The organism is Streptomyces dysideae (assembly GCF_001514305.1).
Classification (GTDB): Bacteria; Actinomycetota; Actinomycetes; order Streptomycetales; family Streptomycetaceae; genus Streptomyces; species Streptomyces dysideae.
Genome location: NZ_KQ949077.1, coordinates 231,721 through 287,707 on the forward strand (window position 1 = coordinate 231,721; position 55,987 = coordinate 287,707).

Genomic DNA, 55,987 nt, shown 5'->3' on the forward strand with positions numbered 1-55,987 from the left:
GCCGGGGCGGCACGGGTGGGCGCAGGCGGCACACCGTTTGGCGCCGGGCCGTGCGACCCACGCCCGCCCAGCCGCAGCCGACGTCAGCTACTCGACGCGGCGCAGTGCGTCAGCCGGCCGCAACCGAGACGCCCGCCACCCACCGAACGCCCCCGCGATCAGCCCACCGGCCACAGCAAGCCCCACCGCAAGACCAACGGTCGTCAGACTGACCGGCGCGGTGAGCGCGACATCGAGCGTCGTGGCCGATGCCTGCCGTCCAGGACCACCGAAGCCTCCGCCACCCCCGGGCCCGCCCATACCGCCTCCGCCACTCCCCAACTGCGCCTGCAACGTGGGACTGATCGCGGTGACGGCATACGCCCCCGCCAACCCGACCGCGATCCCCAGCACCCCACCGAGCAGCCCGTTGACCACGGCCTCCCCCACGACCTGCCGGGTCACCCGCCCCGACTTCCACCCGAGCGCCTTCAACGTGCCGAACTCCCGCACCCGACGGGACACAGCCGACGACGTCAGCAACCCCGCAACCAGAAACGCGGCCACCAGCACAGCGACGGACAGCCACTTACCCACATTGGCGGCCAGAGAAGAAGCCGTCGACAGGGACCCCGACACCGTGTCCGCAAGGTCCGCCGACGTCGTCACCGTCGTACCCGAGACGTTCTTCTGGATCGCCGACTTGACGGAGTCGATCCGTTGCGAGTCGGTCGCCTTGACATAGATCGTGGTGACCTTGTCCTTCGCGTCGGCGAGCGTCTGCGCCGGCTTCAGCGGGATGTAGAGGTTGGCGGCCGGGTCACCGCTGCTGGCCGTCGCGATGCCGACGACCTCGAACTTGGTGCCCTTGACGGTGACGGTGGAGCCGATCTCGAGCTTCTTCTCCTTGGCGTACGCGGAGTCGGCGACGGCGACCCTCGCGTCGGTCTCCGTCGTCTTGAAGGTCCGCCCGCTGGTGATCGTCGAGGAGGTCAGCGGACCGAGGGCAGGCTCGGTGACGTCGGTGCCGTAGACGGCGTAGTTGTTGACGTCGAAGTCGGCGCCGCCGCCCTGCACTTCGCCCTGTGGCTGACCGGTGCCGCCACCGGGCCCGCCCGGCTGACCACCGCTGTCGCCCTCGCCCTGCTGGAACTGGCCCCGGGTGAACTGCCCGCTGACCTTGATGACCTGGAGGCTCAGCCCGCCCACGGCGTCCGAGACCCCACTCTGCGAGCCGACCTTGGCGACGGCGGAGCCGGCCAGCGTCTGGAAGCCCTGGACCATCACACGGTCCGTGCTCTGCTCCTCGTCGGAGCCGTCCTCCCGGGCGTCGAACTGGAACCGCGGCCGATCGGAGGCGTCCGCCGCGGGCTCGGCGGCCTTGGTGACGGTCATGTCCGTGCCGAGGCCGTACAGGGACTGCAGGACCTTGTCCTGGGCCTTGCTCATGCCGGAGGACACGGAGTTGACCACGATGACCAGCGCGATGCCCAGCGCGAGGCCGGAGGCGACGACTAGGGCCGCTTTTCTGCGGCGGCGCAGCTCGCGCCTCAGGTAGGTGAAGAACATGCGCCGCAAGCTAGGTACGGCGCGTGATGAAGGGATAAAGCCGAAATAAGAGAAGGATGAGAAGGCTGTGGCCGACCCCGGAAACACCGGTGCCGCCCCTGGGGGCGGCACCGGAAAGCTGTGAACCGAAGGTCGGTCAGACCGCCGAACCGGCCTTCCAGTCGGCCCAGTTCATGTTCCAGCCGTTGAGGCCGTTGTCCGGCGAGACCGTCCTGTCGCCGGTGTTCTGGACGACCACGACGTCACCGATCATCGAGTTGTTGTAGAACCACGCGCCCGGTGTGTTCGGGTCCTTGGCGCCCTTGGTGTCGGACAGGCCCACACAGCCGTGGCTGGTGTTCACGCTGCCGAAGATGGACTTGGCGCCCCAGTAGTTGCCGTGCACGAAGGTGCCGGAGGTGGTCAGACGCATGGCGTGCGGCACGTCCTTGATGTCGTACTCGCCCTTGCCGTCGTCGTCGGTGAAGCCGACCGTCGCGCCGTTCATCCGGGTCTCCGTGAACTTCTCGGAGATCACCATCTGGCCCTCGTACGTCTTGTTCTCGGGCGAACCGGCGGATATCGGGATGGTCCTGACCGTCTTGCCGTCCTGCGTGATCTTCATCTGCTTGGTCTTGGCGTCGACGTACGTGACCTGGTTGCGGCCGATCTTGAAGGTGACCGTCTTCTGCTGGACGCCGTAGACACCGTCGGCACCTTCGACGCCGTCGAGGGCCATCTTCAGGGTGACGGTGGCGCCCTCCGCCCAGTACTCGTCGGGGCGGCAGTCCATGCGCTTGGTGTTGAACCAGTGGCAGACGACTTCCTGGCCGCTGGTGGTGGAGACGGTGATGCCCTTCTGGACGGCCGCCTTGTCGGTGATGTCCTTGTCGAAGTTGATCGACACGGGCATGCCGACGCCGACCGTGGAGCCGTCCTCCGGCGTGAAGTAGCCGAGGAAGCTGTTGGCCGGGGAGACCGTGGTGAACGAGGCGTTCTCGTGGGCGACGCGCTTCTCGGCGTCCTCGGCCGTCACCGTGATCTTGTAGGTGGTCGAGCGCTCCAGCTGGACGGTGGGCTTCCAACTGGTCTTGTCCGCGGATATCTCACCCTCGACGGCGGCACCGTCGGCGGTCGTCATCGTCACCTCGGTGAGCGTGCCCTTGCTCACGGTGACGGCGGCGGAGCTGTTGATGGAGGCGTTGTCGCTGCCGTCCTCCGGCGTGATCTTGATCTGGGCCTCGGACGTCTTCTTGGCGGCCGCCTCGTCGACCTTGGCCTGCGAGCTGTCGTTGCCGCTGTCGCCGCCGGAGGCATCGTTGTCGCCACCGGAACAGGCCGACAGCACCAGGACACCGCCGAGCAGTGCGGACGCGACCGTCAGGCCCCTACGCCGCTTACTGTTCGTCATCACACGCTTCTCCATCGTCGCCGATCCCCACATACCCCGAGAGTCCCCGTCAAGAATCTTCTACGCTACGACCGGTTCGTCCCGTTCCACATCCCTTGCATTTGTGGGGCACACCACGTCCGCCGTGGCGGGTGGTGCGGGTATCGGTCAGTGCGCCCCTTGAGACGACGAAACCCCGGGCGGCGGTTGCCGCCCGGGGTCACGAATTCCCCAAGCGCCGTCAGCCGGCCGCCTCTTCTTCCTCGTCCTCGTCGACATCATCCTCGTCGAGGTCCCACTCGGGCGAATCGGGGTCGTAGTCGATGTGCTCGCTGGACCAGGAGGCCTGCGCGAGTTCCACCTCCGGCACCTCGCTGACCAGGTCGAACGGATCCACGAGATACGCGAGGGCCTCCGCGGTGTCTTCCGTCACAGCGTTCTCGGCATGTACCCGTTCGTCGTCCGGCATATCGCTGTCGTCGGCAATCCGCCGCAGTGCGGCCTTCGTCACAGCGTCCGCGTCGTCCACTTCGAGGACGAGTTCCACGCGAAGCCGTACAAATCGTGATGTCTCTGGAGTGCTCATGCCCGGAGCGTACGACTCATGGCCCCCGTGACTTTCCCGTGACCCGCACCTTTCACTAATATCGGCCCACACGGCCAATTCGCCAGCGCCACAAGGGGATCGATATTCCGTGTCATCCGCTCGTCGTCCGTTGCTGACCGCCACCGCCGCGGGAACCCTGCTGGGCGCCCTGTGGTTCGTCCCCTCGGCGAACGCGTCGGCGGACCAGCCGACCAGAACAGAGCCTTCGGCGACCCCGTCGGCGCAGGTCACCCAGCAGGCGCGGGTCGCCGCCGAGACGGCGGACAGCACCGGGAACGGCACCCGGCTCGCCGACACGGGCAGCTTCGACACCACGCCGTACGTCATCGGCGGGACCGTCTTCCTCACCATGGGCGCCGGGTTCGTCGCGTACTCGGTTCGCCGGGAACGTCTGGGTTTCTGAATTGACTTGACGCGACCTTCACACGGACCTCATAGTCCGCGCATGAAGAGATCATCGGGCGTGCGTGTAGCCGCCACGGTTGCCGTGAGTGCGCTGTCGCTCGCCCTTGTCACAGGCTGCGGCGGGGGGTCGGTCGACTCCAAGGAGTCCAAGGAGTCGGACGGGCAGGCCACGACGGCCGCGAAGGCGCTCAGCGCCGCGGAATTGGAGAAGCTGGTCCTCGCCAAGGGCGACGTCGACGGATACACGGTCGGATCGACGCTCGACAACGAGAGGTTCGCCGCTTCGAAGGACAAGCTCACTGTCACCGACACGGCCTGTGAACCGGTCGCCCACGTGGTGACCGGATTCGTGCCCGGCGACTCGGCGACGGACACGAGCCGCCGGGTCACCGAGGAGAAGAAGCCCACGGACACCGCCTCCAAGGCCCTGGAGGACCTGTCGGAGGAGGAGTTCGAGGAGGCCTTCGGGGACGCGTTGAGCGTCGACCTCACCCTCGTCTCCCTCTCCTCCTACGAGGGTGACGGTGCCACGGCCACCATGAAGTCGCTCTCCGAGGCGGTCGACGGCTGCGCCGGCGGTTTCACGGTGAAGTCCGGCAAGGAGGAGGCCGAGTACTCGAAGGTCGCCTCCGAAGACGCATCCGGAGCCGGTGACGAGTCGGTGGCCTTCGCCGTGACCGGCGAGGAGAACTCCGTGGTGCACGGCGCGGTGGTGCGCCACGGCAACACCATCGCGACGTATTACACGGTCAACATGGGCAAGGCGACGACCGGCGGGAAGTACACCGTCCCGGCCGCGGTGATCGACGCCCAGGCCGCCAAGCTCAAGTAGGCATCCGCCGGGGCCCTGTCGCGCGTGCGCCAGGGCCCCCTCGCATGTCCTACCGCAACGGCCCGGTGACCGTCTCCGCCACCGCGACCAGCCGCCCGTCGCGCACGAACGCGTCCGCCGCGGCCAGGTCGGGCGCCAGGAACCGGTCCGGCCCCGGACCCTCGGCCCCGGTCTTCCGTACGGCATCGATGACGGCCTGCGACGCCGGCGCCGGGGCGAGCCCCTCGCGCAACTCCACGGCGCGCGTGGCGGCGTACAGCTCGACGGCGATGACGCGGGTGAGGTTGTCGACGGCCGTACGCAGCTTCCGCGCCGCCGACCACCCCATGGACACGTGATCCTCCTGCATGGCGGAGGAGGGAATCGAGTCGGCGGAAGCAGGAACCGCGAGCCGCTTCATCTCACTCACCAGCGCGGCCTGCGTGTACTGGGCGATCATGAGCCCGGAGTCGACGCCGGGGTCGTCCGCGAGGAACGGCGGCAGACCGTGGCTGCGGTTCTTGTCGAGCAGCCGGTCGGTGCGACGCTCGGCGATGGAGGCGAGGTCGGCGACGGCGATGGCGAGGAAGTCGAGGACGTACGCGACCGGCGCCCCGTGGAAGTTGCCGTTGGACTCCACGCGCCCGTCCGGGAGTACGACGGGATTGTCGACGGCGGAGGCGAGTTCACGCTCGGCGACCAGCCGGGCGTGCGCCATGGTGTCGCGTCCCGCGCCGGCGACCTGCGGGGCGCAGCGCACGGAGTAGGCGTCCTGGACGCGCGGGGCGTCGTCCTGGTGATGCCCGGTCAGCCCCGAACCCTTCAGCACGGCCAGCATGTTGGCGGCGGAGTCGCCCTGCCCCGGATGCGGCCGGATGGCGTGCAGTTCAGGCGCGAGCACCTTGTCTGTCCCGAGCAGGGCCTCCAGCGACAGCGCCGCCGTGATGTCGGCGGACTTGTACAGCTTCTCCAGGTCGGCGAGGGCCATGATCAGCATGCCGAGCATGCCGTCGGTGCCGTTGAGGAGGGCGAGCCCCTCCTTCTCGCGCAGTTCGACGGGCGCGATCCCGTGCCCGGTGAGCAGTTCACCCGCGGGCCGCACGGTCCCGTCCGGGCCCTCGGCGTCGCCCTCCCCCATGAGCGTGAGGGCGCAGTGGGAGAGCGGGGCGAGGTCGCCGGAGCAGCCGAGGGAGCCGTACTCGTGGACGACGGGGGTGATCCCGGCGTTGAGGACGTCGGCCATGGTCCGGGCGACCTCGGGTCGCACCCCCGTATGCCCCGAACAGAGGGTCTTGAGCCGCAGGAACATCAGCGCGCGCACGACCTCACGCTCGACCCGCGGCCCCATACCGGCGGCATGCGAACGGACGATGTTGCGCTGCAACTGGGCCCGCAGTTCCTGGCCGATGTGCCGGTTCGCGAGGGCGCCGAAACCGGTGGAGACGCCGTAGACGGGGTCGGGCTTGGCCGCCAGCGCGTCCACGATCCCGCGGGCCGCGGCGAGGGCCGCGACCGCCTCCCCGGAGAGCTCGACCCGGGCGCCGCCGCGCGCCACGGCGAGAACGTCGGACGCGGTCACGCCGGACGTCCCCACCACCACAGTGTGCATATCCATATTCAGGAGCGTACGCAGTGAAGACGATGATGTCACCAGTGGGGCCGGGGTCAGCCCCTTACCGATGGGTACCGCTCGGCACTGCCGGGTGCCGCTGTCGTCAGCGCCGCCCACGGAACCGGCGCCGCTCGGCGGTGGTCTCCCGGGAGGGCTCGTCGGCCAGCCGTACGACCGGATCATCGGGCCCCTCACGCCCCGCGACGACGGGCTTGCGGCCACGCAGGGCCTTGGCCTGGTACTGAGCGGCGTCGGCGAGCCGGAAGAGCCGGCGCGCGGACCGTACGGGCCCGATCGGATCCTGGGTGGAGGCAACCCCACAGGCGACGCCCTCGCCGAGCTCCAACTCATCGGCGCGACGGCACAGTTCCTCGGCCGCCTTGACGACCGCGTCGGCGGGCGGCCCGACGGCGAGCAGACAGAACTCGTCACCGCCGAGACGGGCGGCGAGCGCGCCGGGCAGCATGGCGCCGCACAGGGACAGCACGGACCCGAACCGCTCCAGGAGGCGGTCGCCGACGGCATGCCCGCAGGTGTCGTTGACGCGCTTGAGCCCGTTCAGGTCGCAGACGACGAGACTGACGACGACCTGGTCGTTGCGATGCCGCTCGATGGCCTCCTCGAGCCGTACATCGACGGCACGGCGGTTGGCCAGCCCGGTGAGGGCGTCGGTGAAGGCGAGCCGTCTGGCCTCCTCCAGCCGCTCGGCCTGCGCGATCCCGGCGGCGACGACGGCGGCGAGGACGGTGGCGAAGTCGGCGTCGCCCCGGTCGAAGACGGGCGCACCGACGGGCCGGGCGACGTACAGCTCTCCCCAGGCCCGCCCGTTCAGCACGATCGGCGCGACGACACAGCAGCCACGCCCGCGCCGCCGCAGCGCGGCGACCCGCTGATGGCAGTACCCGGGCCGGCGCCCCACCGCGGGCCCCTCGGCGGTCTCGACCCAGGCGTTGGGTTCACCGCCCCGGGCCCAGCGCTCGTGCAGAAACTCGGTGATCTCAGGAAACTGATGCACCGGATAGGCCTCGTCATCCGGAAACTCGGCCTCCCTCCCGTTCCGCTCCCCCACATTCACAAGCACCCGCAACCGCCCGAGCTCCCGCTCCCACACCGACAGCGCGGCAAAACTCCCCCCGAGCGCCCGCCGGGCCCCGTTCGCCGCCGCCCGCCACGCCTCCCGCGCACCGTGCGCCGCCGCCATCCCCTGCGCCAACGCGACCACGGCCGCCAGCCGCCTGTCCTCACCCATCACTCCAGGCTAGGGATGTTCAGGACGAAATGGGACGTTGGCGTGGCGAACGAGGGCCTCCGGCGGTGGGGCGGTGGCGTTGGTGAGCCCTGGCGCCCTGGGGCTCCGCCCCCAGACCCCCGGCCTATGCCCACCCACCACCCGTTTACGGCCCTTCCAGCCCGTCCGGCGTTTGAGGACAAGGCCCCTTCAGGGCTTGGAGCGGGGTCCGGGGCGGCAGCCCCAGCGGGGTCGGAGGGGCGGAGCCCCTGGGGATGGGACGGGTAGGGGCGGCGGGGGCGAGAAAAGCCCGACGCCCGCCACGTCACCGGCAAGCGCAACCCCCACCTACTCCCCCGGCCACTCCGGCTTCCGCTTCTCGTTGAACGCGGCGACCCCCTCCGCCCGGTCCCCCGAGAACGCGACCGACCGCCACGCCGCATCCTCGACCTCCAGCCCGGCCCGCAGATCCAGCCCATGCCCGAGCCGCAGGGCACGCTTCGCCGCCCGCAGCCCGACCGGCGAGTTCCCCGCGATCCGGGCCCCCAACGCCAGTGCCTCCTCCCGGTCCCGCCCGGCCTCCACCACCTGATCCACCAGACCCAGCTCGCGAGCCTCCCCCGCATCCACCCGCCGCGCCGTGAAGATCAGCTCGGCCGCCCGCGCCGCCCCCACCCGACGCGGCAGCAACTGCGTACCCCCACCCCCGGGAATCACGCCCACCGACACCTCCGGCAACCCCACCACGGCCGTCATGTCGGCCACGATCACATCGCAGGCCAGCGCCAGCTCGAAGCCACCGCCCAGCGCGAACCCGTGCACGGCCGCGATCGTCGGCACCGGCAGCTCCAGTACGCCGGTGTACGCCCCCCGCGCCACCGGCCGCTGCCGCACCAACTCCGCGTCATTGAACGAGTTCCGCTCCTTCAGATCCGCCCCGACACAGAACGCCCGCTCATGCGTCGACGTCACCACGACCACCCGTACGCTCCGGTCCTCGCCCAGCGCCGCACACGCGTCCGCGATCGAGCGGGCCATCTCCGTCGAGACGGCGTTCATGGCCTTGGGCCGGTCGAGGGCGAGCTCCGCGACATGCCGCTGCTCGTGCCGCCGCACCAGCACGAACTCCCCGAACCGTTCCTCACTCATGACACCCTCCCGGTTAACGCGGGTTAACAAGACTCACCCCGATCATCGCAGCCGAGCCCCACAGGGGGAAGAACAACCGTCCCGGTTCCGCCCGGTTCCCCTTCCGGCGCCCGACACCTCGTTCGAGTGACATACCACCCGACTCCCACCGCACCGCCCACGCCAGCGCATAACGTGCCCACGGCCACGGCGCGTTGGGGGCGCGACAGCTTCGGGGAGGGGTCTGTGTGAGCGTAACGACGGAGGACACGACGGGATCGACGAGATCCGGAACCCAGGCGGAGCCGACACCCGGCGCAGACGACACAACACCGCCGGGGACACCCGGCCCTCACCTCTTCGGCTCCCGGGGCCGGCACCGCCGCCCACGGCCACGCAGGGTCCTGCTCGCCGCGGGCGGCCTCGTCCTGGCCGCCGGCGCACTGAGCCTGGTACGGCTGATGCCGGACCCGGGCGCCGACGGGCTCAGTACCGCGAAGGGGACCCCGGATCCGGCACCAGGCAAGGACACAAGCACGGACACGGACCGCGCGACGAACACCGCCGCCACCTTCGGCGCCGTACCGGACGGGAGCCCGTCCGCACCCTCAGCCATGGGCGGCCCGACCGCCGCACCGACCACAAGCACCATCGTCATCCCGACGCCGGGCACGACCACCGCACCGACGACCACGCCCGCAACCGCCCCCCGGCCGACGCACACCACCCCGCCCCGGCCCCCGGCGGCAGCACCGCCGACCACGGCCCCACAACCACCGACCACCCAGACTCCGCCGCACCCGGCCGCCAACTCCCCGGCCCCGCGGCCCAGCCGGCCCGGCGGCGTCTGCGTCCCGGTCATAGGCCTGTGCGTGGACCCGCTGTCGGACGGAGGCTGACGGTCCGCCTACGCCCGCCTACGTCCGTCTACGCCGGCCCGTCACCACGCCGCGTGAGCAGCCACGGCTCGACGACCCCGAGCCCGCGGACGGGCCGCTGCCACATCGGCTGGAGCGCGAAGCGGTACGTCGGCGGCTCCTCGCCCTCCTTCTCCGCGGTGGCCACGGCCTCGGCGGCCTCCGCCTCGGAGGCGGGCGCCTCGCCGCTGCGGATGAGCTCCTCGGCGAAGGCGGTGTCGACGAGCACGGCGTCACGCGGAGCTATCGACGTCAACCGGGAGGCGAGGTTCACCGTCGTTCCGAAGACATCGCCCATACGGGTGGTCACCGTGCCGAAGGCGATGCCGACGCGCAGCTCGGGCATGGTCTCGTCGTGTGCCATGGTCTCGATGAGGCGCAGCGCGATCTCGGAGGCGACGGCGGCGTCGTCTGCGGAGTACAGGACCTCGTCTCCGAGGGTCTTGACGAGCCGCCCGCCGCGCGCGGCGACCAGGTCGGCGGCGGTGGTCTCGAAGGCCTCGACGAGCTCGCCGAGCTCCTCCTCCTCCATACGGCGGGTGAGGCGCGTGAACCCGACGAGATCGGCGAAGCCGACGCACAGCCGCCGGTTCACCATCTCCTCGTCGTCGGCGGCCTGGATGACCCGGCCGGTGGCGGCGGCGAGCTGGCGCCGCCAGACGTAGACGAGGAACTCCTCCAGCTCGGGCAGCAGCAGCTCGACCAGCGGATACGTCACCTCGGTGCGTGTCATCCCCGGCTCGGGCGGCTCGGTCAGCCCCTCCAGGAACGAGTCGATCTGCCACTCGGCCAGCCGGGCGGTGGTCTGCCCGGTGGACCGCGCCACCTGCACGGCCATGGCCTCGCTCAGCAGCCCCGCCTCGACGAGACCGGAGAGCCGGCGCAGGGCCAGTACGTCGGCCTCCGTGAGCGCCTTGGCCTGCCCGATGTCGGCGAAGCCCATGGCCCGCCAGAAGCGGGTGGCCAGCTCCACGGAGACGCCGGCGCTACGGGCCGCCTGAAAGGGGGTGTAGCGCCGCTCGGCGCCGAGGATGAGCTGTTCGATGCGCAGGGCGAGCGGATCCTCGCCGGTGTCGGCGGCGTAGGGAGGGTCCACCCGGCCGTGCGCGCCCGTGCCGGAGCCCGTGTCGTCGACGGTCACGCCTGCTGCCCTTCCGATCTGCCACGGTCAGGTATCGACCGGCCTTCACTTTACGGCAGGTGTGCGCCAGCTCACTCCCGAGAGGATGTCCGTAGCGGCGGGCGGTGCTGCCGACAGTGTCTTTCGAGGTCCACTTCTTCACCGGCCGTGAACGGGTGGCGGGTGGGCACAGGCCGGGGTCCGGGGGCGGAGCCCCAGCGCTACACGCCCCGCAGATGCACGATGTCCCCGGCCCCCACAGGCTCCTGCACCCCCTCCCCCGTAGCGATCACCAACCGCCCGTCCCCATCGATCGCCACAGCCTCCCCGGTGATGGACCGATCCCCCGGCAACTCGGCCCGCACCACCCGCCCCAACGTCGCGCACCCCGCCGCATACGTCTCCTGCAGCCCACTGACGACGGGATCACCCCCCGCAGCCCGCCACTGCCCGTACCACTCCTCCAGCGCCCGCAGCACGCCCCGAAGCAGCGGATCCCGATCCGTACTCACCGCCCCGGCAAGCGCCAGCGACCCCGCGCCAGGCACCGGCAGCTCGTCCTCCCGCAGGCTGACATTGACGCCGACCCCGACGACCACTCCGTCGCCCTCGGCCCGCTCGGCCAGGATCCCGCCGGCCTTGCGCTCCTCGCCCCCCACGATCACCAGCAGGTCGTTCGGCCACTTGAGTGCCGTATCGACCCCGGCGGCCCGCGACAGCCCCGTAGCCACCGCCACGCCCGTGAGCAGCGGCAGCCACCCCCACCGCGCCACCGGCACCTCGCTCGGCCGCAGCAGCACGGAGAAGAACAGCCCGGACCGGGCCGGCGCGGTCCACTGCCGGTCGAGCCGCCCCCGCCCTGAGGTCTGCTCCTCGGCGACGAGGACCGTACCCTCGGCGGCCTTGCCCGCGGCCGCCAAGGCCACCAGGTCGGAGTTGGTGGATCCGGTGCTCTGCACGACCTCCACCTCGGACCACAGGGAACCCTCCCGCACCAGCCCCCGGCGCAGGGCCGCGGCGTTGAGGGGCGGACGGTCCAGGTCGGACCAACGGCTGTCGTCTGATGCATCTTGCGGCGTCATGCAAGCCACCCTAGGTGTGGTAAACGCCGCACTGCCGATTGGTAGGCACCCCATTACTCTACGGATGAGTAACCGTCCCCACTTTTGAGCAGGCAGGGAGCAGCATCCCGATGTCCGAGCTGGAAGAGCGTCAAGAGATCGACATCCACACCACCGCGGGCAAGCTCGCGGATCTCCAGCGCCGCATCGAGGAAGCGACGCACGCCGGCTCCGCACGCGCCGTGGAAAAGCAGCACGCCAAGGGTAAGTTGACGGCCCGTGAGCGGATCGACCTGCTGCTCGACGAGGGGTCTTTCGTCGAGTTGGACGAGTTCGCCCGGCACCGCTCCACCAACTTCGGCCTCGACAAGAACCGCCCGTACGGGGACGGCGTCGTCACCGGCTACGGCACGGTCGACGGCCGCCCGGTCGCGGTCTTCTCGCAGGACTTCACCATCTTCGGCGGCGCGCTGGGCGAGGTCTACGGCCAGAAGATCGTCAAGGTGATGGACTTCGCGCTGAAGACCGGGTGCCCGGTCATCGGCATCAACGACTCCGGCGGCGCCCGTATCCAGGAGGGCGTGGCCTCCCTCGGCGCCTACGGCGAGATCTTCCGCCGCAACACCCACGCCTCCGGCGTGATCCCGCAGATCTCCCTCGTCGTCGGCCCGTGCGCGGGCGGCGCGGTCTACTCCCCCGCGATCACCGACTTCACGGTCATGGTCGACCAGACCTCACACATGTTCATCACCGGCCCGGACGTCATCAAGACGGTCACCGGCGAGGACGTCGGCTTCGAGGAGCTGGGCGGCGCCCGTACCCACAACTCCGCGTCCGGCGTGGCGCACCACATGGCCGGGGACGAGAAGGACGCCATCGAGTACGTCAAGCAGCTGCTGTCGTACCTGCCGTCCAACAACCTCTCCGAGCCGCCCTCCTTCCCGGAGGAGGCGGACCTCGCCGTCACGGACGAGGACCGCGAGCTGGACACGATCGTGCCGGACAGCGCGAACCAGCCGTACGACATGCACACGGTGATCGAACACATCCTGGACGACGCGGAGTTCTTCGAGACCCAGCCCCTGTTCGCCCCGAACATCCTCACCGGCTACGGCCGTGTCGAGGGCCGGCCCGTCGGCATCGTCGCCAACCAGCCGATGCAGTTCGCCGGCTGCCTCGACATCGACGCGTCCGAGAAGGCGGCCCGCTTCGTCCGCACCTGCGACGCCTTCAACGTCCCGGTCATCACCTTCGTCGACGTCCCCGGCTTCCTCCCGGGCGTCGACCAGGAGCACACGGGCATCATCCGCCGAGGCGCGAAGCTGATCTACGCGTACGCGGAGGCGACGGTCCCCCTGATCACGGTCATCACCCGCAAGGCCTTCGGCGGCGCCTACGACGTCATGGGCTCCAAGCACCTGGGTGCCGACCTCAACCTGGCCTGGCCGACCGCCCAGATCGCCGTCATGGGCGCCCAGGGCGCGGTCAACATCCTGCACCGCCGCACGATCGCCGAGGCGGAGGCCGCCGGTGACCTGGAGGCGACCCGCGCCCGGCTGATCCAGGAGTACGAGGACGCCCTCCTCAACCCCTACATCGCGGCCGAACGCGGCTACATCGACTCGGTGATCATGCCGTCCGACACCCGCCGCCACGTCGTACGGGGCCTACGGCAACTGCGCACGAAGCGCGAGTCCCTGCCCCCGAAGAAGCACGGCAACATCCCCCTCTAGTCCCCAGGAGCCGACATGACGATCAAAGTCCTGCGAGGCAACCCGACCCCGGAGGAGCTGGCCGCCGCCCTGGCGGTAGTCCGCGCCCGCGCCGCGGCGGCAGCAACAACGCCACCCGGCGCCCCCACAGAACGCGACTCCTGGTCCGACCCCGCCCGTATCGCGGCCCACCGCCTACCCCAGCCGGGCCCATCAACATGGGCGCGCACTTACTGGCCGGGGTAAGGAAAGCGCCCCGTCAGCCCCCACAGACTCGCAGCTACAGACAACCCGCCACAGCCTCGGCCATCACCCCGTACCCCTCGTCATTGGGGTGCAGATGATCACCGAAGTCATAAGCCACCCGCAGCCGATCCGGATCCCCCGGATCGGCCAGCGCGCGCTGAAGGTCAACCACCACGTCGTACTCCCCCGAGCAACGAATCCACTCGTTGACCTCATGACCCACCTTCGCCGCATGCTCCCCCCAGTGGTCCGAGCCCCCGAACGGCAACAAGGTGCAGCCAACGACCTTCAGCCCGCCGGCCTGTCGTATCAACTCCCGGTGACCGTCGATCAATTGGGCGGCCTCGACCACCGGCGCCGGCTTGTACGTCGGCTGCTCACCCGTCTCACTGAAGCCGATGTCATTGAGCCCGAGCAGCACCACAACCGTGTCCACACCCCGCAGGCCGAGAACATCCCGCCCCAACCGACGCACCCCCTTCTCCCCATACCAAGCGGAGTCGTTGAGCAGCAGGTTCCCACCGATCCCGGCATTCAGCACCGCCCGCCCGGTACGCCCGGCAAGCGCGTCCGACCACCTCCGATTCGCGCCCGGCGTCGACCCGAACCCGTCCGTGATGGAGTCGCCGAAGAGGGCGATCCCGTCCGTACGGCCGGAGTCGGCCTCGACGGCGGACAGGAAGTACCAGGACTCGGTCGTAGCGTCGAACCCCGAGCCACCGGCATCCCCCGACAGATCCCCCTCCCCCCGATAGCTGGTCGCGAAGGCCTGCGCGTGAAAGGTCGCCGGCCCGGTCACCGCATCGAAGTACAGCGTGACCGTCACCGACTCCCCGGCCGCGACGGCGAGTTGAACCGCATCGCTGACGACCTCCCCCCGCGCCGGAATCTCGACGCCCCCGGCGCCCCCGAACGTGAGCGGCACGAGCGAGCCCGGCGCCACGGCGGCCTCCGCCCCCGCACGCCCCACACTCGCGCCCGCGACCCGCACCGGCGACGTGCCGTACGCGTGCGACAGCCGCACCCGTACCCGTCCCCCACCACCACCCAGCCGCACGACCTGCCGCAGCGACTGACGCCAGAAGCCCTCGCGGGACCAGTTGGGAGTGAAGCCCTCACTGGGGAGCTGGGGTGACGCGGTCCAGACGGTGGTGAACATGACACGCCCTTCCAAACGGAACCATAGTTCCCTTAGCCTAGCGCAGCCAGCCCTACTAACGGAATCCAAGTGCCTTTTGGTGAAGTTGAGTACGCGTACTCAGGCGCGCCCCGAGGCCCCCGCCGCACGCTGGAGGAATGCTGTGGTCCGACCCCGAGAACGAACCGCCCAAGGAACTGCGCGACATGCAGAACATGTTGCGGAGACTGGGCGTTCTGATCGCGTTGGCCATGCTGCTCGCGATGATCGTGCTCGGCGTGAAGTGAAGGCCGCCGCTACCCTGACCGCATGACTGATCAGCCCCGCCGCCTCGTCCTCGCCTCCGCCTCCCCCGCCCGACTCGGGCTGCTGCGGCAGGCCGGACTCGACCCCGAGGTGATCGTGAGCGGTGTCGACGAGGACGCCGTCACCGCGCCCACCCCCGCCGAGCTGGCGCTCGCCCTGGCCGAGGCGAAGGCCTCCGTCGTGGCCGCGAAGCCCGAGGTCAAGGGCGCCCTGGTGATCGGCTGCGACTCGGTGCTCGACCTGGACGGCGAGGCGCTGGGCAAGCCTGCCGACGCCGAGGAGGCGACGGCCAGGTGGAAGTCGATGCGCGGGCGCGCCGGGACACTGCAGACCGGGCACTGCGTCTACGACACGATCAGCGGCCGGTACGCCTCCGGCACCGCCTCCACCGTCGTCCGCTTCGGCGAGCCGACCGACGAGGAGATCGCGGCGTACGTCGCGTCCGGCGAACCCCTCTACGTCGCCGGGGCGTTCACACTGGACGGCCGTTCGGCGCCGTTCATCGACGGCATCGACGGCGACCACGGCAACGTGATCGGCATCAGCCTGCCCCTCGTACGCCGCCTGCTGGCCCAACTGGGCGTCGGCATCATGGAGTTGTGGACGTCCCGGGAGGCGTGACCGTGGGGGGCGCTCAGGGGGTGCTGGGCACCGGCGAGCCGTCGCCGCCCTCCGGCACGGAGTCAGCCGGCTCCTCCGGCACCGCCTGGCCGTCGTAGGTCATCAGCAGCAGCACGATCAGGCCGAGGACGACCATCATGTACAGGAAGGCCGTCCAGCCCACCAGCCCCCACGCGAACGCCCCCAGCAGGGCGTGCACCACGGCCGCGCTGATCAGCAGGACGCGGCCGAAGCCGGCCGGCCGGCGGTTCCGCAGGGCGACCAGCAGGGCCACCAGGCCGCACAGCGCGAAGTACAGCCCGAAGACGACGCCGCCGATCTTCGAGGACATCGACATCACGCCCGGGTCGAGGCCCGCCAGGGACATGTCCTGGCGGTCGACCACGACCCCGAGGAACCAGTTCACCGCCGCTATGCCGAGCGCCTCGACCAAGAGTACGACCGCCACCATCCATGCCACCGGTCTGCGCACCACCGGTCCCCACCCACTTTCGACCACGGCCCGAGCAGGGCTGCCGTTACCCCAAGTACGTTCGAGACATCGTGAACGCTACTAACGGGTAAACCCGGGGACAAGGGTTCCGCGAGGGGCAAAGAATCGTTGGGCCATTCGTAGGGACTCCACAAAGAAACAGAGTGGTCCGCAGCACGCTCTCACAGAGACCTTGACCACAGCGGAGGGCTAGGGTTTTCGGGAGGAGTCCTGCGTGCCTAGGTGCGACAAGGGATTTCACGGGTCGAGCGAGCCTCGAATCACGCTCCGTGTGGGCAAGCTCACCATTGGGGACGGGTCGAAGTGCCGTGTCGGCAGTCCCTAAACTCGGCTTGTTTCAAGGAGGGAGCCTCAATCGTGCGCAAGGTGCTCATCGCCAATCGTGGCGAAATCGCTGTCCGCGTTGCCCGGGCCTGCCGGGATGCCGGTATCGCGAGCGTGGCCGTCTACGCCGACCCGGACCGGGACGCTCTGCATGTCCGCGCCGCGGATGAGGCGTTCGCCCTGGGCGGTGACACTCCCGCGACCAGCTACCTCGACATCGACAAGGTGCTCAACGCCGCGCGCGAGTCCGGCGCGGACGCCATCCATCCCGGCTACGGCTTCCTCTCGGAGAACGCCGAGTTCGCCCAGGCCGTCCTGGACGCGGGGCTGATCTGGATCGGCCCGCCGCCGCAGGCCATCCGCGACCTCGGCGACAAGGTCGCCGCCCGGCACATCGCCCAGCGCGCCGGCGCGCCCCTGGTTGCCGGTACGCCCGACCCGGTCTCCGGCGCCGAGGAGGTCGTCGCCTTCGCCAAGGAGCACGGCCTGCCCATCGCGATCAAGGCCGCGTTCGGTGGCGGCGGCCGTGGCCTGAAGGTCGCCCGCACGCTGGAAGAGGTACCGGAGCTGTACGACTCCGCCGTGCGTGAGGCGATCGCCGCCTTCGGGCGCGGTGAGTGCTTCGTCGAGCGGTATCTGGACAAGCCCCGGCACGTGGAGACGCAGTGCCTGGCCGACCAGCACGGCAACGTCGTCGTCGTATCCACCCGTGACTGCTCACTGCAGCGCCGGCACCAGAAGCTCGTCGAGGAGGCCCCGGCACCCTTCCTGTCGGACCAGCAGATCGCCGAGCTGTACTCCTCCTCGAAGGCCATCCTCAAGGAGGCCGGGTACGTCGGCGCCGGCACCGTCGAGTTCCTCGTCGGGGCGGACGGCACGATCTCCTTCCTGGAGGTCAACACCCGTCTCCAGGTGGAGCACCCGGTCACCGAGGAGGTCACCGGCATCGACCTGGTCCGCGAGATGTTCCGCATCGCCGACGGCGAGGAACTCGGCGCTGCGTCATACCTCCAAGAGGGCGACCCGGCCATCCGCGGCCACTCCTTCGAGTTCCGCATCAACGGCGAGGACCCGGGCCGCAACTTCCTCCCGGCGCCCGGCACGGTCACCGCGTTCGCCCCGCCCACCGGCCCCGGCGTCCGTCTGGACGCGGGCGTCGAGTCCGGCTCGGTCATCGGCCCGGCCTGGGACTCCCTGCTGGCCAAACTGATCGTCACCGGCCGTACCCGCAAGGAAGCCCTGCAGCGGGCCGCCCGCGCCCTGGCGGAGTTCCACGTCGAGGGCATGGCCACGGCCATCCCGTTCCACCGCGCCGTCGTCACCGACCCGGCGTTCGCCCCCGAACTCACCGGCTCCACCGATCCCTTCACGGTCCACACCCGCTGGATCGAGACCGAGTTCGTCAACGAGATCAAGCCCTTCGCCGCCCAGGCCGACACCGACACGGACGAGGAGACCGGCCGCGAGACGGTCGTCGTCGAGGTCGGCGGCAAGCGCCTGGAGGTCTCCCTGCCGGCCTCACTCGGCATGACCCTGGCCCGCACCGGCCTCGCGGCCGGCGCCAAGCCCAAGCGCCGCGCGGCCAAGAAGTCCGGCCCGATGGCCTCCGGCGACACCCTCGCCTCCCCGATGCAGGGCACCATCGTCAAGGTCGCCGTCGAGGAAGGCCAGGAAGTCAAGGAAGGCGACCTCGTCGTCGTCCTCGAGGCGATGAAGATGGAACAGCCACTGAACGCCCACCGCTCCGGCACCATCAAGGGCCTGGCGGCCGAAGTCGGCGCGTCCGTCACCTCCGGCGCCCCCATCTGCGAGATCAAGGACTGATCGAAGGGTCTTTCCAAGACATCCCGGGGCGCCCGGCGGACTGGAGCAGTCGGTCCACCGGGCGCCCCGTATTCCCCTGGCCTTCGCTGTCCGGCTCCGCACGTATCCGAACTTGGAGAGGAAGCACGGCATTCACTCCCACCGAAAGGCCCGCTGCGCAGCCTCGATGGCATCCTGGAGGCACACCCGGGCGAGAGAGCAGGTGGGAGCCATGATGGGCGCGACCTCACGCGAGGATGCGGGGAACGGGGGTGCGACGACGACGCGGGTTGCGCCGCGCGCCATGCGCGCCGACGCCCGCCGCAATCACGAGCGCCTCGTCACCGAGGCCCGCTCCGCCTTCGCCGAGCACGGCACGGACGCGTCCCTGGAGGACGTGGCCCGCCGGGCGGGCGTCGGCATCGGCACGCTGTACCGCCACTTCCCCACCCGCAACGCCCTGTTGGGCGCGGTCTTCGAGGACGCGGTGAACGACCTGCTGTCCCGCGCCCACGAACACCTGCACGCCCCCGAGCCCTGCACGGCCCTGGTGACCTGGCTACGCGAGATGGTCACCCACGCCGGCGAGTACCGAGGCCTGTCCCGGGCCCTGATGGCAGTCACCCAGGACAACACCTCACCGCTGGCCCGCTGCAGCGGCCCCATCCGTGAGGCGGGCGGCGCGCTGCTGGCGCGAGCTCAGGAGGCGGGCATGGTCCGGCCGGATGTCGCGATCGGCGACCTACTCCAGCTGACCCACGCGATCGCCTTGGCGGCGGAGGAGTCCCCGGGTGACCCAGAACTGGCGAACCGCTTGCTGACACTCACCTTGCGGGGCTTGAAGGACGGTTGACACTCAGCCGACCTCGGGGCAGCACCCCACCAGGGGCGCGGAGCTGTGTCGATTTGCGGCTCCGCCGGGTGGGCCCGACCAGCCACAACCAACCCGCACCCGCGCACCAACACGCCCCCCCTACGGGGAATAGGCGAACCTACCGACGCCGCAGATCAGCGACCCGCGCCCGCTCACGCTCCGCCCCCGCCTCACCGAGAACCCCGGCGTTCCGCAACCCAGGCCCACTCGGCGCCCCCCGCCGAGGCCCCGGCAGGGCCACGTCCCGACGCTGTTGCCGCCGCGCCGGGACCTCGTCACCCCCCGGATTGCCGCTCGCCCCCGCGACAGCGATCTGCACCCCCTGGTCGGCGAGAGCCTGCAGCTCGGTCTGGGCGCGGTCGTCATGAGCCGGAGGATCATCCGTCACCAGCCGCGTGATCACATCCGTCGGCACGGTCTGGAACATCGTGTCCGTGCCGAGCTTGGTGTGGTCGGCGAGGACGACGACCTCCGAGGCCGCCTGGACGAGCGCCCGGTCGACGGACGCCGAGAGCATGTTGGACGTGGAGAGCCCGCGCTCGGCGGTCAGCCCGCTCCCGGAGAGGAAGGCACGCGACACCCGCAGCCCCTGCAGGGACTGCTCGGCACCGGAGCCGACGAGGGCGTAGTTGGAACCGCGCAGAGTGCCGCCGGTCATCACGACCTCCACCCGGTTGGCGTGGGCCAACGCCTGTGCCACCAACAGGGAGTTGGTGACGACGGTCAGCCCGGGCACCCGTGCGAGCCGGCGTGCCAGCTCCTGGGTGGTGGTTCCCGCCCCGACCACGATGGCTTCGCCTTCTTCGACGAAGTTCGCGGCGAGATCGGCGATGGCCGTCTTCTCGGCGGTCGCGAGATGCGATTTCTGCGGAAAGCCGGACTCCCGCGTGAACCCGCCCGGCAATACCGCACCGCCATGTCGGCGGTCGAGGAGTCCTTCTGCCTCCAGTGCGCGCACGTCCCGCCGTACGGTCACTTCGGAGGTCTGGACGACGCGGGCGAGCTCACGGAGCGACACGGCCCCGTTCGCTCGCACCATTTCGAGGATCAATTGGCGACGTTCTGCAGCGAACACGAAACTGACAGTAACCCCAACGACCGTCTGCTTTCAGCAGTTTGCGCCGAATAACAGAAGTTGTTCGCACGGGAAGTCGCGAAGTGGTATAGGACCTACGCCTTCCGACTATGCCGTACGAATGGTCGACAACTCCCCGTGACCAGCGGGGAGTCCGATCCGGCCGTCAGACCTCGCCGCCCGCCTTACGGGTGTGGAGCTGCCGTGCGACCTCGGCGATCGACCCCGAGAGGGACGGGTAGACGGTGAACGCGTTCGCGATCTGTTCGACTGTCAGATTGTTGTCGACCGCGATCGAGATCGGGTGGATCAGTTCCGAGGCGCGGGGCGCGACGACCACACCGCCGACCACGATGCCGGTGCCAGGGCGGCAGAAGATCTTGACGAAGCCGTCCCGGATGCCCTGCATCTTGGCGCGCGGGTTGCGCAGCAGGGGCAGCTTGACGGCGCGGGCGTCGATCTTACCGGCGTCGACGTCGGCCTGGCTGTAGCCGACGGTGGCGATCTCGGGGTCGGTGAAGACGTTCGACGAGACGGTCTTCAGGTTCAGCGGGGCCACCGCGTCGCCCAGGAAGTGGTACATGGCGATACGGCCCTGCATGGCGGCGACGGACGCGAGCGCGAAGACGCCGGTCACGTCACCGGCGGCGTACACGCCCGGTGCCGTGGTCCGCGACACCTTGTCGGTCCAGATGTGCCCGGACTCGCGGACCTTGACGCCGGCCTCCTCGAGACCGAGCCCGGCGCTGTTGGGGATGGCGCCGACGGCCATCAGGCAGTGCGAGCCGGTGATGACGCGCCCGTCGGCGAGGGTGACCTCGACCTTGTCCCCGACACGCTTGGCGGACTGGGCGCGGGAGCGGGACATGACGTTCATGCCGCGCCGCCGGAAGACGTCCTCCAGGACGGCCGCGGCGTCCGGGTCCTCGCCCGGCAGCACGCGGTCGCGGGAGGAGACGAGGGTGACCCGGGACCCGAGTGCCTGGTACGCGCCGGCGAACTCGGCGCCGGTCACACCCGAGCCGACCACGATGAGATCCTCGGGGAGCTCGGTGAGGTCGTAGACCTGGGTCCAGTTGAGGATGCGCTCGCCGTCGGGCTGGGCGTCGGGCACCTCGCGCGGGTGACCGCCGGTGGCGAGGAGGACGGCGTCGGCGACGAGGGTCTCCTCGGTGCCGTCGGCGGCGGTGACGACGACCTTGCGGGACCCGTCGAGAGCCTGCATGCCCTCGAGCCGGCCGCGGCCGCGCAGGACCCGGGCGCCGGCGCGGGTGACGGAGGCGGTGATGTCGTGGGACTGGGCGAGCGCGAGCCGCTTCACCCGGCGGTTGACCTTGCCCAGGTCCACCCCGACGACCCGCGCGGGCGTGTCGATGTGTGGCGTGTCGTCGGCCACGATGATGCCGAGCTCTTCGTACGACGAGTCGAAGGTGGTCATCACCTCGGCCGTAGCGATAAGAGTCTTCGACGGGACGCAGTCGGTGAGCACCGACGCCCCGCCCAGACCGTCGCAGTCGACGACGGTCACCTCCGCGCCGAGCTGAGCGGCAACCAGCGCCGCTTCATATCCGCCGGGTCCGCCACCGATGATCACGATCCGAGTCACGTACTCCATTGTCCCGTACGGTTGACGGTGGTACTGCCTGGGGGCCGTCCCGAGATACCACTGTTACGGGCGAGGGCGCCGATTCCACTGCCGTACCCTCTCCCCCATGTCGCTCTACGCCGCGTACGCCGGCAACCTCGACGCGCGGCTGATGACCCGCCGCGCTCCGCACTCGCCGCTGCGCGCCACCGGCTGGCTGAACGGGTGGCGGCTGACGTTCGGGGGCGAGCAGATGGGCTGGGACGGCGCGCTGGCCACGATCGTCGAGGACCCGCTCGCGCAGGTCTTCGTCGCGCTGTACGAGGTCGCACCGATGGACGAGGAGTCCCTGGACCGCTGGGAGGGGGTCGGGCTCGGGGTCTACCGCCGGATGCGGGTGCGGGTGCACACGCTGGAGGGCGAGGAACCGGCGTGGGTGTACGTCCTGGACGGCTACGAGGGCGGGCTGCCCTCGGCCCGCTATCTGGGCGAGGTCGCGGACGCTGCGGAATCGGCGGGGGCGCCGCACGACTATGTGATGGAGCTGCGGAAGCGCCCCTGCTGAGAGCTTTGGTTGGAAACGACAAGACAACGATCGCCATCCCGTGAGCCCTGTCATCTACGCGCGTAGGCCCGGACCGGCTACCCTCATCGGCGTGAACGCATCTCTTCTTCCGGACGACATCCAGGGCGACCCCCACACCGCCGCCGACGCCGCCGCCGCACGCCTGCGCGAACTGACCGGCGCCGAGACCCACGACGTCGCCCTCGTGATGGGCTCCGGCTGGGCGCCGGCCGTGGACGCCCTGGGCGCACCCGACGCCGAGTTCCAGGTCACCGAGCTGCCCGGCTTCCCGCCGCCGGCGGTGGAGGGACACGGCGGCAAGGTCCGCTCGTACAAGATCGGTGCGAAGCGGGCCCTGGTCTTCCTCGGCCGTACGCACTACTACGAGGGCCGCGGTGTCGCCGCCGTCGCGCACGGCGTCCGTACCGCCGTCGCCGCCGGCTGCAAGACGATCGTCCTCACCAACGGCTGCGGCGGTCTGCGCGAGGGCATGCGTCCCGGGCAGCCGGTCCTGATCAGCGACCACATCAACCTCACGGCGACGTCCCCGATCGTCGGCGCGAACTTCGTGGACCTGACCGACCTGTACTCGCCGCGCCTGCGCGCCCTGTGCAAGGAGATCGACCCCACGCTGGAGGAGGGCGTCTACGCCCAGTTCCCCGGCCCGCACTACGAGACGCCGGCGGAGATCCGGATGGCTCGGGTCATCGGGGCGGACCTGGTGGGCATGTCGACGGTGCTCGAAGCGATCGCGGCGCGGGAGGCCGGGGCCGAGGTTCTGGGTATCTCGCTGGTGACGAATCTGGCCGCCGGGATGACGGGCGAGCCGCTGAACCACGAGGAGGTCCTGCAGGCGGGGCGTGACTCGGCGACGCAGATGGGGTCGCTGCTGGCGCAGGTGCTGGGGCGCTTGTAGGCGTGTTCTGAGGGGCGCCGGCCCTCAACGCCCCGTACCAGGGGGCTCCGCCCCCTGGACCCCCGGCCTATGCCCATCCACCACCCGTTTACTGTCGGCCAAGGGGTGAACCTCTCAACCAACCGAGTCGGGTGGTGGGTGGGCGAAGGCCGGGGGTCTGGGGGCGGAGCCTCCAGGGCCGCGCCCCCACGCACCCGCAGAGTACGAACAAACGAGAGGTTGGACCGAACGTGCACGACGATCTCATCGCACGGGCCAAGGCATGGCTGACCGAGGACCCCGACGCGGAAACCCGTGAGGAACTCGCCAAGCTGATCGACGCCAAGGACGTCACCGAGCTCGCGGAACGCTTCAGCGGCACCCTCCAGTTCGGTACCGCGGGCCTGAGGGGCGAACTCGGCGCCGGCCCCATGCGCATGAACCGAGCCGTCGTCATCCGTGCCGCCGCCGGCCTCGCGGCGTACCTCAAGAAGAACGGCCAGACCGGCGGCCTCGTGGTCGTCGGCTACGACGCCCGCCACAAGTCCGCCGACTTCGCCCGCGACACCGCCGCGGTGATGACGGGCGCGGGGCTCAGGGCCGCCGTACTGCCCCGCCCCCTCCCCACCCCCGTCCTGGCGTACGCCATAAGGCACCTCGGCGCAGTCGCCGGCGTGGAGGTCACCGCCAGCCACAACCCGCCCCGCGACAACGGCTACAAGGTGTACCTGGGCGACGGTTCGCAGATCGTGCCCCCGGCCGACATCGACATCGCCGCCGAGATCGACGCCGTACGCAGCCTGGACGACGTCCCCCGCCCGGAGTCCGGCTGGGAGACCCTGGACGACGCCGTCCTGGACGCCTACCTCGCCCGCACCGACGCCGTACTCGCCGCCGACTCCCCCCGCACCGCCCGCACCGTCTACACCGCGATGCACGGCGTCGGCAAGGACGTCCTCCTCGCCGCCTTCGCGCGGGCCGGCTTCCCTGAGCCCGTCCTCGTCACCGAGCAGGCCGACCCCGACCCGGACTTCCCCACCGTCGCCTTCCCCAACCCGGAAGAGCCCGGCGCCATGGACCTGGCCTTCGCGAAGGCCCGGGAGACCGACCCCGACCTGATCATCGCCAACGACCCGGACGCCGACCGCTGCGCCGTGGCCGTCAAGGGCGCCGGTGCGTGGCGCATGCTGCGGGGCGACGAGGTCGGTGCGCTGCTCGCCGCGCATCTCGTCGAGCGGGGCGCCCGGGGGACCTTCGCCGAGTCCATCGTGTCCTCCTCCCTGCTCGGCCGTATCGCCGACAAGGCGGGCCTCCCGTACGAGGAGACCCTCACCGGCTTCAAGTGGATCGCCCGCGTCGACGGCCTCCGCTACGGCTACGAGGAGGCCCTCGGCTACTGCGTCGACCCCGAGGGCGTACGCGACAAGGACGGCATCACGGCGGCGCTCCTCATCACGGAGCTCGCCTCCCAGCTGAAGTCCGCGGGCCGCACCCTCCTCGACCTGCTCGACGACCTCGCCGTGGAGCACGGCCTGCACGCCACCGACCAGCTCTCGGTCCGCGTCGAGGATCTGTCGGTGATCGCCCGCGCCATGGAGCAGCTCCGCGAACAGCCCCCGACCGAGCTGGCCGGCCTGGCCATCACCAAGGCCGAGGACCTCACCCAGGGCACCGACAAGCTCCCGCCCACCGACGGCCTGCGCTACACCCTCGACGGCGCCCGCGTCATCGTCCGGCCCAGCGGCACGGAGCCCAAGCTGAAGTGCTACCTGGAGGTCGTCGTCCCGGTCGCGGCGCACGCCGGTCTCCCCGCGGCCCGCGCGAAGGCGGCCGACCTGCTGGCGGCGATGAAGCGGGACCTGTCGGCGGCGGCCGGCATCTGACCCGTACGCGGTCATACGCATCACGACGATGGGGTGCCCAACCGGAGGCACCCCATCGAGTGATTTCCGCACGGCGATTGACGCGGGCTCCACGTCCGCCCCCGCCGCCCGGGCAACGGTGGTCCGGAAACGCACCACCGAGCCAGCCTGGAGCCGCCGCCGTGTCCTCGACCGCAGTCCGCCGGCCGCCGACCCCCCGAGCGACCCCCGCCCCCGGCTCCCCGCACCCCCATCCCACCCGCCTTGCCGCCCTGCGCGCCCTCCGCCACGCGGCCCCGGCGCTCCTCGCCTATCTCGCCGTACGCATGACGGGCCTGCTGTTCCTCACCGTCTGGGCGCACCGCAGGCACCACGGCGTCTGGCCGATCCTGGCGACGCAGTGGGACGCCGACTGGTACCTGGGCATCGCCGACCACGGGTACGCGCGCGAGCTGGGCACCGCGTACAGCGCGAACAACCTGGCCTTCTTCCCGCTCTACCCGGTCCTGGTCAAGGCGGTCGCGGCCGTCACACCCGGCACCCGGGCCAGCACCGGCCTCGCCATCGCCGTCATCGCCTCGCTCTGCGCGGCCTGGGGCGTCTTCGCCGTCGGGGACCGGCTGTACGGCCGCCGGGTCGGTGTCCTGCTCGCCGCGCTGTGGGCGGCGCTGCCGGTGGGGCTGGTGCAGTGGATGGGGTACACCGAGTCGCTGTTCACGGCGTCCGCGGCCTGGGCGCTCTACGCCGTGCTCACCGGCCGCCTCCTGACCGCGGCCGGGTGCGCGGTCCTGGCGGGCCTGACCCGGCCGACCGGCATCGCGGTGGCGGCCGCGGTCACCGTCGCGGCCCTGCTCTCGCTGCGCCGCCGGTGGTCCGCGAGGGCCCTCGCCGCCGCGTTCCTGGCACCGCTCGGCTGGTGCGGCTACGTCGGCTGGGTGGGCCTGCGGCTGGGCCGCTGGGACGGCTACTTCGCCGTACAGCGGCTCTGGCACAACGAGCTGGACGGCGGCCGCGAGACCCTGCGCCGGGTGCGGGACCTGCTGGGGCGGGACTCGACGCCCGAGCTGTTCCTGGTGATGGTGACGCTCACGCTGCTGGTGTCGGCGGTCCTCTTCGCCCTCGCGGCCTGGGACCGGCAGCCGCTGCCGCTCCTGGTCTTCACCGGCGTCATCCTGGCGATCGTCCTGGGCAGCGGCGGCGTCTACTTCCCCCGCGCCCGCTTCCTCCTCCCGGCCTTCCCGCTCCTGCTCCCCATCGCCCTGCGCCTGTCCCGCACGTCCCGCCGCCACCGCACGCTGATGCTGGCGGCGGCGGTGACGGGCGGGGCGTACTGCAGCGCGTACATGGCACTGGTGTGGCCCGGCGCGCCGTGACACCTACGGCGTGACCGTCTACAGCCAGAACCTCACGGCGCCCAGACACCCGGACCAGGGAAGTGGTTGCACCGGCCGCCTCAGCGAACCGGCCGCCGCCTCGGCAAACTGATCGCCACCTGCCTGCACGGCCCACCCCCCGACGGCCGACGCGAGATCGTCGATACGGACCCCAGGCGGAGGCCGTACCGCAGTACGCCGATCGCCGCCTCGGCGGACCGACTGCCTCACTGAACCGGCCACCTCGGCAACCGATCGCCTCGGCAACGGCCCGCCTCCGCAGACCGGCCGCCTCGGCAAACCAGTTCAACGCCTCATCAAACCGGCCGCCTCTTCAGACGCCCTCGGCAACCAATCACCGCGGCGACCAATCACCTCCGCAGACCAGCCGCCCCCTCACCCCATCGCCACCAGAATCACCAACAACACAGCCCCCGCCACCACCGGCGCGACCACCTCATACGCCCAGCGCACTGTCACCTCGCCCTGCGCCGTCCCCGCGTTCCCCCGGGTCTCCTGCAGTTCCCGCAGGTCGTCCATGATCTGGTCGGCCTCCGCGCGCAGCGGCGCGTCCCCGGCGGCGCCTCCGCCCGGTCCCCCGAAGCCCCTGCCGCGGCTCTGGACGTCCCTGTCCCCGGCGGCAGCCGCCCGTGCCGCCCGCCGCGCCGCCCTCTTGCGGGCCCGCAGCGAGACCGGAACCGCCCACAGCTGGTACTTGGCGCCGGACGTGGTGACGACCTCGTTCGAGTAACCGGAACGCAGCGCGCCGACCTGCCCCCACGGCAGGACGACGATCCGGAACGGATTCCGGATCCGCAGCCGCTCGTCGTTGGCGTACGCCGCCGGCCGCAGCGTGAAGGCGACGATCAGCGGCACGACCAGGATCAGCGCGGCCAGTGCCAGCCACGGGGTGCGGCCCGTGCCCTGGACCAGCGCGTCGATGCCGAGCCAGAGGGCGATGGCGAGCAGCAGCACACCGCCGGCGATCCCCGCGGACGACCGGTAGACCCGGTCCTGGTACGCGGGGTCCGGGGGCTGCGGCGAGGGTGACTGGTGGTCCGGGGTCGTCATGTTCCCGATTCTGCCCGACACTCCGCGAGCCGCTCACCCGCAGTCCCCCGGACCAAGATGAGCAGCCGGGGTGTACAGCCGCTACGCGCGTAGATATGCTCGGCTGGTGACCATGCCCACCAATGCACCCTCCCCCACTGCTGAACGCGTGGGCGGTACCCCCACACACGCTCTCCAGGACGTGACCGCGTCCGACAGCACGCTGCGCCGCTTCCTCCACGGGCTGCCCGGCGTCGACGCGGTCGGCCTGGAGGCGCGCGCCGCCTCCCTCGGCACCCGTTCCATCAAGACGACCGCCAAGGCGTACGCCATCGACCTCGCCATCTCGATGGTCGACCTGACGACGCTGGAAGGCGCGGACACCCCGGGCAAGGTCCGGGCGCTCGGCGCCAAGGCGGTCCACCCCGACCCGACCGACCGCACGACACCCGCCACGGCCGCGGTCTGTGTCTATCCCGACATGGTGGCCACCGCCAAGGCGGCCGTCGCCGGTTCCTCCGTGAAGGTCGCCTCGGTCGCCACCGCCTTCCCGGCGGGCCGCGCGCCGATCGCCGTCAAGCTGGCCGACGTGCGTGAGGCCATCGACGCGGGCGCCGACGAGATCGACATGGTCATCGACCGCGGGGCGTTCCTCGCGGGCCACTACGCGAAGGTGTACGAGGAGATCGTCGCCGTGAAGGAGACCTGCGGGACGAGCGCCCGCCTGAAGGTCATCTTCGAGACCGGCGAGCTGTCGACGTACGACAACATCCGCCGCGCCAGCTGGCTCGGCATGCTGGCCGGCGCGGACTTCATCAAGACGTCCACCGGCAAGGTCGCGGTGAACGCCACTCCCGCGAACACCCTCCTGATGCTGGAAGCCGTACGCGACTTCCGCGCCCAGACCGGCGTCCAGGTCGGCGTGAAGCCGGCCGGCGGCATCCGCACCACCAAGGACGCCGTCAAGTTCCTGGTCCTGGTCAACGAGACCGTCGGCGAGGACTGGCTGGACAACCACTGGTTCCGCTTCGGCGCCTCCTCGCTCCTGAACGACCTGCTGATGCAGCGTCAGAAGCTGGCCACCGGCCGCTACTCCGGCCCTGACTACGTTACGGTGGACTGACTAATGGCATTCGAGTACGCACCGGCTCCCGAGTCGCGCGCGATCGTCAACATCGCCCCGTTGTACGGCCTGTTCATCGACGGCGAGTTCGTCGAAAGCTCGGGTGGGGATCTCAACAAGACGGTCAGTCCGTCCACCGAAGAGGTACTGGCCGAGTACACCCAGGCCAACGCCGAAGACGTCGACCGCGCCGTGAAGGCCGCCCGCAAGGCCTTCGAGAAGTGGTCGGCGCTGCCCGGCGCCGAGCGCGCGAAGTACCTGTTCCGCATCGCCCGCATCATCCAGGAGCGCAGCCGCGAGCTGGCCGTCCTGGAGACGCTGGACAACGGCAAGCCCATCAGGGAGACGCGCGACGCCGACCTCCCCCTGGTCGCCGCGCACTTCTTCTACTACGCGGGCTGGGCGGACAAGCTCGACCACGCCGGTTTCGGTACGAACCCGCGGCCCCTCGGCGTCGCCGGCCAGGTCATCCCCTGGAACTTCCCGCTCCTGATGCTGGCGTGGAAGATCGCCCCGGCACTGGCGACGGGCAACACGGTGGTACTGAAGCCCGCCGAGACGACCCCCCTCTCCGCGCTCTTCTTCGCGGACATCTGCCGCCAGGCAGGCCTGCCGAAGGGCGTCGTGAACATCGTCACCGGGGACGGCCGCACCGGCGCAGCCCTCGTCGCCCACCCGGACGTCAACAAGGTCGCGTTCACGGGCTCCACGGCCGTCGGCAAGGAGATCGCGCGGACCGTCGCCGGCTCCCGCAAGAAGCTCACCCTCGAACTGGGCGGCAAGGGCGCCAACATCGTCTTCGACGACGCCCCGATCGACCAGGCCGTCGAGGGCATCGTGAGCGGCATCTTCTTCAACCAGGGCCAGGTCTGCTGCGCGGGCAGCCGTCTCCTGGTCCAGGAGTCGATCCAGGAGGAGCTGCTGGAGTCCCTCAAGCGCAGGCTCTCCACCCTCCGCCTCGGCGACCCCCTCGACAAGAACACGGACATCGGCGCCATCAACTCCGCCGAGCAGCTGGCCCGTATCACCGCCCTCACCGCGCAGGGCGAGGCGGAGGGCGCCGAGCGCTGGTCGCCGGCCTGTGAACTCCCGTCGTCCGGCTACTGGTTCGCCCCGACGCTGTTCACGAACGTCACCCAGGCGCACACCATCGCCCGCGACGAGATCTTCGGCCCTGTGCTGTCCGTCCTCACCTTCCGCACCCCGGACGAGGCCGTCGCCAAGGCCAACAACAGCCAGTACGGCCTGTCGGCGGGCATCTGGACGGAGAAGGGGTCGAGGATCCTCGCCGTCGCGAACAAGCTCCGCGCGGGCGTGATCTGGTCCAACACGTTCAACAAGTTCGATCCGACGTCGCCGTTCGGCGGCTACAAGGAGTCGGGCTTCGGCCGCGAGGGCGGCCGCCACGGCCTGGAGGCGTACCTCGATGTCTGAGAAGACCGAAAAGACCGAACCGCGCCTGTCGGTCTTCAAGACCTACAAGCTGTACGTCGGCGGGAAGTTCCCGCGTTCCGAGAGCGGCCGGGTGTACGAGGTGACGACGAAGACATCAGCCGCCGGCGCGGCAGGGAAGGGCAACTGGCTGGCGAACGCGCCGCTCTCCTCCCGCAAGGACGCCCGTGACGCCGTGGTCGCGGCCCGCAAGGCGTTCGGCGGCTGGTCCGGCGCGACCGCGTACAACCGCGGCCAGATCCTCTACCGCGTCGCGGAGATGCTCGAGGGTCGCAAGGCGCAGTTCGTCCACGAGGTCGCGGACGCCGAGGGCCTGTCCAAGTCCAAGGCCGCCGTCCAGGTGGACGCGGCGATCGACCGCTGGGTCTGGTACGCGGGCTGGACGGACAAGATCGCCCAGGTCGTGGGCGGCGGAAACCCGGTAGCGGGCCCGTACTTCAACCTCTCCTCCCCCGAACCGACGGGCGTGGTCACGGTCCTGGCCCCGCAGGAGTCGTCGTTCCTGGGCCTGGTCTCGGTGATCGCCCCGGTGATCGCGACGGGCAACACGGCCGTCGTGGTGGCATCGGAGAAGTCCCCGCTCCCGGCGCTCTCCCTGGGCGAGGTACTGGCCACCTCCGACCTGCCCGGCGGTGTCGTCAATATCCTCTCCGGCCGTACGGCGGAGATCGCGACGCCCCTCGCGGCGCACCAGGACGTCAACGCGATCGACCTGGCGGGCGCCGACGACGTACTGGCGAAGGAGCTGGAGATCGCGGCGGCCGACAATCTGAAGCGCGTTCTCCGTCCACAGCCTGTGGACAACTGGTCGGAGACTCCCGGCATCGACCGCATGACGGCGTTCCTGGAGACGAAGACGGTCTGGCACCCGACGGGTTCACTGGGCGCGTCCGGCTCGTCGTACTGACAGCCACCACAGACCGGAGGGCCGCGCTTCCCCACCGTCCGGGGGAAAACGCGGCCCTCCGTCACGCTCAGCCGCCCAGCAGCCCCGTCGCCGGTCCCACCACCGGCATGCTCCCGATCGACTGCGCCTGCGCCACCGGGCCCGTCAGCGCCTGCGAGGTCAGCGGCTTGAAGTCGGCGAGCTGGGTGCCGACGCCGTTGTCGAGGGGGTCGACGCCGGTACCGGCGAGCGGGTTGGGCTTGAGGTCGGAGATCGGGCCCATGACGTAGCCCACCGCGCCGGTGAGGGCCTGGAGACCGGTCTGCGGGTCGACGCTGCCCAGCGAGGCGGGGCGGGTGCGCATCGCGTCGACGACGGGCTCGGTGTCCGCGAAGGCGGTTGCGGCGCCTGCGCCCAAGGCGACGCCCGCGGTCGCGAGGGCGATCAGGGCGCGCTGGGCGGTGGGGTTGTGGGGGGACGCGTGTCGGGCCATGGTCACTGCCGCCTTCTACTTCACAGGGTAATCATGTCGACACCAAGGGTAGTTGAGTTGTGACGCGCGCATCAAAGGCGACCCGCGGGGTCGTTCACCGGGCCGGTGATGCCTCACACTGGTGTCCCGTGAGTTCCCATCTGCCCATACCGACGCGAGTCGTGCTGCTCTGCGGCCCCTCCGGCTCCGGCAAGTCCCTTCTCGCGGCCCGCTCCGGCCTTCCGGTGCTGCGGCTCGACGACTTCTACAAGGAGGGCGACGACCCGACGCTGCCGCAGGTCCCCGGGAGCTCCGACATCGACTGGGACCACCCCGGCTCCTGGGACGCGGACACCGCCGTGGCCGCGATCACGGAGCTGTGCCGCACGGGGCGTACGAACGTCCCGCTGTACGACATCTCGCTGAGCGCCCGCACCGGCGAGGAGGCCGTCGAGATCGGGCGGACCCCGCTGTTCATCGCGGAGGGCATCTTCGCCGCGGAGATCGTCACGCGCTGCCGTGAGCTCGGTGTGCTGGCCGACGCGCTCTGCCTGAGCCGCGGCCCGGTGAAGACGTTCCGCCGCCGCTTCCTGAGGGACCTCAGGGAGGGCCGCAAGTCCGTGCCGTTCCTCGTCCGCCGCGGCTGGCGCCTGATGCGCGCCGAGCGCTCCATCGTGGCCCGCCAGACGGCCCTGGGCGCCCATGCCTGCGACCGTGACGAGGCGATGGGCCGGCTGGCGGCAGCGGCGGCCGGGCGGTGCGCCACGACCCGTACGGCGGTCTGACGGACATAGACGGAAAAGAAGGCGGGACTGGACGGACCCCCCGGCCCTCCAGTCCCGCTCTCTTCGTGCTCCCCCGGGTTTCCCCCGTACATCCCCCGTACGTCCCGTAGGAGCTTCCCCCGCGCTTTCCCCCGTTGGTTCCCCCCAGTTACCGCTCCCCCGTTACTTGCTCCCCCCGGGACCTTCAGGCGACAAGCTCCCCGAAGGCGTCCTCCTCGTCACGGCCGAAGCTGAGGACCTCGTCCTCACGCAGCCGGCGGAGCGACCGCCAGATGCTGGACTTCACCGTGCCGACACTGATGTCGAGGATCTCCGCGATCTCCGGGTCCGTGCGGCCCTCGTAGTAGCGCAGGACCAGCATGGTGCGCTGGAGCTCGGGCAGCCGGGCCAGCGCCTGCCACAGGACCGCGCGCAGTTCGGTGCCGCGCATCGCGTCCGTGTCGCCGGGCGTCTCCGGCAGTTCCTCGGTCGGGTACTCGTTCAGCTTGCGGCGGCGCCACGCGCTGATGTGCAGGTTGGTCATCGTCCGTCGCAGGTAACCCCCGACGGCGGCCTTGTCACTGATCCGGTCCCACGCCCGGTACGTCGAGAACAGCGCGCTCTGCAGCAGGTCCTCGGCCTCGAAGCGGTCGCCGGTGAGGTGGTAGGCGGTTGCGTACAGGGAGGCGCGGCGCTCCTGGACGTAGGCGGTAAACGCCGCTTCGGCATCTACAGTCTCCGACAGCGAACGACGCTCCCCCGAGTCCTCCCTGTACGCGGCTCCCCCGTGAGCCTCCCCCTGGTGTGCGTCAACCACCGTCATGTACGCGGTGTGCTGACGCCCGGTGCCGCGAGCGCACCCCCGCCCGCTTGCGGCACCGGACTTCTCGGAACCCCGGTTCGCGGTCACGTCGTGCAGGCGCGTGATCACTGCGCTGGTGCTGGTGCCTTGCAGCGTGTTCATCTCGCGCCCCCCGTCGTGGACTTACCGGTGTTCTGCTTGCCGTCTTGCTTGTGACGAAAAGCTTGCCCGGGCCACTTCATGGCCGTGTCCGCCGACTGTCACAGACCTGTCACAGGGGTCGGTCCGGGGGCCCTGTCCTCAGCTGACGGACAGTTCCGTCACAGACAGGCGCGCTACGAGCACGGATCCATACAGGTGTCGCAACCCCGCCCCGCCATGGGCCAGAATGAGCCTGTGCCTTCCCTGTTGCTGATCGAGGACGACGACGCCATCCGTACGGCCCTGGAGCTCTCACTGACGCGCCAGGGACACCGGGTGGCCACCGCTGCCACCGGCGAAGACGGTCTGAAGCTTTTGCGCGAGCAGCGGCCTGACCTGATCGTGCTGGATGTGATGCTGCCCGGTATCGACGGGTTCGAGGTGTGCCGGCGCATCCGGCGCACGGACCAGCTGCCGATCATCCTGCTCACCGCGCGCAGCGATGACATCGACGTGGTGGTCGGCCTCGAGTCCGGTGCGGACGACTATGTCGTCAAACCCGTGCAGGGGCGGGTCCTCGACGCCCGGATCCGGGCCGTGCTGCGGCGCGGGGAGCGGGAGTCGAACGACGCGGCGACCTTCGGCAGTCTCGTCATCGACCGCGCGGCGATGACCGTGACGAAGAACGGCGAGGACCTCCAGCTGACCCCGACCGAGTTGCGGCTGCTGCTGGAGCTGAGCCGGCGGCCGGGTCAGGCGCTGTCGCGGCAGCAACTGCTGCGTCTCGTCTGGGAGCACGACTACCTCGGTGACTCGCGACTCGTGGACGCGTGTGTGCAGCGGCTGCGCGCCAAGGTGGAGGACGTGCCGTCGTCCCCGACGCTGATCCGTACCGTGCGCGGCGTGGGCTATCGGCTGGACACTCCTCAGTGACCGAAGCGCAGGGAGGGGTCCGCGGCTGGGCCGCGGCCCGTAAGGGAGTGTGGTCGTGGCTGCGGTTCACCAGTCTGCGGCTGCGTCTCGTGGTCGTCTTCGGTCTGGTGGCGCTCACCGCCGCCGTGTCCGCGTCCGGGATCGCCTACTGGCTCAACCGCGAGGCGGTGCTCAGGCGCGCCCAGGACGCGGTGCTGCGGGACTTCGAGCAGGAGATGCAGATCCGCGCGGGCCTGCTGCCCGAGGAGCCGACGCAGGACGAACTGCAGCACACCGCGGGGCAGATGGCCAACAGCAGCCAGCGGTTCAGTGTGCTGCTGGTGGCGCGGGACGGGAACGGCAAGACGGTGTACGGCAGTTCGGGTGGCTTGAGCGGCTTCTCGCTGCAGGACGTGCCGCGTTCGCTGCGCGAGGCGGTGAACGAGCGGCAGAAGGTGGACTCCGAGAACGCGTCCGAGTACCGCCTGTACTGGCAGCGGGTCGTGGAGGACGGCACCCCGTATCTGGTCGCCGGCACGAGGGTGGTCGGCGACGGCCCCACCGGCTACATGCTCAAGTCGCTCAAGCCTGAGGCCAAGGACCTCAACTCCCTGGCCTGGTCGCTCGGTATCGCCACGGGCCTGGCGCTGATCGGCTCCGCGCTGCTCGCGCAGGCCGCCGCCACGACCGTACTGAAGCCGGTGCACCGTCTCGGTGTCGCCGCCCGTCGGCTCGGCGAGGGCAAGCTGGACACCCGGCTGCGGGTGTCGGGGACCGACGAACTGGCCGATCTGTCACGGACGTTCAACAACGCGGCCGCGGCGCTGGAGAAGCGGGTCGCGGACATGGCCGGGCGGGACGACGCGTCCCGGCGCTTCGTGGCCGACATGTCGCACGAACTGCGTACGCCGCTCACCGCGATCACCGCGGTGACGGAGGTGCTGGAGGAGGAGCTGGACGCCGAGACCGGCAGCGTGGACCCGATGATCGAGCCCGCCGTCCGGCTCGTGGTCAGCGAGACGCGGCGGCTGAACAACCTGGTCGAGAACCTCATGGAGGTCACCCGCTTCGACGCGGGCACCGCCCGGCTGGTCCTGGACGACGTCGAACTCGCCGACCAGATCACCGCCTGCATCGACGCCCGGGCCTGGCTGGACGCCGTGGAGCTGGACGCCGAGCGCGGCCTGCACGCCCGGCTCGACCCGCGCCGCCTGGACGTCATACTGGCCAACCTCATCGGCAACGCGCTCAAGCACGGCGGTTCGCCGGTGCGGGTGTCGGTGCGGGAGGCGGCCGAGGAGATCGTCATCGAGGTGCAGGACCACGGGCCCGGCATCCCCGAGGACGTCCTGCCGCACGTCTTCGACCGCTTCTACAAGGCGAGCGCCTCCCGGCCGCGCTCCGAGGGCAGCGGACTGGGCCTGTCCATCGCCCTGGAGAACGCCCACATCCACGGCGGCGAGATCACCGCCGCCAACTCCCCCGAGGGGGGCGCGGTGTTCACACTGCGGCTGCCGAAGGACGCGTCGGCGCTCATGGCGGAGGCCGAGCAGGCCGAGCAGGCCGAGAAGGGGGACGCCTGATGACCGTACGCCGCGCGCGACGCGACGGTGCCGTGGGGGGACGCCACGCGCGCGTACGGCCCCTGCTGGCCCTGCCCGTGCTCGCCGCCCTGCTCGCCGGGTGCGGGATCCGGGCCACCGAGGTGCCGACCGACTTCGGTCCGGCGCCGTCGCGGGTGCACTGTTCGCTGTCCGAGCCGGACGTGTCGACGCAGGCCGCGCGGGGGCTCGCGGCCCGGGTGTTCCTGCTGTGCGGGTCGTCGCTGGTGGCCGTCGACCGGTCGGTGCGGGTGCCGGAGGGTACGGCGGACTCGGAGCGGCGCGTGCTGGTGGCGCAGGCGCTGCTCGACGAGCTGGAGACGGCGCCGTCGTCCGCCGAGAAGGAGGCCGGGTACACCACGGACGTGCGGGGTGGCATGGGCGTCACGGGGCCGCGGCCCGGGGACCCGGAGGAGACGCTCCGGCTGAGCGCCCCGCCGAACGGCCTCGCGTCCTACGCCCTCGCCCAGATCGTCTGTACGTTCTCGGACTCGACGGCCGCCGAGGGCGACGGCTCGGTCATCCTGGGCGGCCCGGGCGACGAGCCGCTGCGCAGCTACGAGTGCACGAACGAGGTGCGGACCCGGCCGGGCAGCAACGAGCCGCCGTCGAGCGAGGTCGGCGGCGCCTGAGGCGGGGTGTGGCGGACGACTCACCCGGTAGTGGGGTGACATCCCGGAACCGATCCTGCCGGGGGGCGCGTCTTGGGGGGCGTGCAGCGTCAAGGCATCGGCGGCAGCGCCGTGATCCGCATCCGTGCGACGGGGGGTGTCCTCCTCGTCGCGCATCTCGCGTTCGTCGCCTGGCTCACGCTGCGTCCGCTGGACGTCCCATGGGTGATGCCGGCCAATCTGCGGCCGTTCGCCGGGATCAGGGCCGATCTGGCGCTGGACTGGCAGGAGGCCGCCCGGCGCATCGGCGAGGGGATGGCGCTGCTCGCGCCGCTCGGTGTACTGCTCCCGGTGGCGCACGGCAGGCTCACGGTGTCCCCGCTGGGTTCCCTGGTCCGTACGGTCGCGGCGGGCGCCCTGATCTCCATGGGCATCGAGCTGCTGCAGACCGGCGTACCGGGGCAGGTCGTGGACGTCGACTCGCTGCTGCTGAACACGGCGGGCGTGGCCCTGGCCCATGTGCTGGTGGTGCCCGCCGCCCGGTCGTGGCTCCGCCGCAGGTCCGAGCGGGAACGGCGGGCGGCCGTACCGCAGGAGGAGACGTCTCAGGGGCGGACCCCGACGATTCCCAGGGTCGGGATAGCTCCGTAGAGTGACGCTTTGCCCGCTTCGTGCGCGTAGCGTTGTTGTCAGATGAGGCAGCCACTCCGGAGGCCTCCGACCAAGCTCACGAAGGAGCCGTCATGACCGCGCTTGCCCGACCCACCAACGGCCGCATGATCGGCGGAGTGTGCGCCGCGCTGGCACGGCGCTTCGGCATCTCCGCGACGACGATGCGCGTGATCTTCCTGGTGTCCTGTCTGCTGCCGGGCCCCCAGTTCCTGCTCTACATAGCCCTGTGGATCCTGCTGCCCTCCGAGGACAAGGCTCGCACGGCCTGGTGACCCCGCCCGCGTACGACGATGGGGCGCACCCCGTGTGACCGGGGTGTGCCCCATCTGCACGTCGGGGACCGGGGTCAGCCGAGCGGAACACCGTTCACGGGCAGACCGTGGGTTGGCAGGCCCTGCACCGGCAGACCGCCGAGCAGGCCGGCGACCGGGGCGGTCGGGCCCTCGGCGAGGACCTTCTCGGCGGCCGGCTGCGCGGCGGCCAGACCCGCGCCGAGCGCCGGCTGCGCCTGGGACAGCGCCTCACCGGCCCCCGGCAGCGCCTGGGTGACCTTCTCCGCGGGGAGCGTCTGGGTCACGGTGTCCAGCGCCGCACTCGGGTCCGGGACGGCCGGGGCCGCGTTGGCGGCACCCGCGCCGGCGGCGGCGAAGGCGGCACCGAGGGCGGCGACACCGAGGGTCTTGGCAGCAGACTGCTTCATAAAATGCGTCCTCGAAACGGGGTTACGGAGATGCGAGCGGTTCAAGACCGTAAACACGGGACGACACCCGCCGCAAACATCGAAATGCGGACGGATGGTGAATGCCCGCCCGCATCCGTACCCCAGGATGCCTCCCGCTCAGTCGTCCGCAGCCACAGAACCGCTGGTGGAAGTGGTCTGCCTGAACAGCCATTCGGACTTCAGCTCGGCATATCCAGGCTTGATGACGTCGTTGATCATCGCAAGTCGTTCATCGAAAGGAATGAACGCTGATTTCATCGCATTGACGGAGAACCACTGCATGTCATCGAGCGTGTAACCGAATGCGTCGACAAGGTGCTCGAATTCCCGGGTCATGCTGGTGTGGGACATCAGCCGGTTGTCGGTGTTCACCGTGGCGCGGAAGTGGAGGCGGCGCAGCAGCCCGATGGGGTGCTCGGCGTAGGAGTCGGCGGCACCGGTCTGGAGGTTGGAGCTCGGGCACAGCTCCAACGGGATGCGCTTGTCCCGGACGTAGGAGGCGAGCCGGCCGAGCTTCACCGAGCCGTCGGGGTGGACCTGGATGTCGTCGATGATGCGCACTCCGTGCCCGAGCCGGTCGGCGCCGCACCACTGGAGGGCCTGCCAGATGGACGGCAGTCCGAAGGCCTCGCCGGCATGGATGGTGAAGTGGTTGTTCTCCCGCTTCAGGTACTCGAAGGCGTCGAGATGCCGGGTGGGCGGGTAACCGGCCTCGGCGCCCGCGATGTCGAAGCCGACCACGCCCAGGTCGCGGTAGCGGTTCGCGAGTTCGGCGATCTCCAGGGCACGGGCGGCGTGCCGCATGGCGGTGACCAGGGCGCCGACGCGGATGCGGTGGCCGTTGACCCTGGCCCGCTGCTCGCCTTCCCGGAAGCCCTCGTTGACGGCCTCGACGACCTCCTCGAGGCTCAGCCCGCCCTCGAGGTGCTGCTCGGGGGCGTAGCGCACCTCGGCGTAGACGACGCCGTCCTCGGCGAGATCCTCGGCACACTCGGCGGCGACCCGGACGAGCGCCTCGCGGGTCTGCATCACACCGACGGTGTGCGAGAAGGTCTCCAGATACCGCTCCAGGGAACCGGAGTCGGCGGCGTCCCGGAACCAGGCGCCGAGCTTGTCCGGGTCCGTCTCGGGAAGCTGGGAGTACCCGATGTCGCGGGCGAGTTCGACGATGGTCCCGGGGCGGAGCCCGCCGTCGAGGTGGTCGTGCAGCAGAACCTTCGGCGCCCGGCGGATCTGGTCCTGTGTCGGGGTGTTCGCAATGGTCTGGCTCGTCATTTCCGTACTCTAGCTTTTACGCGCGTAGATCGCCTGTTGTACGAATCCGTCGATACGTAACGGTGACCGCACGGACGGGTGGAGTACACCCGGGTTTCTGACACTGTTCTGTCATGGCACAGCAAGCGACGCCGGTTCGCACGGCCCGGCTGGGGAGGACGCTCGGACCCGAGCCGACCGCGGTGAGCGGGGTGGTGCTCCTGCTCCCCGGCGGTGACGAGGTCTCCTATCGCAAGCCGTCCCCGATGCTCGCGGCCGCGTCCGTGCGGGCGCTGGGACGCCGGCTGGCGCGGGCGGGACGTACGGAGGGACTGGCCACGCATGTCGTCCACTACCGCTTCCGCGGCTGGAACGGCAGCGAGGCCCACCTGGCGCACGACGCGGTGTGGGCCGCCGACGAGGCCGTACGGCGTTACGGGGACGTCCCCGTCTGTCTCGTCGGGTTCGACATGGGTGCGCGGGCGGCGCTGCACGCGGGTGGGCACGAGGCCGTCAACTCCGTGCTGGCGATTGCTCCCTGGCTGCCGGAGGAGGACGTGGCGGCTCCGCCCGAACCGGTGAAACAGCTGGCCGGGCGGCGGGTGATGATCGTGCACGGTACGAATGACGAGCGGACCGATCCCGAGTTGTCGTTTCGGCTGGCGGCGCGGGTGAAGAAGGCGAACCGGGGAGTGTGTCGGTTCGAGGTGCACTCTGACCGGCATGGGCTGCAGCAGCATCGGGACGAAGTGCTGGCGTTGGCTGAGGACTTTGTGATGGGGGTGCTGTTCGGGCGGGCGTTTTCTCGGCCTGTTGAGGATGCGTTTGCGGCTCCGCCTCCTTTGGGGTTGAGGATGCCGTTGGCTGCGGGGTTCGGTCGTTCGTTGCGACGGTAGAGCTCGGGGCTTGCGGTTGTGTTCGGGGGGCGGGTTATGGGGGCTTGTCGCGCCCACGCGGCGGAGCCGCATATGGATACAGCCCCGCGCCCCTTAGGTGCGCGACCCATCAGTCGGAAAGCAAGTTGCCCCTTCTTGACAGCAGGAACTTCTTGAAGGCTGCCACCGGGGGTGTGTCGGGGCGGCCCTCCAGCCAGGCCACGCCGATTTCTCGTGCCGCCCGCGGGGCCGTGACCGTCAGCTCCGCCACTCCCGGGCGAGGGACGGCCGGTGGGGGCAGGAGGGCGACGCCCAGGCCCGCGGCCACCAGGCCTCTCAGCGTTTCGGCCTCCTCGCCCTCGAAGGCGATTCTTGGTTTGAAGCCTGCCTCCTTGCAGAGGTCGTCGGTGATGCGGCGGAGGCCGTAGCCGGGTTCCAGGGTGACGAAGGTTTCGTCGGCGGCCTCGGCGAGGCGGATGCGTTTGCGGGCGGCGAGGCGGTGGTCGGCGGGGACGACGAGGCGGAGTTTCTGTTCGTCCAGGCGGCGGGCGACGAGGTCGGGGGCGTCGGGGACCGGGGAGGTCAGGCAGAGGTCCAGTTCGCCGGAGCGCAGCCGCTCGATCATCGCCTCGCCGTAGTTCTGGACGAGGCTGAAGCGGACGCGGGGGTGGTCGGCGCGGAAGGCGTGGAGGAGGCCGGGGACCGTTTCGGCGCCCATGGTGTGCAGGAAGCCGAAGGCGACCTTGCCGGTGGCGGGGTCGGCGTCGGCGCGTACCTCGTCGGCGGCGCGTTCGACCTCGGCGAGGGCGCGCTCGACGGAGGTGAGGAAGGTGCGGCCGGCGGGGGTGAGGGAGACGGTCCGGCCCCGGCGGGCGAACAGGTCCACGCCCAGGTCCTGTTCGAGGCGGACCATGGCGCGGGAGAGCGTGGACTGCGGGACCTGCATCTCCCGGGCGGCGCGCGTGACGTGCTCGGTGCGGGCCACGCCCGCGAAGTACGCGAGGCGCGGAGCCAGCAACATCGCCATGTCTACTGTGTCACTGGACTGTGACAGGTGGGTCTGTGACCTCTGCTGATGCACCATGGGAACGATTATGGGGTTTCCATGCATTGGACGGATCAGCGGGTGCGTACGTAGTTTCGAAGCATGTCTCCCGCCAGTACCGGGGCGTCCACCGTCGTGGGCGCCGTTCCATCCGTTTCCGTCTCCGAATCCACCACCGACTCCCGGATGGCCCCGGGCGGGCCCGGCTACCGCCGGATGAGTTTCGCTCTCTTCCTCGCCGGTGTCGCGACCTTCGCGCTGCTCTACTCCACACAGGCCCTGCTGCCGCTGATCTCGGGCGAGTTCGGGGTGGCGGCGAGTGAGGCGAGCTGGACGGTGGCGGCGGCGACCGGCGGGCTGGCGGTGTTCGTGCTGCCGATGAGCGCGCTGTCGGAGCGGTTCGGGCGGCGTACGGTCATGACGGCGTCGCTGGCGGTCGCCGTGACGGTCGGGCTGCTGGTGCCCCTCGCGCCCTCGCTGGGCTGGCTGGTCGTGCTGCGCGCGGTGCAGGGCGCTGCGCTGGCGGGGCTTCCGGCGTCGGCGACGGCGTATCTGGCGGAGGAGGTCCGGCCGAAGGCGCTGATCACGGCGATCGGGCTGTTCGTGGCCGGCAACAGCGTCGGCGGGATGAGCGGCCGGGTCATCACCGGCTGGGTCGCGCAGGAGTGGGGCTGGCGGGTCGCCCTCGGGGTGATCGGCGTGATCGCGGTGGCGTGCGCGGTGGCGTTCCGGCTGCTGCTGCCGGCGCCGAAGCACTTCAGGGCGGGTTCGCTGCGGCCGGGGGTGCTGGTCCGGACGGTCCGTGATCATCTGGCCGACCCGCTGCTGTGCCGGCTGTACGCGATCGGCGCGCTGTTCATGACCGTCTTCGGCGGCGTGTACACGGTGATCGGCTACCGGCTGACGGAGGCGCCGTTCGGGCTGCCGCAGGGCGTCATCGGTTCGATCTTCCTGGTGTACCTGGTGGGCACGGTGTCGGCGTCGACGGCGGGCAGGCTGGTGGGCCGCCTCGGCCGCCGGGGCGCGCTGTACGCGGCCGGTGCGACCACCGCGACGGGCCTGCTGCTCTCCCTCGCGGGCTCGCTGCCCCCGGTCCTGCTGGGCCTGGTCCTGATCACCGGGGGATTCTTCGCGGGGCACGCGGTGGCGTCGTCGGCGGTCAGCAAGACGGCCACGCGGGGGCGGGCGCAGGCATCGGCGCTCTACCAGTCGGCGTACTACATCGGCTCCAGCGCGGGCAGCACGGTCGGCGCGGTGGCGTTCCACGCGGGCGGCTGGGCCGGGACGGTCGGGGTCGGGCTGCTGGCGGTGGCCGGGGTTGTGACGATCACCGTGTTCGGGACGCGGGCGGCGCGCATGCAACGGCTCGCGGCCGCCTGAGTCTTCTGTTTCTTCCTGCGTTCCCCCTGGTCGGGGGCGGTTGTCACAGGTGGCGGATAGCGTCCGCGATCACCTGTGACAACCGGCCCGACCAGGGGGATTTTTCATGGAGTTCCGGATCGAACGCGGTGCCTTCGCCGAGGCCGTCGGGTGGGCGGGGCGCGCGCTGCCCTCGCGTACGCCGGTGCCGGTGCTGGGCGGGCTGCTGCTGGGCGCCGGGGGTGGGCGGGTGACCGTCTCGGGGTTCGACTTCGAGGCGGCGGCGCGGACCGAGGTGGCGGCGGAGACGGTCGGGGCCGGGGAGGTGCTGGTGCCCGGGCGCAGGCTCCTGGGCATCTGCCGGGTGCTGCCCGAGGGGCCGGTGAGCTGTGTCCTGGAGGGGACGCGGTTCACGGTGGAGGCGGGTGGCACGCGGTTCGGGTTGTCGACGCTGCCGAGAGAGGAGTACCCGGCTCTGCCGTCGCAGCCTATGCCGTACGGCAGTGTGGACGCCGGTGCGTTCGCGGCCGCCGTCGGGCAGGTCGCCGTGGCGGCCGGGCGGGACGAGACGCTGCCGGTGCTGACCGGCGTACAACTGCGCCTTGACGGCGAGTCGATGATGTTGTCGGCGTCGGACCGGTACCGGTATGCCGTACGGCGGCTGGAGTGGAAGCCGGAGGCGGCGGGCGGCGGTGACGGTGCCGCGCAGACGCTGGTGCCGGCGCGGCGGCTGCTCGACGTCGCCCGGTCGCTGGCGCGGAGCGGGGTCGTGCGGGTAGGGCCGGCGCCGACGGACGGTGGGGGGCTGGTCGGGTTCGAGGGCGGGGGCATGCGGGCCGTCGTGCGGCTGCTGGACGGGCGGCTGCCGAAGTACGGGGCGCTGTTCGATCTGGCGGGGGCCTCCGTCGCCGAGGTGGAGTGCGGGGTGCTGGCGGAGGCCGTGCGGCGGGTTGCCGTGGTGGCGGAGGCCAGTGGTCCCGTGCGGTTGGACTTCTCCGGTGAGGGGTCGGTGCTGTTGCGCGCGGGGTACGGGGACGATGTCGCGGCGCAGCGGGTGCCGGCCGTGCTGAGCGGGGCCGAGGAGGTCACCGTGGCGTTCAACCCGGCGTATCTGCTGGACGCGTTGAACTCCTTCGAGGCGCCCCGGCTGCGGATCGAGATGCTCGGGACCGGGCAGCGGGCGCTGCTGAGCGCGATCGGGGCGGACGAGGCCGTGCCCGCCGGCCACCAGCATCTGCTCATGTCCGTGAAGCAACTGGCCTGACCTGCACTTTTGCGTGCTCCGGGGGCCGTTGTCAGTGCGCTGCGGTAGCTTCCGAAGTGCGAGGCGCGAAGAGGCGCACGCCAGGGAACGGCCACAGGGGTGGGTGGACGATGAGCGACGGTACGGCGACGACGACAGACCTCGACGTCAGGCTGGAGAAACACCGGGTCGAGCTGACCGGCTACTGCTATCGCATGCTCGGCTCGTCCTTCGAGGCCGAGGACGCGGTGCAGGACACGATGGTCCGGGCCTGGCGGAGCTACGAGAAGTTCGAGGGGCGGTCCACTCTGCGCTCGTGGCTGTACCGGATCGCGACGAACGTGTGCCTGGACATGCTGACGGCGGGCAACAAGCGGGCCAGGCCCATGGACCTGAGCGAGTCGACGCCCCTGGCGCAGGCGGCGCTGTCGCCCCGCCCGGACAACACCTGGCTGGAGCCGATGCCGGACGCCCGGGTGCTGCCGACGGTGGAGGACCCGGCGGAGGCGGCGGTCGCCAAGGAATCGGTGCGGCTCGCCTTCATGGCCGCCCTGCAGCAACTGCCGCCCAAGCAGCGGGCGGTGCTGATCCTGCGCGAGGTGCTGGCCTGGAGGGCGAGCGAGGTCGCCGAGCTGCTCGGCACCACGGTCGCTTCGGTCAACAGCGCGCTGCAGCGGGCGCGGGCGACGCTCGCCGAGCGGGACGGGCAGAGCCCCGAGGGAGTGGTCTCCGACCCACTGGACGAGGAGCAGCAGAAGCTCCTGGAGCGGTATGTCGCGGCCTTCGAGGGCTATGACATGACGGCGCTGACGGCGCTGCTGCACGAGGACGCCATCATGACGATGCCGCCGTTCGACCTGTGGCTGACCGGGCACGAGGACATCACCGGCTTCATGACGACGCTCGGCGCCCCCTGCGCGGGCTCGCGTCTGGTGCCGGTCCAGGTCAACGGGCTGCCTGGGTTCGCGCAGTACAAGCCGGACCCGGAAGCGGGCGGCTTCGCTCCGTGGGCGGTGCAGGTGCTGGAGATCTCAGAGGGCCGGATCACCGGGTTCCACTGCTTCCTCGACACCAAGCGCTGGTTCCCGCTGTTCGGGCTCCCCCTCCATCTCGATGCGGATGCCGACCAGGTCGAGGAGGGCGTGTAGGCCGGGGTCGGGGTCCCGGAGGCGGATCCGGCCGCCGGCCCGCCGGGCGGCGAGCTGAAGCCGGGCCAGCAGGTCGACGGCCCCGAGTCCTGGCGGTCCGAGCCCGCCGACGTCACACACCACGACGCCCGCCCCGGTGGCCTCCAGCAGCGTCCGCACGTCCTCGCACAGCCCGGTCACCTCGTCCCGGGTGACGGGGCCGACCAGCACGAGTACAGCGGGTGTCATGGCGTCCACGATCGGTAGACCGGGCGGCAGGGCATAACTCATCGCGCCCGGCTGTCCACCGACCGGGATCACATTGACCTGCTCTCCTCCCGCCCGGAGGGTTGCCTGTGTGTCCCACGCATCGGACCCACCCGCGATATCCGACGGTCTCCTCCTCACCAGGGAGGCTCCGTGCAGGGGGTGTTGACAGGGTTCGCGGTGATCGCGGTCGTCATCGGCGTGGGCTACCTCATCGGCCGACGGGGCTATCTCGGCGACCACGGCCGCGAGGTCCTCACCAAGCTGGCCTTTCACGTGGCGTCCCCGGCCCTGCTGTTCACCACCCTCGCCGGGACCGACCTGTCGGTGATCTTCTCCAGCCGGCTCCTGGTCACGGCGCTGAGCACGGCCGCGGCGGCGGGGGTCTTCGTCGCGGTGGGTGCCGTACGGGGCTGGGGTGTGGGCCGGACGACGATCGGCGCCCTGTGCTCCAGCTACGTCAACTCGGGCAATCTCGGCATCCCGATCGCCGTGTACGTCCTGGGCGACGCCTCGCTGGTGGCGCCGGTGCTGCTGTTCCAGCTCATCGGGGTGACGCCGATAGCGCTGACGATCCTGGACCTGACGGGCAAGGGCGGCGAGAAGGGCCCGTTGTGGCGACGGCTGATCACGCCGTTGCGCAACCCGATCGCGGCCGGCTCACTGGCCGGGGTGGCGGTGTCGGCGGCGGGGCTGAAGGTCCCGGCACCGGTCATGGACCCGCTGACCCTGATCGGCGGCATGTCGGTCCCGGCGGTCCTGCTGGCCTTCGGCATCTGTGGTGACGTCGGCGCTGCCTGCCGCGCAGAACCTGTTCACGTACGCCAGCCGCTACCGCGTGGCGGAGACGCTGGCCCGGGAGTCGATCCCGGTGTCGACGGTGGTTTCGGTGCCGGTGCTCGTCGTGGTGGCGGCGGCGCTCGGGTGACTCAGGTCTCGGGGAACTCGCCGGTGTCGATGACGAGGTCGAAGGGAGCGGGGATCTTGATGGCCTCGCCGAACTTGGCCGTGGAAAGGGGGCGGTACACGTCACCCTTCGGCTCTCCGTAGAGAGTCGCGGTGGGGCCCTCGGGGGCCCAGCGGTCGACGAGGAGGTAGAGCGGGATGCCGGCGATGGCGTAGGCGGCGGGCTTGCTGATGCGGTCGTGGCGAGCATTGGACTTGGAGGTGACCTCGACGACGAGTTCGGCCAGGGCGGCCGGAATGTGAGAGTCCGTCTCCGAGTCCTCCCGCACCGGGGCCACCACGATGTCCGGGATGAGCATGCCCAGTCGTGACGGCACGGCGATGGCCAATGTCTGGAAGACTTCCCAGTCCTCGGGGATCACGGAGTAGAGGCGACGCTGGATGCGAGCCGCGATCACGTTGTGGCGGTACGCGGGAGCAGGTGACACGGTGATGATCCCCTCGATGATCTCCACCTTGCTGCCCTCAGGCCACTCCATTTCCTCCCAGAACCGGACGAGGTCGTCCCAGCTCTGCTCGGGGTCCTGGCTCACGGTGAGTGCGCTCATGGCGGTTCTCCTATCGGTGCGTCACCGAGTCCAGCATGCCGAACGGGACCGGTGCAGGTCCACCGATCCCGTTCACTCGAACGAGAAACCCCCTGGTCAGGCGATACGCTCCAGCACCACCGGCGGCGCCGTGAAGTCCGCCCCCGCCGCCGCGATGTCGTACGAGCCCTCCACCGACTGGAGCGCGTACTCGAAGCGCTCCGGGGTGTCCGTGTGGAGGGTCAGGAGGGGCTGGCCCTCCGTGACCGTGTCGCCGGGCTTGGCGTGCATTTCCACGCCGGCGCCCGCCTGCACCGGGTCCTCCTTGCGGGCGCGCCCCGCACCCAGGCGCCAGGCCGCGACGCCGATGCCGTAGGCGTCCAGGCGGGTCAGGACTCCCGAGGACGGGGCCTTGATGACGTGCTGTTCCTTCGACGTGGGGAGTTCGGCGTCCGGGTCGCCGCCCTGCGCTGCGATCATGCGGCGCCAGACGTCCATCGCCGAGCCGTCGGCCAGGGCCTTCGCCGGGTCGGCGTCCTTCACTCCGGCCGCGTCCAGCATTTCGCGGGCCAGGGCCAGGGTCAGTTCCACCACGTCCGCGGGGCCGCCGCCGGCCAGGACCTCCACCGACTCCCTGACCTCCAGCGCGTTGCCCGCCGTCAGGCCCAGCGGGGTCGACATGTCCGTCAGGAGCGCGACCGTCTTCACGCCGTGGTCCGTGCCGAGGCCCACCATCGTGGACGCCAGTTCACGCGCGTCCTCGATGGTCTTCATGAAGGCACCCGTGCCCACCTTCACGTCCAGGACCAGGGAACCCGTGCCCTCGGCGATCTTCTTCGACATGATCGAGGAGGCGATCAGGGGGATCGCCTCGACCGTGCCCGTGACGTCACGCAGGGCGTACAGCTTCTTGTCCGCGGGGGCCAGGCCGTCGCCCGCCGCGCAGATCACCGCGCCGGTGCCGTCCAGCACCGACAGCATCTCCTCGTTGGAGAGCAGGGCACGCCAGCCCGGGATCGACTCCAGCTTGTCCAGGGTGCCGCCGGTGTGGCCGAGGCCGCGGCCGGAGAGCTGCGGTACCGCCGCGCCGCACGCCGCCACCAGCGGGGCCAGCGGGAGCGTGATCTTGTCGCCGACGCCGCCCGTGGAGTGCTTGTCGGCCGTCGGGCGGGACAGGGACGAGAAGTCCATGCGCTCGCCGGAGGCGATCATCGCGGCCGTCCAGCGGGCGATCTCGCGGCGGTTCATGCCGTTGAGAAGGATCGCCATCGCAAGCGCGGACATCTGCTCGTCGGCGACCTCCCCGCGGGTGTACGCGTCGATGACCCAGTCGATCTGCTCGTCGCTGAACTCACCGCGGTCCCGCTTGGTGCGGATGACGGAGATGGCGTCCATGGCCATGGCTTTCCTTCCGAGGGTTCCAGAAGCCGTACGGCCCCCTGAGCGGCTCGCATGAGCAACTCGGAGGGCCGACACGGGAGTTACTTGGTGAGATGGTCCGGCCCGAAGGCCTGCGGCAGCATCTCCGACAGCGGCAGGGTGCCCGCCGGGGTCTCCAGGAGCAGGCCCGGGCCGCCGAACTCGTAGAGGAGCTGTCGGCAGCGGCCGCAGGGGACGAGGATGTCGCCCTTGCCGTCGACGCAGGTGAAGTGCGTCAGACGGCCGCCGCCGGTGTTCTGCAGCTCCGAGACCAGCCCGCACTCGGCGCACAGGCCGAGACCGTACGAGGCGTTCTCGACGTTGCAGCCGGTGACCATCCGGCCGTCGTCGACCAGGGCCGCGACGCCGACGGAGTAGCCGGAGTACGGGGCGTACGCGCGGGACATGGCGTCCCGCGCCGCCGCGCGCAGCTTGTCCCAGTCGACGTCGGGTGTGTCCCCGGACGAGGTCATGTGCCTTGTCCCTTCCGGTACGGCATGCCGTCCGCCTTGGGCATGCGCAGACTCTGCGCGGACAGCGCCAGCACGAACAGGGTGACGACGTACGGGGTCGCCGTCACGACCTGGCGCGGGACTTCGTCCGTGCCGATGTACCAGACGAACATCAGCGCGGAGACCACGGCGGTGACCACAGCGGGGACGTACTTCTTCTGCCACACCAGGTACGCCGCCCCGAACACCAGCAGGATCGCCAGCAGCAGGATCAGCGCGTGCACGTTGGTCGTGCCGCCACGGAGGTTGAGGCTGTCGGTGTAGCCGAACAGGCCGGCGCCGAGGGCCAGTCCGCCCGGCATCCAGTTGCCGAAGATCATCGCGGCGAGGCCGATGTAGCCTCGGCCGGCGGTCTGGCCGTCGAGGTAGACGTTCGACGCGACGATCGAGAGGAACGCGCCGCCGAGGCCCGCGAAGCCGCCCGAGATGATCACGGCGATGTACTTGTACTTGTAGACGTTGACGCCGAGGGACTCGGCCGCGATCGGGTTCTCACCGCAGGAGCGCAGGCGCAGGCCGAAGGCGGTGCGCCACAGGACGTACCAGGTGGCCGGGACCAGCGCGATGGCGATGACCGTCAGCGGCGACAGGTTGGTGACCACACCGCCGAGCAGGCCCGCGATGTCCGAGATCAGGAACCAGTGCTTGCCGTTGAGGGTCCCCAGCGCGCTGGACAGACCCGGAACGTCGAAGGTGCCGAGGGACTCGATGGGCGGGGACTGCTTGGAGGAGCCCTGCGGGGCGTTCTCGAAGGTGAACTTCGACAGATAGCGGGTGGTGCCCAGGGCCAGGATGTTGATGGCCACACCGGAGACGATGTGGTTGACGTTGAAGGTGACGGTCGCGATCGCGTGCAGGATCGCGCCCAGCGCGCCGCCGATGATGCCGAAGGCGACACCGACCCACGGGCCCCACTGGTAACCGGCCCAGGCACCGAACCAGGTGCCGAGGATCATCATGCCCTCGAGGCCGATGTTGACGACGCCCGCGCGCTCGGCCCACAGACCGCCGAGGCCGGCGAGGCCGATCGGGACGGCCAGGCGCAGCGCGGTGGACATCTGGCCGGTGGAGGTGATGCCGTCCGCGCCGGTGATCAGGCGGACGATCGAGACGAGGACCAGCACGCCCGCGATGAGCAGCAGGAGTACCGGGAGCGACATTCGGCGGCCGCCCCTGCCGGGCTGCTTCGCCTGCGGCTTGGCGATGGTCTCGGTGGACATCAGGCCGCCACCTCCTTCTTGGAGTTGTTGTTGCCGGCCTCGGCGGCGAGCTCCGCGCCGACGCGCTTCTGCTGGCGGCGCAGACCCCACTGCCGTACGGCCTCGTACGAGATGACGACCGCGAAGACGATCAGGCCCTGCATGATCGTGGCGATCTCCTTCTCGTACGCCACCGGGGTCGCGTAGTCGAGGGCCGGGGACGCCTTGTCGAGGAAGGCGATCAGGAGGGCCGCGAAGGCGATGCCGCCGGGGTTGTTGCGGCCGAGCAGGGCGATGGTGATGCCGGTGAAGCCGAGGCCCGTCGGGAAGCTCAGGCTGTAGGTGTGGGCGTCGCCGAGCAGCAGGGGCAGGCCGGACAGGCCCGCGACCCCGCCGGAGATCAGCATCGCGGCGAGGACCATCTTCTTGGCGTCGACGCCGGAGGCCGCGGCGGCGGTCTCGGACTCGCCGGTGGCGCGCAGGTCGAAGCCGAAGCGGGTGCGGTTGAGGACGACCCAGTACGCGACGCCCATCAGGACCGCGAGGAAGACCAGGCCGTAGATCTCGCCGGTCTCGGGGCCGAGGTCGATGCCCGGGACCCAGCCGGACTCGTTCATCTCGCCGGTCGTGTTGTTGTTGCCGACCTGGACGCCGAAGATGTTGTCGAGGGTGAGGTAGCCGATCACGCTGGTGGCGATCGCGTTCAGCATGATCGTGGCGACGACCTCGCTGACACCCCGGGTGACCTTCAGCAGGCCCGCGATACCGGCCCAGAAGGCGCCGGTGAACGCGCCGACGAGCAGGAGCAGCGGCACCTGGAGGAAGGACGGCAGCGCGACGTGCGCGCCGACGACGGCGGTCATCATCGCGGCGAGGCGGTACTGGCCGTCGACGCCGATGTTGAACAGGTTCATGCGGAAGCCGACGGCCACCGCGAGCGCCGCCAGGTAGTACATCGACGCCTGGTTGACGATCAGTACCTGGACGTCGGAGAACCCGGCCTGCTCCAGCATGAGCGCGTACGGCTCGAACGGGTTCTTGCCGGAGGCGATCAGCACGACCGAGGTCAGCAAGATCGCCGCGACGAGCGCGATGACCGGGCCGGCCACCGCGAGGAGCACGCGCTCCCTGTCGAACTTCTTCATCGGGCCTCGTCCTCCGGGGCGGCTGCGTCGCCTTCTTGGCCGGCTTCTACGTCTTCCAGGTGACCGGACGCGGCGCCGGTCATCGCCGAGCCGAGCGCCTCCGGGGTGATGGTGGCAGGGTCGGCGTCGGCGACCAGCCTCCCGTTGTAGATCACGCGCAGGGTGTCCGACAGGCCGATCAGTTCGTCCAGGTCGGCGGAGATCAGCAGGACGGCCAGGCCCTCGCGGCGGGCCTCACGGATGTGGTCCCAGATCGCGGCCTGGGCGCCGACGTCCACACCGCGGGTGGGGTGGGCGGCGATCAGGAACTTCGGGCTGTGGCTCATCTCGCGGCCGACGATCAGCTTCTGCTGGTTGCCGCCGGACAGGGAGGCGGCGGTGACGTCGATGCCGGGGGTGCGGACGTCGTACGCCTCGACGATGCGGCGGGTGTCCTCCTGGGCGGCCTTCGGGTCGAGCCAGAAACCGCCCCTGCCCTTGCTGTTGGGCTTCTCGGTGACATGGCCGAGGATGCGGTTCTCCCACAGCGGAGCCTCGAGGAGGAGGCCGTGGCGGTGGCGGTCCTCGGGGATGTAGCCGACGCCCTGCTCGCGGCGCTTGCGGGTGGGCCAGGGGGTGATGTCCTCGCCGAGGAAGCGGATCGTGCCGGAGTCGGCGCTCTTCAGGCCGATCAGCGCGTCGATGAGCTCGGTCTGGCCGTTGCCCTCGACACCGGCGATGCCCATGACCTCACCGGCGTGGATGGTGAAGGTGACGTCGTCGAGGACGCGCTTGACCTCGCCGGCGACGGCGCTCTCGGCGGTCATGCCGCCGGTCACGCCGGTCCCACCGACCGCGACGGGCTCGGCCTCGATACCGAGGGAGGCGCCGCCGGCCGCGTAGACGGTGAGGTTCTCGACCTGGATGACGGGCCGGTCGGTGACCGTCGACTCGGCGGTCTCCGGGGTGGGCAGTTCGCTGCCGACCATCATCTCGGCGAGCTGGCGGGGGGTCGTCTCGGAGGGGACGGCCGTGCCGACCGTCGTGCCGCGGCGGATGACGGTGATCTCGTCGGCGACCGACAGCACCTCGCCCAGCTTGTGCGAGATGAAGATGACGGCCAGGCCCTCGGACTTGAGCTCGCGCAGGTTGTCGAAGAGCGCGTTGACCTCCTGCGGCACGAGCACGGCGGTCGGCTCGTCGAGGATCAGGGTGCGGGCGCCGCGGTAGAGGACCTTGAGGATCTCCACGCGCTGGCGGTCGGCGACGCCGAGGTCCTCGACCAGGGCGTCGGGGCGTACGCCGAGGCCGTACCGCTCGGAGATCTCCCTGATCTTGCGGCGGGCGCCGCCTCCGATGCCGTACAGCTTCTCGCTGCCCAGCACCACGTTCTCCAGCACGGTCAGGTTGTCGGCCAGCATGAAGTGCTGGTGGACCATGCCGATGCCGCGGGCGATGGCGTCGGCGGGACTGTGGAAGCTCACCTGGTCGCCGTCGACGGCGATGGTGCCCTCGTCCGGCTTCTGCATGCCGTAGAGGATCTTCATCAGGGTCGACTTGCCGGCGCCGTTCTCGCCGACGAGGGCGTGGACCGTGCCCTTTCGGACAGTCAGGTGGATGTCGTGGTTGGCGACGACACCCGGGAATCGCTTGGTGATCCCCGCCAGCTCGACCGCGATCGTCGACTGTGCGGTGAGCGGAGGGCTGCTGGACGCGTCGATGGCGCACTCTCCTTGGGAAAGGGGCCGCTCTACGCGCGTAGCGCCCCTGCTTCAAATAGTGCCCGGACCTGACCGGTTCTTTTCAGTTACCCGATCCGTTCCGAGCATTCTGCCGCGCGAACGGGGCGCGGGGCGGCCATCCTCCCCGCGCCCCGTTCCGTGGCCGTAACGCTTCAATTACGGCGCTCTTTGAGCCGGCGCCTGGGGCGGGGTCAGGAGGTCTTCACCTTGATGGAGCCGTCCTTGATGCCCTCTTCGGCCTTCTTGATCGCGGCCTGGATGTCGGCGTCGTCCGCGAACTTCGGGTTGGAGTTCGAGACGCTGACGCCGCCGTTGGAGAGGCTGCCGCGGACCACGCCGGTCGCGGGCTTGCCGCCCTCGACGGACTTGGCGAGCTCGAACACCGCGCCCTCGACGTTCTTCATCGCCGAGGTGAGGATGGAGTCCTTGTACGCCTTCAGCGCTTCCTGCAGGTACTGGTCGGAGTCGACGCCGATCGCCCAGATCTTGGCGGCGGAGGCAGCCTTGATGACGCCCTGGCCGGACAGACCGGCGGCGGCGTAGACGACGTCGGCGCCCGCGTCGATCTGGCCCTCGGCGGCGTTCTCGCCCTTGTCGGGGCTGGAGAAGCCGCCCTCCTGCGCGGTCTCGGTCAGGTACTGCGACTTGACCGTGACACCCTTCTTGGTGTCCTCGACGCCCTGCTTGAAGCCGGCCTCGAACTTGTGGATCAGCGGGATGTCCACGCCACCGACGAAGCCGACGGTGTTGGTCTTGGTGGCCTTGGCGGCGGCGACACCGGCGAGGTAGGAGGCCTCCTCCTCGTGGAAGACGAGGTCGGCGACGTTGTCGGCCTTGATCTGCTCGTCGTCGACTATGCCGAAGGTGGTCTTCGGGAACTTGGCCGCGGCCTCCTTGACGGCGGGCGCGTAGGCGTAGCCGACGCCGATGACCGGGTTGTAGCCCTGCTTGGCGAGGGTCTCCAGGCGCTGGATCTTGTCCGCGTCGGACTCGCCGTCCTGGGGCTCGACGGCCGTGGACTTGTAGCCGAACTCCTTGTCGGCCTTCTCCAGGCCCGCGGTGGCCGCGTCGTTGAAGGACTGGTCACCCTTGCCGCCGACGTCGTACGCGAGGGCGAGACCCAGGTTCTTGTCACCGCCCGAGGAGGAGGCCGAGGAGGAGGACGAGCTTCCACAGGCGGAAGCGGTGACAGCGAGAGCTGCGGTTGCAACGCCTGCAACCGCGATACGGGACACCCGGCGCATGGAATGAGACTCCTTTGTGCAAGCGCCCAAACCAGGCGCTGGTTCCGCCGCAGCGTAACGCGCGTAGACCGGTAGGAAAACCCCATCTGTCCGGTCCGTTACCGAGCTGTGGCCGCAGTCGGGGGCGGGGTAACGGACAGCAGTACGCCCCTTGCAGGACGCAAGGGGCGTATGGCCTGGGGACGGAGCCCGAAGGCCCCTTGAAGCCTTACGAGGTCTTGACGGTGACCTTGCCGTCGATGATGTCCTGCTTGGCCTTGTCGACGGCCTCGACGACGTCGGTCATCGCCTGGTACTTCGGGTTGGAGTCCGCGAAGCCGACACCGCCGGACTTCAGGTCGGCGCGCACGACACCGCTGAGCGGCTTGCCCTCGTAGACGGACTTGGCGAGGTCGTAGACGGCACCGCCGACGTTCTTCAGGGCCGAGCCGAGGATGTAGTCCTTGTACTTGGCCAGCGCGCTCTGCTTGTACTGGTCGGAGTCGACGCCGATGGCCCACACCTTGTTGTCGGCGGCCTCGGAGATCACGCCCTGACCGGACAGACCGGCCGCGTGGTAGATCACGTCGGCGCCCGCCTCGATCTGACCGCTCGCGGCCTCCTTGCCCTTGTCCGGGCTGGAGAAGCCGCCCTCCGCGGGCGTCTCGGTCAGGTACTGCGACTCGATCTTGACGTTCTTGTCGACGGACTCGACGCCCTGCTTGAAGCCGGCCTCGAACTTGTGGATCAGCGGGATGTCCACGCCGCCGATGAAGCCGACGTGCTGCTTCTTGGAGGCCTTGGCGGCGGCGACACCGGCCAGGTAGGAGGCCTGCTCCTCGGAGAAGACGAGGTCGGCGACGTTGTCGGCCTTGACCTGCTCGTCGTCGATGATGCCGAAGGTGGTGTTCGGGAACTTGGCCGCGGCCTCCTTGACGGCGGGCGCGTAGATGAAGCCGACACCGATCACCGGGTTGTAGCCGGCCTTGGCGAGTTCCTCGATGCGCTGCACCTTGTCTGCGTCGGACTCGCCGTCGCTCGGCTGTACGTCACGGCCGCCGATGCCGAACTCCTTGTCGGCCTTCTCGAAGCCGGCGTAGGCAGCGTCGTTGAACGACTGGTCACCGCGGCCGCCGATGTCGTAGGCGAGGCCGATGCCCTTGCCGGAGTACTTGCCGGACTCCGTCGCCTCGCTCGATGCCGATTTGCTGGACTCGCCACAGCCGACGGCGGCGAGTGCGATGACCGAGGCGGTCACCACTGCTTGGGAGAACCTGGTCCTCCGAGAGATCTGACGCACAGCAAGCACCCTTCGTCCCCACGGCACCGTCGCCGGCCCGCTTCCCCAATTAGCCAACTCTGGTGGCGATTTCGGCGCACAGTAACGCGCGTAGAAGGGGAGGGGAACGGGGTTACTCGTGGCCGTTATCGATTCGTGCCGACACGGGGTTACGTTCGAACGCATCCGGTTACACCAGGGTGACACAAGGGGACGAAGGGGCGCCATCCAGACAGCGGACGAGCACCCCTTCACGATCTCTCCTCAGGACATCCCGTCCAGCAGCGCAGCCGCGGTGAACAGCTCCACGCCGACGTCGATGGCCGATTCGTCGGCGTCGAAATCGCCCTGGTGCAGATCCCGGCCGATCCGCTCACCGGGTGCACGGACACCGAGCCGCGCCATGGCGCCGGGGACGTGTTCGAGGTACCAGGAGAAGTCCTCCCCGCCGAGGCTCTGCTCGGTGCCCTCGACCGAGTCGACACCGCGCCGGGCGACCATGGCGTCCCGGAGCAGCTCGGTCACACCGGGGTCGTTCACGACGGGGGGCACGCCCCGCACGTAGTTGATCTCGGACTTGGCCCGGTAGAGGTTGGCGACCTCGTCGATGGCGGCCACGACCAGGTCGGGCGCCTGCCGCCAGGTGTCGAGGTCCAGACAGCGCACGGTGCCGGAGAGCTCGGCGTGCTGCGGGATGACGTTGGGCGCGTGCCCCGACTCGACCCGTCCCCAGGTCACGGCGAGTCCGCTACGGGCGTCCACGCGGCGGGCGACGAGGGCGGGGACGTCGGTGACGACACGGGCGGCGGCGGTCACGAGGTCGGTGGTCAGGTGCGGGCGGGCGGTGTGCCCGCCGGGCCCGTCCAGGGCGATCTCGAGCCGGTCGCACGCCGACGTGATGGCTCCCTGCCGCAGCCCGATCTTCCCGGCGTCCACCTTGG

54 protein-coding genes and 1 pseudogene (1 of these 55 cut by a window edge) are annotated in these 55,987 nt (G+C 70.4%); 27 read left to right on the top strand and 28 right to left on the bottom strand.

From position 1 onward, the window contains the following. Positions 1-87: 87 nt before the first annotated feature. From AQJ91_RS07425 to AQJ91_RS07435, 3 genes are all read right to left on the bottom strand, one after another. Positions 88-1,548 carry an ABC transporter permease gene (locus AQJ91_RS07425; protein ID WP_067017651.1) on the bottom strand — a complete coding sequence of 487 codons (1,461 nt, stop codon included), beginning with the start codon at positions 1,546-1,548 and terminating at the stop codon, positions 88-90. 136 nt (positions 1,549-1,684) lie between these two features. Next, complete coding sequence (locus AQJ91_RS07430) at positions 1,685-2,938, bottom strand: L,D-transpeptidase (RefSeq protein WP_067018048.1); 1,254 nt, start codon at positions 2,936-2,938, stop codon at positions 1,685-1,687. A gap of 220 nt (positions 2,939-3,158) precedes the next feature. Then, positions 3,159-3,464, bottom strand: a complete 306-nt coding sequence (locus tag AQJ91_RS07435; protein WP_234381870.1) for a hypothetical protein — start codon at positions 3,462-3,464, stop codon at positions 3,159-3,161. A 148-nt stretch (positions 3,465-3,612) separates the two neighbouring features. Between AQJ91_RS07435 and AQJ91_RS07440 the strand changes: the two genes are divergently transcribed. Next, a complete protein-coding gene (locus AQJ91_RS07440; RefSeq protein WP_234381872.1) occupies positions 3,613-3,927 on the top strand; it encodes a hypothetical protein in 315 nt (104 codons plus the stop codon). A 42-nt stretch (positions 3,928-3,969) separates the two neighbouring features. Then, the gene (locus AQJ91_RS07445) at positions 3,970-4,761 is read left to right on the top strand and encodes a hypothetical protein (RefSeq protein ID WP_199847871.1); all 792 of its coding nucleotides are present in this window, start codon (positions 3,970-3,972) and stop codon (positions 4,759-4,761) included. Positions 4,762-4,810: 49 nt separating this feature from the next. Here AQJ91_RS07445 and hutH read toward each other — a convergent pair whose 3' ends face one another. The 3 genes from hutH to AQJ91_RS07460 form a co-directional block, all read right to left on the bottom strand. After that, positions 4,811-6,349, bottom strand: coding sequence for a histidine ammonia-lyase (hutH, locus tag AQJ91_RS07450; RefSeq protein WP_067017659.1), 1,539 nt, complete (start codon positions 6,347-6,349; stop codon positions 4,811-4,813). A gap of 106 nt (positions 6,350-6,455) precedes the next feature. Then, positions 6,456-7,601: a GGDEF domain-containing protein gene (locus tag AQJ91_RS07455; RefSeq protein WP_067017660.1), complete on the bottom strand. Its 1,146-nt coding sequence runs from the start codon at positions 7,599-7,601 to the stop codon at positions 6,456-6,458. 327 nt (positions 7,602-7,928) lie between these two features. Further along, on the bottom strand, positions 7,929-8,729 hold the full coding sequence (locus tag AQJ91_RS07460; RefSeq protein WP_067017661.1) for an enoyl-CoA hydratase/isomerase family protein: 801 nt from the start codon (positions 8,727-8,729) through the stop codon (positions 7,929-7,931). 227 nt (positions 8,730-8,956) lie between these two features. Between AQJ91_RS07460 and AQJ91_RS48910 the strand changes: the two genes are divergently transcribed. Continuing rightward, positions 8,957-9,607 (top strand): hypothetical protein, encoded by a 651-nt coding sequence (locus AQJ91_RS48910; RefSeq protein WP_234381874.1) that lies wholly within the window; start codon positions 8,957-8,959, stop codon positions 9,605-9,607. Between the two features lie 28 nt (positions 9,608-9,635). Here AQJ91_RS48910 and AQJ91_RS07470 read toward each other — a convergent pair whose 3' ends face one another. Further along, a complete protein-coding gene (locus AQJ91_RS07470; protein ID WP_067017664.1) occupies positions 9,636-10,766 on the bottom strand; it encodes an adenylate/guanylate cyclase domain-containing protein in 1,131 nt (376 codons plus the stop codon). Positions 10,767-10,966: 200 nt separating this feature from the next. After that, the gene (locus tag AQJ91_RS07475; protein WP_067017665.1) at positions 10,967-11,827 is read right to left on the bottom strand and encodes a biotin--[acetyl-CoA-carboxylase] ligase; all 861 of its coding nucleotides are present in this window, start codon (positions 11,825-11,827) and stop codon (positions 10,967-10,969) included. A gap of 110 nt (positions 11,828-11,937) precedes the next feature. Between AQJ91_RS07475 and AQJ91_RS07480 the strand changes: the two genes are divergently transcribed. Together AQJ91_RS07480 and AQJ91_RS48915 are read left to right on the top strand one after the other, a co-directional pair. After that, the gene (locus AQJ91_RS07480; protein WP_067017666.1) at positions 11,938-13,539 is read left to right on the top strand and encodes an acyl-CoA carboxylase subunit beta; all 1,602 of its coding nucleotides are present in this window, start codon (positions 11,938-11,940) and stop codon (positions 13,537-13,539) included. A 15-nt stretch (positions 13,540-13,554) separates the two neighbouring features. Beyond that, complete coding sequence (locus AQJ91_RS48915; protein ID WP_079084743.1) at positions 13,555-13,764, top strand: acyl-CoA carboxylase epsilon subunit; 210 nt, start codon at positions 13,555-13,557, stop codon at positions 13,762-13,764. 34 nt (positions 13,765-13,798) lie between these two features. Here AQJ91_RS48915 and AQJ91_RS07485 read toward each other — a convergent pair whose 3' ends face one another. Then, positions 13,799-14,923: an SGNH/GDSL hydrolase family protein gene (locus AQJ91_RS07485; protein ID WP_067017667.1), complete on the bottom strand. Its 1,125-nt coding sequence runs from the start codon at positions 14,921-14,923 to the stop codon at positions 13,799-13,801. A gap of 137 nt (positions 14,924-15,060) precedes the next feature. Between AQJ91_RS07485 and mmpB the strand changes: the two genes are divergently transcribed. Together mmpB and AQJ91_RS07490 are read left to right on the top strand one after the other, a co-directional pair. Next, entirely contained in the window at positions 15,061-15,189 is a 129-nt protein-coding gene (mmpB, locus tag AQJ91_RS57300) for a morphogenic membrane protein MmpB (RefSeq protein ID WP_267891173.1), read from the top strand. A 22-nt stretch (positions 15,190-15,211) separates the two neighbouring features. Continuing rightward, a complete protein-coding gene (locus AQJ91_RS07490; RefSeq protein WP_067017668.1) occupies positions 15,212-15,829 on the top strand; it encodes a Maf family protein in 618 nt (205 codons plus the stop codon). A gap of 13 nt (positions 15,830-15,842) precedes the next feature. Here AQJ91_RS07490 and AQJ91_RS07495 read toward each other — a convergent pair whose 3' ends face one another. After that, on the bottom strand, positions 15,843-16,280 hold the full coding sequence (locus AQJ91_RS07495; RefSeq protein WP_067017670.1) for a hypothetical protein: 438 nt from the start codon (positions 16,278-16,280) through the stop codon (positions 15,843-15,845). Between the two features lie 399 nt (positions 16,281-16,679). Between AQJ91_RS07495 and AQJ91_RS07500 the strand changes: the two genes are divergently transcribed. Continuing rightward, a complete protein-coding gene (locus tag AQJ91_RS07500) occupies positions 16,680-18,470 on the top strand; it encodes an acetyl/propionyl/methylcrotonyl-CoA carboxylase subunit alpha (protein WP_067017672.1) in 1,791 nt (596 codons plus the stop codon). 283 nt (positions 18,471-18,753) lie between these two features. Continuing rightward, the gene (locus AQJ91_RS07505; RefSeq protein ID WP_067017673.1) at positions 18,754-19,302 is read left to right on the top strand and encodes a TetR/AcrR family transcriptional regulator; all 549 of its coding nucleotides are present in this window, start codon (positions 18,754-18,756) and stop codon (positions 19,300-19,302) included. A gap of 139 nt (positions 19,303-19,441) precedes the next feature. Here AQJ91_RS07505 and AQJ91_RS07510 read toward each other — a convergent pair whose 3' ends face one another. After that, positions 19,442-20,374: a DeoR/GlpR family DNA-binding transcription regulator gene (locus tag AQJ91_RS07510; protein ID WP_267891175.1), complete on the bottom strand. Its 933-nt coding sequence runs from the start codon at positions 20,372-20,374 to the stop codon at positions 19,442-19,444. Positions 20,375-20,564: 190 nt separating this feature from the next. Beyond that, positions 20,565-22,013, bottom strand: a complete 1,449-nt coding sequence (locus AQJ91_RS07515) for an NAD(P)H-quinone dehydrogenase (RefSeq protein WP_067017676.1) — start codon at positions 22,011-22,013, stop codon at positions 20,565-20,567. A 97-nt stretch (positions 22,014-22,110) separates the two neighbouring features. Between AQJ91_RS07515 and AQJ91_RS07520 the strand changes: the two genes are divergently transcribed. The 4 genes from AQJ91_RS07520 (at position 22,111) to AQJ91_RS07535 (ending at position 26,678) form a co-directional block, all read left to right on the top strand. Continuing rightward, positions 22,111-22,548, top strand: a complete 438-nt coding sequence (locus AQJ91_RS07520; RefSeq protein ID WP_067017677.1) for a gamma-glutamylcyclotransferase family protein — start codon at positions 22,111-22,113, stop codon at positions 22,546-22,548. A gap of 91 nt (positions 22,549-22,639) precedes the next feature. Then, positions 22,640-23,464: a purine-nucleoside phosphorylase gene (locus AQJ91_RS07525; RefSeq protein WP_067017678.1), complete on the top strand. Its 825-nt coding sequence runs from the start codon at positions 22,640-22,642 to the stop codon at positions 23,462-23,464. 230 nt (positions 23,465-23,694) lie between these two features. Beyond that, complete coding sequence (locus AQJ91_RS07530; protein ID WP_067017680.1) at positions 23,695-25,326, top strand: phospho-sugar mutase; 1,632 nt, start codon at positions 23,695-23,697, stop codon at positions 25,324-25,326. A gap of 161 nt (positions 25,327-25,487) precedes the next feature. Beyond that, positions 25,488-26,678: a hypothetical protein gene (locus tag AQJ91_RS07535; RefSeq protein ID WP_067017682.1), complete on the top strand. Its 1,191-nt coding sequence runs from the start codon at positions 25,488-25,490 to the stop codon at positions 26,676-26,678. 396 nt (positions 26,679-27,074) lie between these two features. Here the strand turns inward: AQJ91_RS07535 and AQJ91_RS07540 are convergent, their stop codons facing one another. Then, entirely contained in the window at positions 27,075-27,749 is a 675-nt protein-coding gene (locus tag AQJ91_RS07540; protein WP_067017684.1) for a PH domain-containing protein, read from the bottom strand. A 112-nt stretch (positions 27,750-27,861) separates the two neighbouring features. Between AQJ91_RS07540 and deoC the strand changes: the two genes are divergently transcribed. From deoC to AQJ91_RS07555, 3 genes are read left to right on the top strand one after another with little or no spacing between them, the layout of a single operon-like run. Then, positions 27,862-28,851, top strand: a complete 990-nt coding sequence (deoC, locus tag AQJ91_RS07545) for a deoxyribose-phosphate aldolase (RefSeq protein WP_067018051.1) — start codon at positions 27,862-27,864, stop codon at positions 28,849-28,851. A 3-nt stretch (positions 28,852-28,854) separates the two neighbouring features. Then, the gene (locus AQJ91_RS07550; RefSeq protein ID WP_067017686.1) at positions 28,855-30,285 is read left to right on the top strand and encodes an aldehyde dehydrogenase family protein; all 1,431 of its coding nucleotides are present in this window, start codon (positions 28,855-28,857) and stop codon (positions 30,283-30,285) included. Then, a complete protein-coding gene (locus AQJ91_RS07555; protein ID WP_067017688.1) occupies positions 30,278-31,210 on the top strand; it encodes an aldehyde dehydrogenase family protein in 933 nt (310 codons plus the stop codon). Before AQJ91_RS07550 ends, AQJ91_RS07555 begins: the two co-directional genes overlap by 8 nt. 67 nt (positions 31,211-31,277) lie before the next feature. Here the strand turns inward: AQJ91_RS07555 and AQJ91_RS07560 are convergent, their stop codons facing one another. Next, positions 31,278-31,682: a hypothetical protein gene (locus AQJ91_RS07560; protein WP_067017693.1), complete on the bottom strand. Its 405-nt coding sequence runs from the start codon at positions 31,680-31,682 to the stop codon at positions 31,278-31,280. Between the two features lie 59 nt (positions 31,683-31,741). On the opposite strand from AQJ91_RS07560, the gene AQJ91_RS07565 reads away from it, so the two are divergent. Beyond that, on the top strand, positions 31,742-32,446 hold the full coding sequence (locus tag AQJ91_RS07565) for a uridine kinase family protein (protein WP_079084746.1): 705 nt from the start codon (positions 31,742-31,744) through the stop codon (positions 32,444-32,446). A gap of 184 nt (positions 32,447-32,630) precedes the next feature. Here AQJ91_RS07565 and AQJ91_RS07570 read toward each other — a convergent pair whose 3' ends face one another. Continuing rightward, entirely contained in the window at positions 32,631-33,389 is a 759-nt protein-coding gene (locus AQJ91_RS07570) for a SigE family RNA polymerase sigma factor (RefSeq protein WP_067017697.1), read from the bottom strand. Positions 33,390-33,623: 234 nt separating this feature from the next. Here AQJ91_RS07570 and afsQ1 point away from each other — a divergent pair, with 234 nt between their 5' ends. From afsQ1 to AQJ91_RS07595, 5 genes are all read left to right on the top strand, one after another. Beyond that, positions 33,624-34,301: a two-component system response regulator AfsQ1 gene (gene afsQ1 / locus AQJ91_RS07575; RefSeq protein WP_067017699.1), complete on the top strand. Its 678-nt coding sequence runs from the start codon at positions 33,624-33,626 to the stop codon at positions 34,299-34,301. Continuing rightward, a complete protein-coding gene (locus AQJ91_RS07580) occupies positions 34,298-35,863 on the top strand; it encodes a sensor histidine kinase (RefSeq protein WP_067017701.1) in 1,566 nt (521 codons plus the stop codon). The genes afsQ1 and AQJ91_RS07580 overlap by 4 nt, the downstream gene beginning before the upstream one ends. Then, positions 35,863-36,513, top strand: a complete 651-nt coding sequence (locus AQJ91_RS07585) for a hypothetical protein (protein ID WP_067017703.1) — start codon at positions 35,863-35,865, stop codon at positions 36,511-36,513. The genes AQJ91_RS07580 and AQJ91_RS07585 overlap by 1 nt, the downstream gene beginning before the upstream one ends. Positions 36,514-36,594: 81 nt before the next feature. Continuing rightward, positions 36,595-37,143: a VanZ family protein gene (locus AQJ91_RS07590; RefSeq protein WP_067017705.1), complete on the top strand. Its 549-nt coding sequence runs from the start codon at positions 36,595-36,597 to the stop codon at positions 37,141-37,143. A 92-nt stretch (positions 37,144-37,235) separates the two neighbouring features. Continuing rightward, complete coding sequence (locus AQJ91_RS07595) at positions 37,236-37,436, top strand: PspC domain-containing protein (RefSeq protein WP_067017706.1); 201 nt, start codon at positions 37,236-37,238, stop codon at positions 37,434-37,436. Between the two features lie 74 nt (positions 37,437-37,510). Here AQJ91_RS07595 and AQJ91_RS07600 read toward each other — a convergent pair whose 3' ends face one another. After that, positions 37,511-37,864 carry an ATP-binding protein gene (locus AQJ91_RS07600; protein WP_067017708.1) on the bottom strand — a complete coding sequence of 118 codons (354 nt, stop codon included), beginning with the start codon at positions 37,862-37,864 and terminating at the stop codon, positions 37,511-37,513. Between the two features lie 138 nt (positions 37,865-38,002). Continuing rightward, complete coding sequence (locus AQJ91_RS07605; RefSeq protein WP_067017710.1) at positions 38,003-39,160, bottom strand: adenosine deaminase; 1,158 nt, start codon at positions 39,158-39,160, stop codon at positions 38,003-38,005. A gap of 113 nt (positions 39,161-39,273) precedes the next feature. On the opposite strand from AQJ91_RS07605, the gene AQJ91_RS07610 reads away from it, so the two are divergent. Further along, a complete protein-coding gene (locus tag AQJ91_RS07610) occupies positions 39,274-40,035 on the top strand; it encodes a prolyl oligopeptidase family serine peptidase (protein ID WP_067017712.1) in 762 nt (253 codons plus the stop codon). A 109-nt stretch (positions 40,036-40,144) separates the two neighbouring features. Here the strand turns inward: AQJ91_RS07610 and AQJ91_RS07615 are convergent, their stop codons facing one another. Next, complete coding sequence (locus tag AQJ91_RS07615; protein ID WP_067017714.1) at positions 40,145-41,098, bottom strand: LysR family transcriptional regulator; 954 nt, start codon at positions 41,096-41,098, stop codon at positions 40,145-40,147. Positions 41,099-41,161: 63 nt separating this feature from the next. Between AQJ91_RS07615 and AQJ91_RS07620 the strand changes: the two genes are divergently transcribed. The 3 genes from AQJ91_RS07620 (at position 41,162) to AQJ91_RS07630 (ending at position 44,809) form a co-directional block, all read left to right on the top strand. After that, complete coding sequence (locus AQJ91_RS07620) at positions 41,162-42,439, top strand: MFS transporter (RefSeq protein WP_067017716.1); 1,278 nt, start codon at positions 41,162-41,164, stop codon at positions 42,437-42,439. 106 nt (positions 42,440-42,545) lie between these two features. Then, entirely contained in the window at positions 42,546-43,682 is a 1,137-nt protein-coding gene (gene dnaN, locus AQJ91_RS07625; protein WP_067017718.1) for a DNA polymerase III subunit beta, read from the top strand. Positions 43,683-43,792: 110 nt separating this feature from the next. After that, positions 43,793-44,809, top strand: a complete 1,017-nt coding sequence (locus tag AQJ91_RS07630) for a sigma-70 family RNA polymerase sigma factor (RefSeq protein WP_067017720.1) — start codon at positions 43,793-43,795, stop codon at positions 44,807-44,809. Here AQJ91_RS07630 and AQJ91_RS48920 read toward each other — a convergent pair. Next, complete coding sequence (locus tag AQJ91_RS48920; protein ID WP_159054510.1) at positions 44,693-45,079, bottom strand: STAS domain-containing protein; 387 nt, start codon at positions 45,077-45,079, stop codon at positions 44,693-44,695. The two genes, AQJ91_RS07630 and AQJ91_RS48920, sit on opposite strands and share 117 nt — an antisense overlap. A 129-nt stretch (positions 45,080-45,208) precedes the next feature. Between AQJ91_RS48920 and AQJ91_RS07635 the strand changes: the two are divergent. Further along, positions 45,209-45,983: pseudogene (locus AQJ91_RS07635) on the top strand (AEC family transporter). 1 nt (position 45,984) lies between these two features. Here the strand turns inward: AQJ91_RS07635 and AQJ91_RS07640 are convergent. The 9 genes from AQJ91_RS07640 to AQJ91_RS07680 form a co-directional block, all read right to left on the bottom strand. Continuing rightward, entirely contained in the window at positions 45,985-46,569 is a 585-nt protein-coding gene (locus tag AQJ91_RS07640) for a Uma2 family endonuclease (protein WP_067017722.1), read from the bottom strand. A 96-nt stretch (positions 46,570-46,665) separates the two neighbouring features. Further along, a complete protein-coding gene (locus tag AQJ91_RS07645) occupies positions 46,666-47,943 on the bottom strand; it encodes a thymidine phosphorylase (RefSeq protein ID WP_199847872.1) in 1,278 nt (425 codons plus the stop codon). Between the two features lie 86 nt (positions 47,944-48,029). After that, positions 48,030-48,440: a cytidine deaminase gene (locus tag AQJ91_RS07650; RefSeq protein ID WP_067017726.1), complete on the bottom strand. Its 411-nt coding sequence runs from the start codon at positions 48,438-48,440 to the stop codon at positions 48,030-48,032. After that, positions 48,437-49,699 carry an ABC transporter permease gene (locus AQJ91_RS07655; protein ID WP_067017728.1) on the bottom strand — a complete coding sequence of 421 codons (1,263 nt, stop codon included), beginning with the start codon at positions 49,697-49,699 and terminating at the stop codon, positions 48,437-48,439. The genes AQJ91_RS07650 and AQJ91_RS07655 overlap by 4 nt, the downstream gene beginning before the upstream one ends. After that, positions 49,699-50,823, bottom strand: coding sequence for an ABC transporter permease (locus tag AQJ91_RS07660; RefSeq protein WP_067017730.1), 1,125 nt, complete (start codon positions 50,821-50,823; stop codon positions 49,699-49,701). The genes AQJ91_RS07655 and AQJ91_RS07660 overlap by 1 nt, the downstream gene beginning before the upstream one ends. Then, positions 50,820-52,523, bottom strand: coding sequence for an ABC transporter ATP-binding protein (locus AQJ91_RS07665; protein WP_079084748.1), 1,704 nt, complete (start codon positions 52,521-52,523; stop codon positions 50,820-50,822). The genes AQJ91_RS07660 and AQJ91_RS07665 overlap by 4 nt, the downstream gene beginning before the upstream one ends. A 212-nt stretch (positions 52,524-52,735) precedes the next feature. Further along, a complete protein-coding gene (locus AQJ91_RS07670) occupies positions 52,736-53,788 on the bottom strand; it encodes a BMP family lipoprotein (RefSeq protein WP_067017734.1) in 1,053 nt (350 codons plus the stop codon). A 208-nt stretch (positions 53,789-53,996) separates the two neighbouring features. Beyond that, positions 53,997-55,025, bottom strand: a complete 1,029-nt coding sequence (locus AQJ91_RS07675) for a BMP family lipoprotein (protein ID WP_107122373.1) — start codon at positions 55,023-55,025, stop codon at positions 53,997-53,999. A 285-nt stretch (positions 55,026-55,310) separates the two neighbouring features. Further along, on the bottom strand, positions 55,311-55,987 hold the 3' portion of the coding sequence (locus AQJ91_RS07680) for a M20 family metallopeptidase (protein ID WP_067017738.1). It continues 541 nt past the right edge of the window; 677 of the gene's 1,218 nt are visible here — the last part of the coding sequence; its start codon lies off the right edge, out of view — the gene reads right to left on this strand; the stop codon is at positions 55,311-55,313.

Bases quoted from the DNA above. Each gene is read 5' to 3' on its own strand.
- AQJ91_RS07660 (WP_067017730.1), bottom strand. From the start codon at position 50,823: ATGAAGAAGTTCGACAGGGAGCGCGTGCTCCTCGCGGTGGCCGGCCCG.
- AQJ91_RS07645 (WP_199847872.1), bottom strand. From the start codon at position 47,943: ATGGACGCCATCTCCGTCATCCGCACCAAGCGGGACCGCGGTGAGTTC.
- AQJ91_RS07600 (WP_067017708.1), bottom strand. From the start codon at position 37,864: ATGAAGCAGTCTGCTGCCAAGACCCTCGGTGTCGCCGCCCTCGGTGCC.
- AQJ91_RS07570 (WP_067017697.1), bottom strand. From the start codon at position 33,389: ATGAACACGCTGCAAGGCACCAGCACCAGCGCAGTGATCACGCGCCTG.
- AQJ91_RS07445 (WP_199847871.1), top strand. From the start codon at position 3,970: ATGAAGAGATCATCGGGCGTGCGTGTAGCCGCCACGGTTGCCGTGAGT.
- AQJ91_RS07480 (WP_067017666.1), top strand. From the start codon at position 11,938: ATGTCCGAGCTGGAAGAGCGTCAAGAGATCGACATCCACACCACCGCG.
- AQJ91_RS07585 (WP_067017703.1), top strand. From the start codon at position 35,863: ATGACCGTACGCCGCGCGCGACGCGACGGTGCCGTGGGGGGACGCCAC.
- mmpB (WP_267891173.1), top strand. From the start codon at position 15,061: ATGCTGTGGTCCGACCCCGAGAACGAACCGCCCAAGGAACTGCGCGAC.
- AQJ91_RS07560 (WP_067017693.1), bottom strand. From the start codon at position 31,682: ATGGCCCGACACGCGTCCCCCCACAACCCCACCGCCCAGCGCGCCCTG.
- AQJ91_RS07670 (WP_067017734.1), bottom strand. From the start codon at position 53,788: ATGCGCCGGGTGTCCCGTATCGCGGTTGCAGGCGTTGCAACCGCAGCT.
- AQJ91_RS07650 (WP_067017726.1), bottom strand. From the start codon at position 48,440: ATGACCTCGTCCGGGGACACACCCGACGTCGACTGGGACAAGCTGCGC.
- AQJ91_RS07485 (WP_067017667.1), bottom strand. From the start codon at position 14,923: ATGTTCACCACCGTCTGGACCGCGTCACCCCAGCTCCCCAGTGAGGGC.
- AQJ91_RS07430 (WP_067018048.1), bottom strand. From the start codon at position 2,938: ATGACGAACAGTAAGCGGCGTAGGGGCCTGACGGTCGCGTCCGCACTG.
- AQJ91_RS07595 (WP_067017706.1), top strand. From the start codon at position 37,236: ATGACCGCGCTTGCCCGACCCACCAACGGCCGCATGATCGGCGGAGTG.
- AQJ91_RS48915 (WP_079084743.1), top strand. From the start codon at position 13,555: ATGACGATCAAAGTCCTGCGAGGCAACCCGACCCCGGAGGAGCTGGCC.
- AQJ91_RS07455 (WP_067017660.1), bottom strand. From the start codon at position 7,601: ATGGGTGAGGACAGGCGGCTGGCGGCCGTGGTCGCGTTGGCGCAGGGG.
- AQJ91_RS07555 (WP_067017688.1), top strand. From the start codon at position 30,278: ATGTCTGAGAAGACCGAAAAGACCGAACCGCGCCTGTCGGTCTTCAAG.
- AQJ91_RS07640 (WP_067017722.1), bottom strand. From the start codon at position 46,569: ATGAGCGCACTCACCGTGAGCCAGGACCCCGAGCAGAGCTGGGACGAC.
- AQJ91_RS07605 (WP_067017710.1), bottom strand. From the start codon at position 39,160: ATGACGAGCCAGACCATTGCGAACACCCCGACACAGGACCAGATCCGC.
- hutH (WP_067017659.1), bottom strand. From the start codon at position 6,349: ATGCACACTGTGGTGGTGGGGACGTCCGGCGTGACCGCGTCCGACGTT.
- dnaN (WP_067017718.1), top strand. From the start codon at position 42,546: ATGGAGTTCCGGATCGAACGCGGTGCCTTCGCCGAGGCCGTCGGGTGG.
- deoC (WP_067018051.1), top strand. From the start codon at position 27,862: ATGCCCACCAATGCACCCTCCCCCACTGCTGAACGCGTGGGCGGTACC.
- AQJ91_RS07550 (WP_067017686.1), top strand. From the start codon at position 28,855: ATGGCATTCGAGTACGCACCGGCTCCCGAGTCGCGCGCGATCGTCAAC.
- AQJ91_RS07515 (WP_067017676.1), bottom strand. From the start codon at position 22,013: ATGGAGTACGTGACTCGGATCGTGATCATCGGTGGCGGACCCGGCGGA.
- AQJ91_RS48920 (WP_159054510.1), bottom strand. From the start codon at position 45,079: ATGAGTTATGCCCTGCCGCCCGGTCTACCGATCGTGGACGCCATGACA.
- AQJ91_RS07610 (WP_067017712.1), top strand. From the start codon at position 39,274: ATGGCACAGCAAGCGACGCCGGTTCGCACGGCCCGGCTGGGGAGGACG.
- AQJ91_RS07475 (WP_067017665.1), bottom strand. From the start codon at position 11,827: ATGACGCCGCAAGATGCATCAGACGACAGCCGTTGGTCCGACCTGGAC.
- AQJ91_RS07620 (WP_067017716.1), top strand. From the start codon at position 41,162: ATGTCTCCCGCCAGTACCGGGGCGTCCACCGTCGTGGGCGCCGTTCCA.
- AQJ91_RS07520 (WP_067017677.1), top strand. From the start codon at position 22,111: ATGTCGCTCTACGCCGCGTACGCCGGCAACCTCGACGCGCGGCTGATG.
- AQJ91_RS07540 (WP_067017684.1), bottom strand. From the start codon at position 27,749: ATGACGACCCCGGACCACCAGTCACCCTCGCCGCAGCCCCCGGACCCC.
- AQJ91_RS07495 (WP_067017670.1), bottom strand. From the start codon at position 16,280: ATGGTGGCGGTCGTACTCTTGGTCGAGGCGCTCGGCATAGCGGCGGTG.
- AQJ91_RS07655 (WP_067017728.1), bottom strand. From the start codon at position 49,699: ATGTCCACCGAGACCATCGCCAAGCCGCAGGCGAAGCAGCCCGGCAGG.
- AQJ91_RS07630 (WP_067017720.1), top strand. From the start codon at position 43,793: ATGAGCGACGGTACGGCGACGACGACAGACCTCGACGTCAGGCTGGAG.
- AQJ91_RS07425 (WP_067017651.1), bottom strand. From the start codon at position 1,548: ATGTTCTTCACCTACCTGAGGCGCGAGCTGCGCCGCCGCAGAAAAGCG.
- AQJ91_RS07615 (WP_067017714.1), bottom strand. From the start codon at position 41,098: ATGGTGCATCAGCAGAGGTCACAGACCCACCTGTCACAGTCCAGTGAC.
- AQJ91_RS07505 (WP_067017673.1), top strand. From the start codon at position 18,754: ATGCGCGCCGACGCCCGCCGCAATCACGAGCGCCTCGTCACCGAGGCC.
- AQJ91_RS07460 (WP_067017661.1), bottom strand. From the start codon at position 8,729: ATGAGTGAGGAACGGTTCGGGGAGTTCGTGCTGGTGCGGCGGCACGAG.
- AQJ91_RS07490 (WP_067017668.1), top strand. From the start codon at position 15,212: ATGACTGATCAGCCCCGCCGCCTCGTCCTCGCCTCCGCCTCCCCCGCC.